We start from the raw sequence: 56,900 nt of genomic DNA on the forward strand, positions 1-56,900 counted from the left end.
GCGATATCAGCCATTTCTTGATGCATCGGTACAATTGGATTCGACCCCATCAATTCAATGATGGGCTGGCGCCAGCTCGGGCCGAAGAAAAACTTAACGTCGTGTCCGGGATTAGTTGACCACTACACACTGAACAAAAAGAGTTCGCCTCGAACGCGGCTAAAGACAGTTTCGAGCGCGCTCTTGGTTCTTCAGTACTAGACAAGTTTCAACTGTACGAGCGCAGACAACGAGAGTCCCTCGCCATGCTGGGCTTCGCCCTCTGACCTGACGTCAGTACCGCCACACAGTTGGAGTGAGAGTATGGCGTGCAGACCGATCGATCTACTCTCTGACCCAAGAGGGTAAATGATTGGCACCTCCGCCATGCTCTCAACTTCTACAGGCTGATAAGTCGTCGCTACTCGGTCAACCGTTAGGGGCTTGGCGCTGCGTACGCTAATGCGTTATTGACCGTATGGATAGCGGCATAGAGATTAGCGATTGTACTTCGTAGCATCCGATGATGGATGCTGCATCGGACAAGCTATTTGCCAACAGCCACTGTCTTACAACAAACAAACTACGAACCAGCGGCTCGCGAAAAACAATAACAACAAGCGCTAACCCTACTTCAAAGTCCTGCCATCGGAATAAACCAACAATCAGACAGGTGCTAATAATGATTGGATTTTACTCGCGAAATTGGGAGTACCTCCCTCTCTACATCCAATCAGAGAAATCACTTAAAGAAATCCGATATCGCTGCTCGTTGAGACAGGCCAAGGATGCCAAATAAGACACTTCTAAACAGCGTTGCATGAATAGTTTCGCTGAAGAAAACAAAAATAGGCATCCAAAAATAGATGGCGATAAACGCCACCGACATATAAAGGCAAATTATGAATAAGCTCATTGTCCGCTTTATATTAATAGCCATGGCACTCGGTATTATACTGGGCGCTGGCGTGCACCATACCGTGACAGACGCAAAGATGCTGACAGACATATCGGGGTACCTTTCTATCGGTACAGATGTGTTCATGCGCCTGATCAAGATGATCATTGGCCCCCTCGTCTTCGCCACATTAGTCCCCGGGTTGGCGCGTATTGGCGACTCAAGTGACATCGGTAGGGTGGGAGCTAAGGCAATGGCCTGGTTCATCAGCGCGTCTTTCATCTCGCTGTTACTCGGTCTGCTGCTGGCCAACCTGCTCCAGCCAGGTGTCGGTATGAATTTGACCTTACCTGCAGCCGATGCTCAAAGCGGCTTAAACACCGCCGCCTTCTCGTTGAAGGAATTCATTACCCACCTCGTTCCACGATCCATTGCCGAAGCGATGGCCCAAAACGAAATTCTGCAAATTGTGGTGTTCTCGATCTTCTGCGGCACAGCTCTCGCTGGCATAGGCCCGAAGGGTGAACCGGTTGTCGCACTCATCGAATCCATCTCCCATATGATGTTGAAGATCACCGAGTTCGTAATGTGGCTTGCACCGCTGGCAGTATTTACTGCCGTTGCAAACATCATTGCGCTTAAGGGATTGGGGATCGTTATCACCTTTGCGAAATTCATCGGCTGCTTCTATCTGGGAATCATCGCCCTTTGGGCCTTGTTGATTATCGCAGGATATTTAGTACTCGGCCGTCGGGTCTTTGAGCTCATCCGCACGGTAAAAGGGCCATTTCTTCTGTCTTTCTTCACCGCGAGCTCAGAGGCATCTTTTCCTCAACTGCTGGTGTGTCTGGATAAATTTGGCGTCAAACGCAAGATCTCTGGATTCGTTTTGCCCCTGGGCTACTCGTTCAACCTAGATGGCACGATGGTCTATTGCACCTTTACCGTCTTGTTCATTGCTCAAGCGTATGGCATCGATATGCCACTGACGACGCAGTTGGGCATGCTGTTGATGTTGATGGTGACGTCGAAGGGCATTGCCGGTGTACCAAGGGCATCGCTCATTGTGATTGCGGCAACATTGACTCACTTTGGGTTGCCTGAGGAAGGCATCCTTTTAGTGATGGCGATCGACACCTTCCTGGACATGGGCCGGTCAGCAACGAACTCGGTTGGCAACTCCATCGCGTGTGCTGTCGTAGCGAAGTGGGAAGGTGCCCTGCAGTCTTCGAAAGAAGCAGAAGCCGAACTGGAAGCGACCAATCTTTCGTTGAAACCCACTATGCCTGAATACGCTGTGCTGGATCGTGAGGAGGCAATGAGAACGTAGCCAGTCAGGACAGATCTTCCCCGACGACACGGATAGTCGCCTACGTAACACATGGCGAGTCACCTAGATGTCTCGCCATTCCCCGCAAGCCGGTTGCCGGCTTACCTTCCGACTGACTGCCCTCTCCTTCTAAACTCATCGCGCGCCCCCCTAGAAGCGGTGCCCTTGGAATCTTCGTAAGTGTCTGTCAAAGGCTCCTTGAGCGGTTGAACGGGCGCCCACTTGTGCGACAACAGCTCAGAAATCTCACACGCCCGCTGCGTCGGCAGTCGCGTGAGAACGTCGGATAGGCATATGGTTCATGGCAATCGAGCCGTGCCTACAGGATCAAGTTCATGATCGCAGCCGCACGTATGCCGCTGCATAGCTAACCCGCAGTTCGAGCACACAAGTTCCGACGGCAGGATCTGATTTTCTATTCGGTCATAAGCAACGGAACTGTACCGTCATCAAATTAGCGCGTCAGCGCTATCCAGCGTTTGAGGCTGTAATCCAGCGCCTTGGCAATAGGTCGATCATCCAAGTGCGGAGCGCATCGATGCTGGGAACTGCTTCTCCCTGCCGTATTCGATGCCGAACATCCAGTTCCAGCTCCCGGACTTCGCGTTCAACTTCATGTAAAGCCGCGATGTAGTGCAGCGCTTTTTCGGCGTGCGAATCGAAGAACTTGCGGCGAGCATGAGTCATGCAGCCAATTTCTGTGATGCCCTGCTCGAAGCCTGCCTTGTAGTCAGCGAAGTGGTCGCAGACCAGCTTACCGTTCCGGTCGCCCAGGAAGGTTCGGGCATGCACGGCTGGGGCTGAAGTCATAGACGACCACTGTGAGGCCGGCGAACTGTCTGGTGGCGTAGGCCCAGACGTAGCCGCGGCAGGTCTTAGGGACGCCTGGAGTCAGCATTTGTACCGGCGCTTCGTCAGCGTGAATGACGCCGTGCGCAAGCACGGCTTAGACACGCCCCCCCGAGCGCATCGAACTTAAACAGGTTGACGCCCTGAATTCAATTTATTCCAAATCAAGATCAATATATGAGAATTAACTGTTTGTTAGAATCAAAAAACTAGGCAAATATGCGTTAGGGGATTGCGCTAGCGCTTCGTTTGATCAATTCGCATCAGCCCGGAATGAACCATAAAACACAATACTTTGCCCTGCCTGGAGTAGAGATTTGAAAACCATCGGAATTGTTGGCGGCGTCGCTTGGCCAAGCTCAATTGTTTACTACCGCGTCATCAATGAGCTCGTTGCAAAACGTCTTGGAGGCGAAGGGCGGCACTGCGCTAAATTGGTACTTGCCCAGACGGACTTTGAGGAAGTTGAGCGCAGACAACGTGAAGGCCGCTGGGACTTGGTCGGTGAATTGCTCGCAGCTGAAGGCAAAAAACTTAAGGCTGCAGGCGCAGACTTCTTCCTGCTGGCCTGTAATACCGTTCACACCGCCGACGAACAGGTTGAGGCGTCCGTTGATCTTCCCTTCCTCCATATTGTGGATCCCGCTGCAGAGTATGTAACTTCCCACGGTTTCAAAAAAATCGGGCTGCTCGGAAGCAAATACACGATGACCGGGACATACTTTGTCGATCGCCTTAAAAAGCGTTACGGGCTCGACGTATTGATTGCGGAAGGAACGCATCAAGATAACGTCCACAATGCGCTGTATGAGGAACTTGTGAAGGGGATTTTTCTGCCCGCTACCCGGGAAAAATTCAAGGAAGCAATTGCTGACCTAGCCGCACGAGGCGCTGAAGCTATCATTCTTGGCTGCACAGAGTTCGGCATGCTTGTAGATCAAGGAGATAGTTCTGTGCCATTGATCGACACAACCGTCATGCATGCACAAGCTGCAGTAGAACTGGCCTTGGGCAATCGCCAATTATAGTGTGTAGCGTGATGTTTTGGAGTGGACTATGGCGCCTGAGGAAAAACTAAAGTACTTGGGTCTTGAGCTGCCTCAAGTACCGGCGCCAATTGGAAATTTTTTACCGTGGCGTCGAGTCGGAAATTTGCTTTATCTTTCTGGGCAAGGGCCGCGAGACGAATTTGGAGCGATCAAAGTCGGAAAAGTAGGCAAAGATTGCTCAGTTGATAATGCGTACGACGATGCAAGACGAGTCGGTTTACAAATACTCGCGTCGATTCGGCAAGCGCTCGGTTCTCTCGACCGTGTCGAAGCGGTCGTGAAACTCTTCGGCATGGTTAACGCGGTTTCGACATTTACTGAGCATCCAAAGGTTATCAATGGGTGCTCCGATCTGTTCATCGAAGTTTTGGGCAAGAAGGGCTGTCATGCTCGATCGGCTGTCGGGATGGACTCATTACCTAATGGCATGACAGTCGAGATAGAAGCCATCATTCAGGTTTCCGAAAGCAACTGATGAAGTCTTTTTGTGAAATGCCTTAACGGCCTCATTGAACAACTATAATAACGAACGTCTATAGTACTAGTCTGCCGCCACACTGTTAGATGAACCTATATACTTTGACAACAAAGGTGCACTTTCAATGAAGATGTCAGCAGGTCTGCTGTACGCTGCAATGCTTAGTATTGCAGCAACAAACCCCGCTTCCGCCGATGAAGCTAACGGAACGCTCAAAAAAATAAAAAACTCCGGCGCCATTGTACTCGCCTACCGCGACTCAGCGATTCCGTTCTCTTACCTTGATAACGATCAACAAACGATTGGTTACTCATGGGATATCGCCAATGCCGTAGCTGCTCGCGTCAAGAGCGAACTTAAGATGCAGAACCTGGAGATCAAGGGCAACCTGGTCACTTCGCAGACGCGAATCCCGCTCGTGCAAAATGGTACTGTCGACATTGAATGTGGTGTCACCACCAACAATATCGAACGCCAACAGCAAGTTGATTTTTCGGTTGGCATTTTTCAGGCAAGTACCCGATTGCTGACGAAAGCGACCTCCGGTGTGAAAGACTTCTCTGACTTACAGGGAAAGAATGTGGTGACTACCGCCGGGACTACTTCTGAGCGCCTGCTTAAGATAATGAATGCCGACAAGCAGATGGGCATGAATATTATCTCAGCCAAGGATCACAGCGAATCGTTCCAGATGGTGCAATCAGGCCGTGCCGTGGCATTCATGCTGGACGACGTATTGCTGGCCGGCTTTGCCTCAAAGACCAACGTGCCTTCCGACTGGGTAATTACAGGACAGCCGCAGTCCCATGAAATATACGGCTGTATGGTTCGCAAGGGCGACCCCTCGTTCAAGAAAGTGGTCGACGAAGCCATCAAAGATCTTTACCAATCCGGCAAAATAAACACTCTTTATTCCAAGTGGTTCGAGAGCCCAGTCCCTCCAAAAGGCCAAAACTTAAACTTCCCGCTCCCCAAAGAGCTTAAAGCACTGATCGATAACCCAACCGACAAAGCGGCCGATCAGCTGTAGATCGAACCTTGTCTAGCAACTAAACAACGCTGCTTACAACTCCGCCAGGAAATCTGGCGGCGGTTTGAGGCGTGGCCATAGCCACACCTCTTTGGAGAACACAAAATTGAGTAGCGCGCTCGTAGCGAGGGGTATCGAAGAAGTCCTGCTTACTACAGTCTTCTATGATTTGTCCGCGATCCATGACTATCACCCGGCTCGCGACTTTTCGAGCGAAGCCCATTTCGTGTGTAACACACATCATGGTCATGCCTTCCGGAGCCAACTCCACCATAAGAACCAGGTATCAAAGTGACGATTACCGCTGATAGATATTTCTGCGGGAACAGCGACTCGCCTGACCAGAAAACTGAATAGAAAAGAAAGGTATTTGCAAATGACACAAGTTCGTGCGCTCCTGGAAGGCAGCCAACTGAATAAGCTGCTGGTACAAGTCGCTGGTGAAAAAGAAGCAACCAATCTATTTACCATGATTAAGGTAGAAGATCCGTTGCTGGCCGAACAAGCTGGCGACATTGTATCTCGCATGGTGTTGGCGCAGTCCATGAACATGCTTTTGTTTGTAAAGAACCTGGAAGCTGTTCCGGACGGAAAGCGTTACGTTGAGGACAGGCTCGCCGCTGGCGGTCAGGTTGTATTTGACCACGGCGCACTACGTACCGTCGCTGCGGCGAACACCGGAGAACTGCCCCAAGGGGAAATGGCATTCAAACGCTTTCTGGAGCCACTGGGCTTTGCTGTAGCTGATGTTTATCCGCTAGGTCGTCTGAAGATGACTGGCAAAGCCTACTGTCATAAGGACGCTCCAGAGCTGGTGACACAATTCTTTGTCTCTGAGTTGCACGTCGACCAGTTCTCTCCTGCTTTCCAAGCGGCGGTAAACAACGTGGTATCCACCTCGCGCGACCCATTGTCACCCCACGCGCAAGCATTGCTGAAGACGCTGGCTGACAAAAATCAACTGGCATTCTCTGATGCGGCCAAACTGCTACCGGAATTGGTAGGCTGCTTTAACGTACAGCACACCACGCCCGCACTGGCCGACTACCAAGCACTCCTTCTGGAATCCGCTGAAATGGCGTGGATTACTACGGAGGGTAATGCCTTCAACCATGCTACCGACCGCGTTCCCGATGTATTTGCTACTGCGGATGAGCTGCGCGCCAAAGGCATGCCAATCAAAGATAAGGTAGAGGTCTCCGCCAGTGGCCGAGTACGCCAGACTGCTTTCAAGGCAGTCCAGGTGGAGCGTGAGTTCATTGATGAAAATGGTCGGCGCGTGACGCGCATAGTGCCAGGATCGTTCTATGAGTTCATAACCCGGGATCGCTATAACGACAACGCAGGGAATAATAAGCTCGACCTACGTTTTGATAGTTCCAACGCACAGGGAATTTTCAAAATGACCGACGTGTCCGCATGTTGAAACATTACTAACATGTACCAAAACCGCGCGACCCTGACGACATCACAGTGACAACGCTGCTGTGGCAGAATAAGTAGCGCGGTTTGCAACCGGCGATGACCATTTAAACTAACAATTTAATCCTCATCATCTCAACAAATTTTTCCGCAGCGATTGAAAGCCGGGCATTCCGTCTACGTATCAAAGAAAACACTCGGGTACACTTATCAGTCTCCTGAAATGGAAGCATGACAACACCGCAAGATTTCGCGAAAGAAGAAATATACTCTGGAACCACCGCAACTCCAGCGCCTGATTGCACCAAGCCTATAGCCGAAGTAAGATCCCCGACCTCAACAACCTGAACGAACCCGATAGCCTCCATATTTGACCTAACTAGACGCCCAAGATTAGTAACAGGTCTAAGCATAATCATTTTTTCTGATGCTAATTGCCTCCATGAAACCTCTTCGCCTTTTGCGAGAGGGTGAGACGGTAGGCATGCAAGTCGAAGGGAGTCTTGATAAATTGGCTCCATGATCAACCGAGAATCATCCTGATCAACAGCTGCTATTCCAAAATCTACTTTACCGTTTAGAACATAGTCAACCGCGTAATCCGTAGACAACTCATAAACCTCCAAGGATATATCTGGATATTCAGCTTGGAATTCGGCTGTCACATCACATAATAAACTATAAAATATCATAGGTGCGGCTGCCACACCCACATTACCCTTGCGAACAGATGTTAAATCGGACAAGCTTCGAGATGCAGCATCAAGTGTACCCAGCAACTCCAAAGCAAACTTATATAGATCGGAAGCCCCGTCCATAGGGACTACCTTGCGTGTAGATCGCTCAAACAAAGGAAAGCCAACTTCCCCCTCCAGCTCCGAGCATAACTTACTAACAGCTGACTGAGTAACATGCAATGCTGACGCAGTTGCAGTAAAGCTCCGCAACTCATAAATCTTCACAAAAACCTTCAACTGCCTAAATGTTATATTCATGAATTTAACACCCAGCACGGCTTCCGAACTCTGAAGCCAATCTAAAAACATATACTCATTATTAGAGTATTCCCCTAAAAGCAAAATTTCGCCCTACATCTACTAGAATAGCAAATCTCCATTGTTTCTAGAAAGCAGCATCACCACTTTCAGAACTCTTCCATTGAACAGCCAGAAGGCATTGCAAATAAACCCTTTACAAACCCCTTAAAAAGCAGTTTCGCACACAACCAGCAGATACTGAACAATCGTATCTTTTAACAATATACCCCTAGACTTTCGGTAGCGGAAAATCGACTTGGCGAATTTGCGGGTTGTCCAGTACCAACAAAATACAATAAGTCGGTAGTACGATCTATTGACGGGCCGTGGTTAGGTCTCCTAGAACTTTGAGAGAAGAGCGCAAACCTAGTCAAATCCGGCACTACGCCATGGGATATTTGTGCGGTTTGCATTGGCCAGCTGCCTCCGCTGACCCAACATTTCTTTGCATCCGGCCCTACGGACGCGCCAGCGTTTGTTTCTATCGTGGTGCTGGCGCTGCCTAACGGTGGCCCTCCCATTAGTAATAGAGAGGTTAATATGAGCACACCTGTCACCAACGACTTCGTCCGCGCGCTAGACCGAGACTACGTGTTTCACTCCTAGTCTACCCAAGGCACGCTAAACCCATTGGTAATCGCCAGGATTGAGGGTTGCAAGCTGTGAGATTTAGATCTGACGGATGACCGTGAAGGAATGATTTTCCCTAGCTCGGTTATTGCCGTCGCATCGTGCAATGCACGATTTACCTCAACCAATTGCTGGCGTGACTGCAAACTTCTCGGACTCAGTTTTTTCCAAGAAGAAGCTTCCTTCGAAAAGTCATTGGGATACTCAGCTAAGCTTTGTATTCATCCATCTCAAATCCCCTGGACACATAATGTGCTTGATCCATCTGAACTGGAAATAGTCTGGGCGAATACGATCATCGATCGCGACTCGGAAGTCGCATGCAGTGCAAATCAACGGGATCATGATCGATAGGCAGGTGATTGAGCGCGCCAAGAAAATTTTGGATCGGGTAACCCGCCAAAAAACGGTGGCGCAGTAAGGCTCGAATTTTGTTATGTGGCGCGCTCTACTGCTTGAGTGATGCTTGTACACCCTCGAATCGTCCTGGAGCTGGTCTCCATCTCTCTGCTAGAACGCAGGGTGGTTTGGGCGGCAAAACGTCATCACGCGCCAAAACTGAGTATGGAAGGCTAGCTTGCTCGTTCATGAAGGTTAATGAATATCTCTCGGGACTCTGCTGATCTCTCCTTCACACTCGCCAGCAGAACCTGCAGCGGATGGAGCACCGTCGCACCCTCCTGTCGCTTAACCTGACTGCGGCAAGAATAGCCATCGGCAACAACTCGTCCCGATTGGTTAAACTTCTGGATGAGCAGCTTCCAGGATTGCCCATAGATCGTCTCCGACGTTTCGGCGTTTCTCGTTTCATGTCCGTAGGTACCCGACATCCCGCAGCAGCCACTTGCTTGTACCTGAAGCGTTAGTCCCATACGTTCAAAGATCTTCTGCCATTGGCCGATGCTTCCTGGTTCATTAGATTTTTCAGTGCAGTGCGGCAGGAAGTGGTAAGGCTCATCCACTTTCGTTACTTCATTTTGCGGCAACGCATTGATAAGCCACTCCTGCGTAAGCATCACCAGGGGAGCTTCGCCGGCGTCCAATATCTTGGCGTACTCCTGTCGGTACACCAAGGTCATCGCTGGGTCGAGCCCCACCAATGGAACTTGATACTGCTGAAGACTGAGCAACGACTTTCCATTGAAGCTGGCAGCCTTCTCAAATGTTTTGAGAAAGCCCTGCACCTGAAGGGGTTTGCCATTAGGCGCGTACGGTGCCAGGTAGACTTTGTAGCCAAGCCGAGAGATCAGCTCCACCCAGTCAACGAGCAACGGTGTTTCAAAAAAACGAGTGAAAGCGTCCTGTACAAGGATGACACTTTTCGCTCGCTGCTCACCTGAAAGAGTTTCCAGGCGTTCAGGCATTGCCACCTCCACGTTCCAGCGCCGGCAAACGGCCGCAAAATCCACCAGGCTGAGTAGAGGGCTATCTACCATCCCGGCAGCTCGTTCGAGTAACCAGCGAACCGGTCGAGCGCTCATCACGAAATTGTAGAGACGCGGCATCTTGGCAATGTAAGGAACTGTGTATTCCAAGGAGCCGATCAGATAGTCCTTGAGGGGGCGCAAATACCGACTGTGATAAAGCTCAAGAAAGCGTGATCTAAACTCAGGCACATTCACTTTGACAGGGCATTGGCCTGCGCATGATTTGCATGCCAGGCAACCTGTCATCGCTTCATAAACCTCGTGCGAAAAATCTTGCTGGCCCATCTTCTGTGCCAAGCTGTTAACGGCCCGATGTGCAAGGTTCTGAGGGGCAGCGGACAAACGCAGCCGATCACTTGCAGCCAGAACATCAACGCCCTGCTCGCCCTGCAATCTCAGCCATTCACGTATCAGCGATGCTCGGCCTTTCGGAGAGTGAATTCGATTGCGCGTAGCCTTCCAGGATGGGCACATGGCGTCATCAGGATCGAAGTTGTAGCAAGCGCCATTGCCATTGCAATGAACAGCAGTGTCATAGCTTTGCCAAACACGCTCATCAATTGTCCGGTCTAAATCACCGCGCAACGCCACTTGGTCAACGCGTGTCAGTCGAGAACCCGGGACAGTTTTCGGCGTTGCAATCTTGCCTGGATTGAGTTGATTGTGTGGGTCAAAGGCTGCCTTCAGCTCCTGTAAAGCCGGGTACAAATCGCCGAAGTAATCTGGCACATACTGCGACCGCAAGCCCTTGCCATGCTCCCCCCATAACAACCCGCCATGTTTTTGAGTCAAGGCAGCGACCGCATCGGAAATCGGTCGGATCAAGGCCGCCTGAACAGGATCTTTCATATCCAGGATCGGGCGCACGTGCAGTACACCGGCGTCGACGTGGCCGAACATACCGTACTGCAAGTTATAGCTATCCAGGAGCGCTCGAAACTCCTGGATGAAGTCAGCAAGGTTTTCGGGAGGAACAGCGGTGTCCTCGACAAACGGCTGTGGTCTGGCCTCTCCTTTGACGTTGCCCAACAAACCCACTGCGCGCTTACGCATCGCATAAACCCGCTTTAGCGCATCAGCTCCGATCGCCAGCGTGTGCCCCAAGCGCACAACAGAGGTATCGCGCTGTAGGTGCAGTACGAATTCATGAACACTCTGCAGAACAACCTCTTCATCGTCTCCGCTAAATTCAATGAGGTTGATCCCCAGCGTCGGTGTATCAGGATCTTCAGGGAAATACTCTGAGACGCCGTGCCAGACAATATCTTTCATCGCCAGCATCAGCACTTTGGAGTCCACGGTCTCGATCGACAGCGGCTTCATTTCCATCAGAGCCTTCGCATCGCGCAAGGCATCCATAAATCCGGCGTAACGTACGTTAACCAGAATGGAATATTTCGGGATAGGCAAGACGTTCAGTTTTGCCTCAACGATGAATCCAAGCGACCCTTCAGAGCCACAAAGCACACTATTCAGATTGAAGCGTCCGTCCGATTCGCGCAGGTGTGCCAGGTCATAACCGGTCAGGCAGCGATTGAGTTTGGGGAAGGTGTTTCTGATCAATTCAGCTTGAGTATCGGCGATGTCCAAAACACATCTGTAGACCTCACCGACCCGGTCTTTGCGCCTTGTCAGCGCGGGCAAATGCTCCGCGTCGACAGCTGAACTGGTGAGACGATTACCGCCAAGCAATACTGTAGAAAGCTCGAGAACGTGATCGCGAGTCTTGCCATAGGTACAGCTCCCCTGACCACTCGCATCGGTGTTGATCATCCCTCCAATAGTCGCGCGATTCGACGTTGAGAGTTCAGGTGCAAAGAACAATCCATAGGGTTTGAGTGCCGCGTTCAACTGATCCTTAACCACACCACTCTGTACTCTGACCCAGCGCTCCTGGACATTGATTTCCAGGATGTTGTTGAGATGCCTGGACAGGTCGACCACCACACCGTCAGTAAGCGATTGCCCATTGGTGCCAGTACCTCCACCTCGAGGCGTGAGCACCACTGTACTGTGCTCAGCATTACTGACCAGCCGCGCCAAAATCTCCACATCCTGCGCGTCCAATGGAAACAAAGCAGCTTGGGGCAGACGCTGGTAAATAGAATTGTCGGTAGCTAATACCGTTCGGTCGCCATAGTTGCGGGCAATTTCACCTTGAAACCCCGCCCCTTGGAGCGCGTTCAGAAAAGCGTCATAGGTCGTTTTCTGGGTATTTGGAGGTGATAACCGGGCAATCATGATGGAATTCCTACGGGCTAAAAAGCTAATCTATGCATTCGCATTACGTATGCTTAGTACAGGGCGCACCGAGTAGCTGCATAAGGTTTCAATGATTCTTGCGCCTACGCACGCTTGGAACAAACGTAATTTCTGCTGGTTTTGCATGAGCTTTATGAATGAACGCGAGAAGACTGACCCCCTCAATGTCGCTGTTGGTTGCCTTCGAAGCTGCTGCGCGCCATTGCAGCTTCACCAAGGCAGCAGAAGAGCTGGCGTTGACCCAGAGCGCTGTCAGCCGCCAGGTACAAACCTTGGAGGCTCAACTTGAAATCGAGCTCTTCAGGCGTGAAGGCCGAAAGATTGAACTGACGGCTGCCGGCGCGCTGTATCAACACGAGTTGACGGCGGCTTTGGGTCGCATTCGAAGCGCAACATTGCAGACCATTTCGTACAAGAATGACGGTGGCCCACTGAGCCTGGCGGTACTGCCGACACTAGGTTCGAAATGGCTGCTTCCACGGATGCATGAGTTCTACGCAAAACACCCGGAAATCCTGGTTCACATACATTCGAGAATCATCCGGGAGGACGTGCACTCTTCAACTCACGACATGAACGCAATCATCTGCGTCGGCTCCGGGGATTGGCCAGGCTACATTTCACATAAGTTGCTCACTGAAAAACTGGTAGTGGTTGCCAGTCCTGCAGCGCTGCCCGAGTACCGCTCAATGACACCTGCGAACGTTGCTGAGCATGCATTGTTAAATGTCGTATCGAGGCCCAGTGCCTGGTCTGACTGGTTCGACAACCATAACGTTGACCACAGAAACATGCGTTCAGGCCCGAGCTTTGAGCTCACGGCTCACCTCATTCAGGCGGTATCAGCAGGGATTGGAATTGGCCTAGTTCCAGAAATTCTTGTGCAGGATGAATTGAAGAGCGGCGAACTCGTTGCATTGTTTGAACCGATGGAAAGCGGTCGTAGCTACTATCTTATCTACGCGACTCGATATCAGAATTTACCCTCATTGAATGCATTTAGTGCCTGGCTTTTGTCGCTACCATTTCCAGACAAATGAGGTGTGAGACTTAAACCGTTGCACTGCTGCCGGCCTGTCACATTTTGCTCCCCCCTCCGCCATACCGGCCCACACGGGCCCTGCCAATCCCGCCACAAACGGGGGTACAGACGGGGGTAGAAACCAAATCACAGGCAAAAAAAATCCCGCAAAGCCCCTGGCTTGCGGGATTTCTCTTTCATGTTTGGCGGGAAACCAGGGATTCGAACCCTGGAGACGCTATTAACGTCCGCCGGTTTTCAAGACCGGTGCATTCAACCACTCTGCCAATTTCCCTTGTGCGACACAGGAGAATAATAGCCCATCCCGTCTCAGCGGGCGCCATAATACCCGAATGAAACACACTGTCAAACTCTCGCCATCGCTTGTTACAGAGCGTCTGTTATGATCTTTGCGACTGAACGTTTCAAAACCCAAGGAGTGTCGCCATGCGCGAACAGAATTACGCAGTGAATGGCAACGCCCAGGCTGAGCAGCTTGAAGTCAGCCGCGTGTTGCGCAACACCTATGGCCTGCTCGCCCTCACCCTCGCCTTCAGTGGCGTGATGGCGTTCGTGGCGCAGCAGATGCGTGTCGGCTACCCGAATATCTTTGTGGTGCTGATCGGTTTCTACGGTCTGTTCTTCCTCACCAACAAGCTGCGCGATTCGGCCTGGGGCCTGGTGTCGGCGTTTGCCTTGACCGGTTTCATGGGTTTTATCCTCGGCCCGATTCTTAACCGCTACCTTGGAATGGCTGGCGGCGCAGAAGTGGTCAGTTCGGCGTTTGCCATGACCGCGCTGGTGTTCGGTGGTCTGTCGGCTTATGTGCTGGTCACCCGTAAAGACATGAGCTTCCTGGGCGGCTTCATCACCGCAGGTTTCTTCGTGTTGCTGGCGGCTGTGGTTGCGGGCATGTTCTTCCAGATCAGTGGCCTGCAACTGGCGATCAGCGCCGGTTTCGTGCTGTTTTCCTCGGTGTGCATCCTGTTCCAGACCAGCGCCATCATCCACGGCGGTGAGCGCAACTACATCATGGCGACCGTGAGCCTGTATGTATCGATCTACAACCTGTTCATCAGCCTGTTGCAGATCTTCGGCATCATGAGCCGTGACGACTGATTCACTGCGGTATAAAAAATGCCCCGCATCGAAAGATGCGGGGCATTTTTATTTTCGCGGGATCAATACTGGTTGGGTTCCATTTCCAGCTCAACCTTGAAGCGCTCGGCAATATCGCGCTGGATGCGCTGGGCCAGGTGGGCGATGTCGTGTCCTGAGGCGCCGCCATAATTGACCAGAACCAACGCTTGCAGCGCGTGCACGCCTGCGTCGCCCTCCCGGAAGCCCTTCCACCCGGCCTTGTCGATCAGCCAGCCGGCGGCGAGTTTCATCTGCCCGTCGGCCTGAGGATAGGCCACCAGATCCGGATACAGCGCCTTGAGCTCTTCGGCCAACGCCTTGGACACCAGCGGATTTTTGAAGAAGCTGCCGGCGTTGCCCAGCACGGTCGGGTCCGGCAGTTTTTCCTGGCGGATACTGCAAATTGCCCGGCTCACATCACTTGGCGTGGCCTCGGTGATGCCCTGCCCGGCCAATCGTTGCTGTACCGGGCCGTAATCAAGCTTGAGGTGATTGGCACGACTGAGGGCAAAGCGCACACGCAGGATCAGCCAACGACCGGTCTCATGCTTAAACACACTGTCGCGATAGGCGAAGCCGCAGTCTTCCAGGCTGAAGTCGCGTAATTCCCCAGTGTGGCGATCCAGAGCGGTCAGGCCTGCAAACACGTCCTTGATCTCTACGCCATAGGCACCGATGTTTTGCATGGGGGCCGCGCCGACGGTGCCTGGGATCAGGCTGAGGTTTTCCAACCCACATAAGCCCTGCGCGAGGGTCCACAGCACAAAGGGATGCCAAGCCTCCCCTGCCTCGGCTTCGACCACTACCTGCATGCCGTCATCCTGCAATATCCGAATGCCTTGGGTAGCCATGCGCAGCACCAGCGCTGGAATATCCTGGGTCAGCAGCAAGTTGCTACCGCCGCCAATCACCAACAGTGGCAGCGACCGCGTCGCAGCATAGGCCAGCGCTTCGCGCACATCGTCATCGCTGCGGGCTTCGGCAAACAGCTGAGCACGCACATCGATGCCAAAGCTGTTGAATGGCTTGAGCGACGCTTGCGGGCGCACATGCAGAGTCATAACCGCCCCTTCAATTCAACCACCAATAAATCGCAGGCCCGCTCGATCAGGTCCAGGACCCGTTCGAAGCCTTGTTCGCCCTCATAATACGGGTCTGGCACTTCGTCCACTTCCCCTTCGTAACGGCGCAAAAACAGGTCAAGTTCCGCCTTGCCCTGAGTGGGTTGGAGCGCCTTGAGGTTGCGCAGGTTGCTATGGTCCATGGCCAGGATCAGGTCGTAACGAGCAAAATCGGCGCGCGAGACCTGCTGGGCGCGCTGGGCCGACAAGTCATAACCGCGCACCAGCGCCGCCCGCTGGCTGCGCTGGTCGGGCGGGTTGCCGACATGCCAGTCGCCGGTACCGGCCGATGCGACCTCGATTTGACCCGCCAGGCCCGCCTCACGCAATTTATGGCGCAGAACCCCCTCGGCAGTCGGCGAACGGCAGATATTGCCCAGGCACACGAACAAGACTTCCATCAAGCCCCCAGCAAACGACGGACGCGCTCAAGGTCTTCCTGGGTATCGACGCCGGCCGGCGGTGCTTCCAGGGCGTCGCCCACATGTATGCGCACGCCATGCCACAAAGCCCGCAGTTGCTCTAGGGATTCGGTATTTTCCAACCAGCACGGGCCCCAGCTGACAAAGTCATGCAGGAACCCGGCGCGGTAGGCATAGATACCGATATGGCGGCGATAAGGCACACCTTCGGGTAACGCGTCGGGGCGCTTGGCAAACGCATCGCGCGCCCAAGGCAAGGTGGAACGGCTGAAAGTCAGGGCAAGGCCATTGATATCGCTGACCACCTTGACCACGTTAGGGTTGAACAGGGTTTCGATATCTTCAATCGGCTCGGCCAGGGTCGCCATGCGCGCTTCACCATGGGCAGCCAGGTTGGCGGCGACCTGATCGATCACACTGGGCGGGATCAGCGGCTCGTCGCCTTGCACATTGACCACGATAGCGTCTGGCGCCAGACCCAGTTGCGTGGCCACTTCGGCCAGGCGATCCGTACCGGAATTGTGATCTTCACGCGTCAGCACTGCTTCAGCGCCAAAGCCTTTGCAAACGTCGATGATGCGCGGGTCGTCGGTGGCGACCACCACCCGCTCGGCGCTGCTTTTACAAGCCTGTTCCCATACCAGCTGGATCATCGGCTTGCTGCCGATCAACTGCAGCGGTTTGCCGGGCAGACGGGTCGATGCATAACGCGAGGGGATGACAACGGTAAAGGCGGTGGTCATTTATCCAGACGCTCTTCGGTGGTCAGGGTGCGGGCTTCGCTCTCCAGCATCACCGGGATGCCATCACGAATCGGATACGCCAGACCGGCGCCTCTGCTGATCAGCTCGGTTTTGTCGGCACTGAGCTTGAGCGGGCCTTTGCAGATCGGGCAAGCGAGGATATCGAGCAGTTTGGTGTCCATGAATATGTCCTGGTAGGCAGCGTTTAAGGCAAGTGACGGGTGGGCAACAGGCGTAAGAGTTGCGCATCGAACCAGGCGACGAACGCCGGCGACGGCAGCGCATCCACCGCAAGGTACCACCAGTCGGGCTGGGCAAAGGCGCGGCACTTCACCGCGTCTTTCTCGGTCATGACCAGCGGCAATGACGGGGTAAAATTCAAGACCTCGGCGCTGTAAGGTGCATGGTCGGCAAAAGCATGGGGTATCGGGCGCCAGTGTAGCGTTTCAAGGGTATTGAAGAAACGTTGCGGGTTACCGATGCCGGCGACCGCATGCACCGCTTGGCCCTTGGCAAAATGATCCACCGGCCGGCGCTCACCGGTCTGTAGGTTAACCAGAGCGGTGGGTTGCAGACTGAAGGCAAACCCGTCGTCGCGGTCACGGGGGGCACCGTTGTACAGCAACGCATCGACACTCTGCAGTCGCTCCACCGGTTCGCGCAAAGGCCCGGCCGGCAGGCAACGGCGGTTGCCCAAGCCACGGGCGGCATCGATCAGCACCAGCTCCAGGTCACGGGCCAGACGGTAGTGCTGCAAGCCATCGTCGGAGAGGATCAGGTCCAACGGTTCGCTGGCCAGTAATGCCTCGACCGCACGACTGCGGTCCGGATCGATCATCAAGGGCACACCGCAGCGCTGCACGATCAGCAAGGGTTCGTCACCCGCCGTCTCGGCGCTATGGCCGGCCTCGACCCGCCACGGCAAGTGCGGCGGCTTGGCGCCATAGCCTCGGCTAACCACGCCCACGCGCAGGCCGCTACGTCGGCAGTGCTCGATCAGCCACAGGATCAATGGCGTCTTGCCGGTGCCCCCCACGGTGATATTGCCGACCACCACCACCGGCACCGGCGCTCGATAGATCTGGCCCTCTCCCGCCAGGAATCGCGCGCGCTTGCGCTCAACCACCCGGCGATACATCGCCTCCAGCGGCCGCAACAACAGCAGCGCCGGATGACCTTCGTACCAGCCTTTAAGCAATCGATCGGACATGGCCATCAGGGTTGGCTCGCCGCCTCGACGGTGCTCATGCGCAAATGGCTGAAGCCAAGTTTGCCGGCGGCGTCCATTGCGGTGATGACGGCCTGGTGCTGGGTCTTGCCATCGGCGCTGATGGATAGCGGCATCTTGGTATCGCCACCGGACTCCTTCTGCAAAGCGTCCATCAGACTGTTGAGATCGTTTTTCTCCAGCACCTGGTTATTCACCGAAAACACGCCCTCGGCGCTGATGGCGATATCCAGTTGCTTGACCTCCTGATCTTCGGCCGGCGAACCGCTCACCGCTTCCGGCAAGTCGACACGCAGCTCGGTCTGCCGGGTGAAGGTGGTGGTGACGACAAAAAACAGCAGCAGGATAAAGACCACGTCGATCAGTGACGCGAGGTTGATATCGACATTTTCCCGTTGCTTGCGGCGAAATTTCACGCTTTGTCCCCAACCAGATCCACGTCACGATCCCCCTGCACCACCTCGACCAGCTTGATGGCTTCCTGCTCCATGCCGACCACCAGCTCATCGACGCGCCGTTGCAGGAACCGGTGGAAGAACACCGATGGAATCCCCACCATCAAGCCCGCCGCCGTGGTAATCAGCGCTTTGGAAATACCGCCGGCCAGCACGGCAGCGTTAGCGCTCATGCCGGTGCCCATGAACGAACTGAAAATATCGATCATGCCCAGCACCGTACCCAGCAAACCGAGCAGCGGCGCCATGGCAGCGATGGTGCCGAGGGCGTTGATGTAGCGCTCCAGTTCGTGGATCACCCGCGCGGCGGCCTCTTCGATGCACTCCTTCATGATCTCGCGACCGTGCTTGGAGTTGGCCAGGCCCGCGGCGAGAATCTCACCCAGCGGCGAATCGGCGCGCAGGGCCTTGAGCTTTTCCTTGTCCAGTTGTTTGTTCTTGATCCAGGACCAGACCTGCCCCAGCAGATGCTCAGGGGTGACACGACTGGCACGCAAGGTCCACAGGCGTTCGGCAACAATGCCGAGCGCGGCGATGGAACTCAAGATGATCGGCAACATCATCCAGCCGCCGGATTTGACCAATTCCCACACAGTGAATGTCCCCTCGAAAAAGTGCGCCACTTTACCATATAGGTTCCGCAGCGGGGTTCGTCGAGCGTGGCACCGCCGACGACCTTCGCGCTTACACCGTCAGGGTAACCGTTCGCGCCAGAAACGCCGTTGACCACGGGCAACGACCGGTTCGGCAAAGGCCCCTAATTGCACGCGTACGGCGCCTTGTTCGGCGCTGTCATAGACCCGACTGCCGAGTGCCCGATAGCGCTCCATGACCTGCGGATGGGGATGACCGAAGGCGTTGCCGCGCCCGCGTGAAATAAGCACAGACCGGGGCGCCAGCCGTTGCAGGAAAGGCCTGGAGGACGAACTTCGACTGCCATGATGCGGCGCTTGCAGCCAGTCGGTGGGCACCGCCAGCGACGAGTTGAGCAGCGCCCGTTCAGCGTCGCGATCGATATCGCCGGTCAGCAGCAGACGCTCACCGTTGGCTTGCACCTGCAAGACGCAGGATTTCGCGTTGCCGCCAATAGCATCAGGCCACTGCCACATTTCAAACATGACCCCGTCCCATTGCCACTGCTCGCCACTGACACAAGGCTGGGTGCCCAAAAACGCCGGCAAGCCCTCGGTTTCGCCGCCTACCACGCGCCTGATCGGCATGCCTCGGGCCACTGCGGCCGCGCCCCCCGCGTGATCGGCATCGGCATGGCTGAGCAATAGCAGGTCCAAGCTGCCCACGCCGAGTTTTTTCAACGACGGCAGCACCACGCGCGCGCCGAGGTCGAGCGCTCCCGAGCGTGGGCCAGCATCGTAAACCAGCGTGTGATTGCGTGTGCGCAGAATCAGCGATTGCCCTTGACCGACGTCCAACTGCAGCACCTCGACCTGCCCATAGGGCACCGGTTCTCGAGGAGGGAACACGGCCAGCAACAACATCGGCCAACCCAGCAGGCGCAGCGGCACGCCTTTGGGCAATAACAGCAACACCGCGCCGAGCAGGCTGATCAGCCAGGCCGCCAAGGGCACCTGCGCCGGTACCCAAGCGGGCGCGTACCCGGCGAGCCAGCCCAAGCCGACGAATAACCCCTGCAACGCGCCACCCGCCAGCCACAACAAACCCTCCCCCACGAAGGGCACCGCCAACAGCGCGGTGCCCAGCAGCGCCAGTGGCAGCACCACCAGGCTGATCCACGGCACCGCCACCAGATTGGCCAGCGGCGCACTCATACTGATGGGCAACCCCAGCCCCAACAACACCGGAAACAGCCCGATGGCGATCACGCATTGCGGACGGGTCCACACCTGCCAAGGGCTCCACGGTCCTAAGCGGCCGCTGAACGCCAGGATCAGCACCGCCACTGCCGCAAATGACAGCCAGAAACCCGCCTGCAGACTGGCCAGGGGTTCCAGGATCAGCACCCCATTGAAGGCCAGCAGCAACGGCCACCACACGCCCAGATGGCGAAAGCGCAAACGCCAGAGCAGCACCAACCCCACCATCACGCACGCGCGCTGCACCGGCACACCGAACCCGGCCAGCAAGCCGTAACTGAGTGTAGCGGCAAAGGCCAGGCCGCACGCCCAGGGTAGCCATGGCCAACCTCGCGGCCAAACTCCGTAACGAGCCAACCCGGCAACCAGCCCGTATATCAACCCCGCCAACAGGCCGATGTGCTGCCCGGAAATCACCAGCAGATGCACGGTGCCGGTGTCCTGCAGAATCTGCCAATCCGTAGCGGACAGACCGGAGCCATCCCCCAGCACCAAAGCGGCCAGGCCCGCCTCGCGGCCTTGGGCATCCACGGCCAGCAGCCGTTGACGCAGGCCATCGCGCCACGCATTGCGCGCCGGGGCCAGGCGCTCACCGTCCTTTACCGAACCGGTTGCACCGATGCGCCGGGCCAACAGCCAGGCTTCGCGGTCAAAGCCGTGAAAATTCAGTAATCCGGACGGTCGTTTGAGGCTGATTGCCAGGCGCCAGCGTTCACCGCTGCGCACGGGCGGACCTCCGCGCCAGGACACGCGGATGTGCTGGGGTAATCGGGCTTTACGCGACCGCCCGTCGATCAGGTCGAAGCGCACGCCATCGTCGGTCTGTTGCGGTAACCCGGCCACCCAGCCCTCGACCCAACGCGTCTGCCCATCCAGCTTCAGCGACAGCCGATCATTCAAGGCCCACTGCGCGCTGAAACACGCCCAACTCAACCCCATCAGAAAAAACGCCAGCGGGTACGTGCGAAATGGCAACGCCATCAACGCCAGCACCAGCATGGCGATCAGCCAGCCCGTGGCGGGCAGTGCAGGTAGAAAAACCAGAGCAAGCAACCCTGATGCAAGCGCGAACATCCCTGTCTTCATGGATCATCCTTTTGAGAGATCCATTCAGTCTTAGTCGTGCATTCGGCGCGGCCTATGATGTTTTGTCACAAAGTCTGAATTTCCTGTTTATAGAATGCGGGCATACTTGCCCCTCGAATCGACCTGGACCCCTTATGCCTCGGCGCTTATTCAAACGGTACATGCCCGACCCCACCAGTATCAGGGAACACAAGTCATTACAGTTTCTCGGTACGTTGTTGCATGACCCGAACCTCTGGCACCTGAATCGGCACTCGGTGGCCCGAGCCATGGCGGTGGGCCTATTTGCGGCGTTCATTCCGATTCCGTTGCAGATGCTGCTCGCGGCGATCCTCGCGATCACGGTACGCGGCAACATGCCGATCGCCATAAGCCTGGTATGGCTGACCAACCCGATCACTATGCCGGTGGTGTTCATTTGCACGTACCTGACCGGCGCCTGGCTGATGAACGTCCCTGCGCGCAGCCTCCCCGACGACCTCACCTGGGAATGGATCAGCGGCCAGTTGAGCACCTTGTGGCAACCGTTTTTGCTGGGTTCGGTGGTATTGGGCCTGGTACTGGGCGCATTGGCCTATTGCCTGACCATGGGTTACTGGCGGTGGTGGGTGGCCCACCAATGGAAGAAACGCAAACAGCGGCGCGGGTAAAACCTAAAGCGCCAGCAGGCGCAGATGTACCCGCAGGCCCGCACCGGTGTTTTCCGCCCATAGGCTGCCGTCCTGACGTTGCAGCGCATTGCGCGCGATGCTCAGCCCCAGGCCGAAGCCGCCATCGCCTGGGCGAGAGCCGTCCAAGCGCGTGAACGGCGCAAAAATGCGTTCAAGGTCCCGCTCATCGATCCCGCCACCCTGATCTTCCAGCCATAGGTGCCAGTACTCACCCTCGCGCCGCCCGTCCAGGCACACCACCCCGTCGGCTGGAGAGTGGCGTATGGCATTACGCAGGATATTTTCCAGGGCCTGGGCCAAGCCATTCAGGTTGCCCCGCACCCAGCACTCGGGGCCCAGCAAACACGGTAGGCGCGATGCTGGCCAAGCGCTTTCAAAGCATGCGTTCTCACGCAATATGTCCCACAACGCTTGAAGCTGAATGGTTTCTTTGGTCAACGGCGTCCGTTCGGCGTCCAACCAGGCCAATTGCAGGCTGTCTTCCACCAGTCGCTGCATGGCATCGATTTCCCGGCCCAGGCGTTGACGCAGTTGCGCGAGGTCCTGCTCGCTGTCACAGGCCACCCGCAAGCGACTGAGGGGCGTACGCAGTTCATGGGACATATCGCGCAGCAACTGCTGCTGCAACACCACCGTCCCCTGCAAGCGTTCGGACATATGATCAAAAGCACGGCCCAGTTCGCCCAACTCATCCTGGCGACTGGTCGCATCCTGGGACAGACGCGTATTCAACTGGTCGGCTCGCCAGGCGTTGGCCTGCTCGCGCAATTGATTGAGGGGCATGATCAGCAAGCGGTACAGGCCTATGCACAGCAACAAGGTGAACAGACCGGGGATCACGCCGTTGGTCACCACCCGCCAGAACACTTGATAGCGACCGGGCATAAAGCGCTGTGGCAGTTCGATCACCAACGACCCGGCCTCCGGGTCGCCGGGAAACGCGATCTTCAGCCAGGGCAGCCCCTTGACATGCCGACTCACCGGCCAGTCCAAGCCGCGTAAAAAGGTCAGGCGCTGGTTTTGCGCACTACTCAAGGGGTAGCTGCTCAACGATTGCAAGTCGTTGCCAATCACGCCGATCCAAGTGGTTTCACGCTTGCCCATGGCCTGCAGCCAGGCATCGACGCCTGAAGGGCCGCCAAGGTTCCACGCCTGCTCCGCTTGCGCCGCGTACCCGCTCAGAGTGGTTTTCGCCTCGTCGGACAGATAGGCATTCTGCTGCTCCATATAGCGACCCCAGGACCAGCTCAGCCAGATCATCAGCAAACAGAACGCGATCAACAGGCAGGCCAGTTTCCAGAACAATGAGTACCTGCCCGGCAGGCGTCTAAACGGTCGTTCAAAGGCTGTCATCGTGACCGCTCAACACATAACCCTTGCCCCAGACGGTGCGCACTTCGCGCTCGCTGTAGCCGATGGCTTTGAGCTTGCGGCGGATCTGGCTGATATGCATGTCCAGGCTACGGTCATGGGGGGCATAACCGCGTTGCAGCACATGCTGATAAAGAAAGGCTTTGCTCAAGACCTCTTCAACGTTGCGATGCAGGGTTTCCAGCAGGCGGAATTCGCTACGGGTCAGGCCGGCGGCGTGTTGCAGGTAAAAAACATCACCTAACTCATCGTCAAAGCGCAAGCTCGGCGCGCTCTCGCGCCGCACTGGCAGAGCAGGCAGCGGCCGACGATCCAGGGCCACGCGGCGCAGGATCGCTTCAATGCGCACGCGCAGCTCAAGCATGCTGAAAGGCTTGGGTAAGTAGTCGTCCGCGCCCAGGCGAAAACCGCTGATGCGGTCGGCTTCGGCGCCCAATGCCGACATCAGAATCACCGGGGTCGAATGGCTTTTGCGCAAATACGTCAGGATCGACAGGCCGTCCAGCCCCGGCAGCAGAATATCCATCAACACCACGTCGAAAGCACGCTCACGCGCCATGTCCAGGCCCTGCTGGCCGTTCTGGCACCATGTAACCTGGAAGCCACTGCGCGCCAGCTCCTCATGGACGTAGGCGCCGAGCACGGGGTCATCTTCGATGGTCAGGATACTGGCTGCGGGATTCATTAGCGTCTGCAAGTAATTCTCAATCGCCGATTATTCAAGATTACCCCGCCACAGGCAATCGCCACTCGCCGGCCAATGGCCCGAAGATTGACTCCTGTGATGATTTTGCGAGATTCCTCGCCGCGCAAATGGCTACACTGCGCAGGTGGCGCAGGCCGGATGCCGGCGCGAAAGATTGATTCCAATGTGGTAGCAGGAGAGTGGCGTGCTTAGAAGAATGGGGATAAAAGGCCGCGTACTGTTGCTGACCTTATTGCCGACCAGCCTGATGGCGTTGTTGTTGGGCGGTTATTTCACCTGGATGCAGCTGTCGGAGCTGCAAACCCAGTTGCTGCAGCGCGGCGAAATGATCGCCGAGCAATTGGCACCGCTGGTGGCGCCGGCCCTGGGCAATAAAAACGTCGATTTGCTGGAGCGCATCGCCACTCAATCCCTGGAGCAGCAGGACGTACGCACTGTATCGTTCCTCGCGCCGGACCGCAGCACCCTCGCCCACGCCGGTCCGACCATGCTCAATCAGGCGCCGGTCGGCAACAGTTCACATCTGTTGCAGCGCACGGGCAACGACGCCACCCGTTACCTGCTGCCGGTGTTCGGCCGCCATCGCAACCTGGCGGGCGAACTGATCCCCGACGAAAGCGACCGCCTGCTGGGCTGGGTCGAGGTGGAACTGTCCCACAACGGCATGCTGTTGCGCGGTTATCGCAGCCTGTTCGCCAGCCTGCTGCTGATCGCCATCGGGCTGATCTTCACTGCCGCACTGGCGCTGCGTATCAGCCGCACGATCACCTCGCCGATCGGATTGATCAAGCAAGCCGTGGCCCAGCTCAAGGACGGCAATCTGGAAACCCGCCTGCCCGCGCTGGGTAGCCAGGAGCTGGATCAACTCGCCTCGGGCATCAACCGCATGGCCGAAACCTTGCAGAATGCCCAAGAAGAATTGCAGCACAGCATCGACCAGGCCACCGAAGACGTGCGTCAGAACCTGGAAACCATCGAGATCCAGAATATCGAGCTGGACTTGGCGCGTAAGGAAGCCCTGGAGGCGAGCCGCATCAAGTCGGAGTTTCTGGCCAATATGAGCCATGAAATTCGCACGCCCCTCAACGGCATCCTCGGCTTTACCCACCTGCTGCAAAAAAGCGAACTGACGCCGCGCCAGCTCGACTACCTGGGTACCATCGAAAAATCCGCCGACAACCTGCTGGGCATCATCAATGAGATTCTCGATTTCTCGAAAATAGAAGCCGGCAAACTGGTGCTCGACAGCATTCCATTCAACCTGCGCGATCTGCTCCAGGACACCCTGACCATCCTCGCCCCCGCCGCCCATGCCAAGCAGTTGGAACTGGTCAGCCTGGTCTACCGCGATACGCCGCTGGCGCTGGTGGGCGACCCGTTGCGGCTCAAGCAGATCCTTACCAACCTGATCAGCAACGCGATCAAGTTCACCCGCGAGGGCACCATCGTGGCTCGGGCGATGATCGAGGACGAGCAGGAAGATACCGTGCAACTGCGCATCAGCGTGCAGGACACCGGTATCGGCCTCTCCAGCCAGGACGTGCGTGCGCTGTTCCAAGCATTCAGCCAGGCCGACAACTCGTTGTCGCGTCAACCCGGCGGCACCGGCCTGGGGCTGGTGATTTCCAAACGCTTGATCGAACAGATGGGCGGCGAAATCGGCGTCGACAGCACGCCGGGCGAAGGCTCGGAATTCTGGATCAGCCTGAACCTGCCCAAAACCCGCGATGACGTTGAAGACCTGCCCTGCGCGCCTCTGCTGGGCCACCGCGTGGCGGTGCTGGAAAACCACGAACTGGCGCGCCAAGCCCTGCAACACCAATTGGAAGATTGCGGCCTGGAGGTCACCCCGTTCAACACCTTGGAAAGCCTGACCAACGGCATCACCAGCGCTCATCAGACCGAGCAGGCTATCGACCTGGCCGTGCTCGGCGTGACCGCCAACGACATACCCCCCGAGCGCCTCAACCAGCACTTGTGGGACCTCGAACACCTGGGCTGCAAAGTGCTGGTGCTATGCCCGACCACCGAACAGATGCTGTTCAACCAGTCGGTGCCCAACCCCAATAGCCAATTGCAGGCCAAACCGGCATGCACCCGCAAACTGCGCCGGGCGTTGTCTGACCTGATCAACCCGCGCCCGTCGCGCAGCGAGCCGGGCGAACCCCTGGCCAGCCGCGCGCCACGGGTGCTGTGCGTGGATGACAACCCGGCGAACCTGTTGCTGGTGCAAACGTTGCTGGAGGACATGGGCGCCAAAGTGCACGCAGTGGAAAGCGGTTACGCCGCCGTCGACGCGGTCAAGCAGGAGACTTACGATTTGGTGCTGATGGACGTGCAAATGCCGGGCATGGACGGTCGCCAGAGCACCGAAGCGATTCGTCAGTGGGAGAGCGAGCGTCATGGCTCGCCGCTGCCAGTGGTGGCGCTCACGGCCCATGCCATGGCCAACGAAAAACGCGCCTTGCTGCAAAGCGGCATGGACGATTACCTCACCAAACCCATCAGCGAACGGCAACTGGCCCAAGTAGTACTCAAATGGACGGGCCTGGCCCTGCGCAATCAGGCACCGGAACGCGCCACTGACGGCCTGGCTCCTGGCGTGCAACTGCCGGTGCTGGACCACGAGGAAGGCCTGCGTCTGGCCGCCGGTAAAACCGACCTGGCCGCCGACATGCTCGCCATGTTGCTGGCCTCCCTGGAAGCCGACCGGACCGCCATCAGCATCGCCCGCGAAGCCAATGACAACAATGCGCTGATCGAACGCGTCCACCGCCTGCACGGCGCTACGCGCTACTGTGGCGTTCCGCAACTGCGCGCCGCCTGCCAGCGCGCCGAAACCCTGCTCAAGCAGGACGATGCCAAGGCCCTGCACGCGCTGGACGAACTGGACATGGCCATTGCCCGCCTGGCCAGTGAAGCGCGAGTCAGTGCCTGATGCGTCCCTTTCCATTGATTTGAACTTGCAGGGAGCTTTGCCATGCGCGTGATTCTGTTCAGCAGCCAAACCTACGACCGCGACAGCTTCCTCGGCGCCCCGCTGCCTGCGGGCCTGGAACTGCAGTTCCAGCCGGCGCGGCTGAATCTCGATACCGTGGCGCTGGCCGAGCACCACGAAGTGGTCTGCCCGTTCATCAACGACGACCTCAGCGCACCGGTGCTGGAATGCCTGGCCAAGGGCGGTACGCGCCTGATTGCGCTGCGTTCGGCCGGTTATAACCATGTCGACCTGGCCAGCGCCAAACGCCTGGGCCTGACCATCGTGCGCGTGCCCGCCTACTCGCCCCACGCCGTGGCCGAGCACGCCGTGGCGCTGATCCTGGCGCTCAATCGGCGTTTGCATCGTGCCTATAACCGCACCCGCGATGGCGATTTCAGCCTGCACGGCTTGACCGGATTCGACTTGGTGGGCAAGACCGTCGGCGTGGTCGGCACCGGGCAGATCGGCGCAACCTTCGCCAAGATCATGGCCGGATTCGGCTGCACGTTGTTGGCCTATGATCCGTTCCCCAATCCCGATGTGCAGGCGCTCGGCGCACGTTACGTGAGCCTGCCCGAGTTGCTCGCCCAAGCCCGGATCATCAGCCTGCACTGCCCGCTCACCGCCGACAGCAAGCACTTGATCAACGCCGCGTCCCTGGCGCAGATGCAGCCTGGTGCGATGCTGATCAACACCGGCCGTGGCGGCCTGGTGGACACACCCGCATTGATCGAAGCTCTCAAGGACGGCCAACTCGGCTACCTGGGGCTGGACGTGTATGAAGAAGAAGCCCAGCTGTTTTTCGAAGACCGCTCTGACCTGCCCCTGCAGGACGACGTACTCGCGCGCCTGCTGACCTTTCCCAATGTGATCATCACCGCCCACCAGGCGTTCCTGACCCACGAGGCCCTGGCGGCAATCGCCACCACTACGCTGGACAATATCGCCGCGTGGGCCGACGGTCGTGTGCAAAACCAGGTGGCAGGTTGATCAGCGGTCACATACCGCGCTCATGATAGGCCGGCACCCGTGATAGGATGCCGCGCCTATTTGGAGGATCCATGGCCGAACACGATTTCCGCTTCAGCTTGCTGAGCCCGCAACACACCCTGATCGAATGCCGCGCCCTGGTGCCGGGCCGTTACCAAGTCACCGGCAACGGTGGTTCGATCAAGCATGGCGACGTCCTGATCGTCACCCTGCGTGGCAGTAAAACTTTGTCGATGCGCCTTACCGTCGAAGGCGATGCGCGTTACTCCATCCGCCCGGCCGGCCAATGGGTCGCCATGGCCCAAGGGCCGAAATTCGGCGAGCTGGAAATTCACACCTGGAAGGTCAACTGCGACAGCTGCGACGCCGTGCTGGAGTTTGAGTTCGCCGTGGAAACCAAGCTGACCAAAGAGCCGCTGCAACCGGCCGCCAATGCCCGCATTGCCGAGTTGGGCTGGGCCAGTGAAGGCGACAAGCACCGCTGCCCGAGCTGCCAGAAGGCCACCCAATGAAAGGCCTGGTGTTGCTCGCCGCACTCGGCGCCGGCTTGGCCGGCTGCGCGGGAGATGCGGTCAAACTCCAGCAGGACCACAGCTACGTGGTGGAATGGATCGGTGAGCGGCCCTTGATGGATTACGCGCACCTGACCGTCACCCTCGGCAATGACGGGCGTGCCTACGGCAATGGTGGCTGCAACCACTGGTTCGCGCCCTACACCCTGGATGGCGACAAACTCAGCTTCGGCAAGATCGGCAGCACCCGCAAGCTCTGCGCCGAAGCCTTGATGGAGCAGGAGCACCGCTTCTTCCAGGCCCTGCAAGGCGTGCAGCGCTGGGACATCTCGCCCATCGAGCAGACCCGTTTCTGGCCGGCCGAAGGGAAGCCGATCCGCCTGTGGCTCGAAGAAGGCTGATCCGGGTTCTGACCCGATGGACATTTAAAGGTGGGTGGAAAGCCCTCCCACCGTTGCTTTGAGATGTCGCTTTAACCGCGCAACGCCTTGAGCTTGGCCAGCACCCCCTCGGCCGTCTGCTCGCCCATCAACTGCTCGCGCACCTTACCCTTGTCATCGATGATGTAAGTCACCGGCAGCGCTTCGCTGCGCGGGATCTCGAAGATGCCATCCGGGTTCTGCGCCAGCACTGTGAACTTGATCCCAAGTTTCTCGCTGGCGGCCTTGAGTTCTTCGCCCTGCACATTGTCGAAGTTGACCCCGAACACCCCGATATTCTGGCCTTTGAGCTGCTCGGCCAACGCGTTGAGTTCAGGGATTTCCGTGCGGCACGGGCCACACCATTCCGCCCAGTAGTTGATCACCACCCACTGTTTGTCCAAACGCTCGGCCGCGACTTTCTGGCCGTATTGGTCAATGCCATAGTCATTCCCGCAGCCGCTGAGCAGCAGGGTTGTGATGATCGCCAATGCACCGATCAGTCGACGTGTCATGGGGTAATCCTTCGTGAAAATAGACGTTGGCTGCGACCGGATGCCTCTTACGGTTTAAGGACCGGGCGCCGCGCAGGTAGAATACCCGCCACCTCCTGCAAGATGCGACCCGCACATGACCGATCTGACGCTTTATCACAACCCGCGCTGCTCGAAATCCCGCGGTGCCCTCGAACTGTTGGAAGCCCGCGGCCTCGCCCCGACCGTGGTGCGCTACCTGGAAACCCCACTCAACGCCGCGCAAATCCAGGCCCTGCTGGGCAAACTCGGCCTGTCTGCGCGCCAACTGCTGCGCACCGGCGAAGACGAATACAAAAGCCTCAACCTTTCTGACCCCAGCCTCAGTGAAAGCCAGTTGATCAACGCCATTGCCGCTCATCCCAAGCTGATGGAGCGCCCGATCCTGGAAACCGCCGACAAGGCCGTCATCGGCCGTCCTCCGGAAAACGTATTGGAGATCCTGCCGTGACTGCGCCTTATGTGCTGGTGCTGTATTACAGCCGTAACGGCTCGGTCAGTGAAATGGCCCGGCATATTGCCCGGGGCATCGAACTGGGCGGCATGGAAGCGCGCCTGCGCACGGTGCCGGCGGTGTCCACTGAGTGCGAAGCGGTGGCGCCGAGTATTCCGGACGAAGGCGCGTTGTATGCCAGCCTCGATGACTTGAAAAACTGCTCGGGCCTGGCCCTCGGCAGCCCGACGCGTTTCGGCAACATGGCCGCGCCGCTCAAGTACTTCCTCGACGGCACCAGCAACCTGTGGCTCACCGGCGCCCTGGTCGGCAAACCGGCCGGGGTGTTCACCTCCACCGCCAGCCTGCATGGCGGCCAGGAAACCACACTGATGTCGATGCTGCTGCCGCTGCTGCATCACGGCATGCTGATCACCGGCCTGCCCTACAGCGAACAGGCCCTGCTCGACACCCAGGGCGGCGGCACGCCGTACGGCGCCAGCCACCATGCCGGGCCGGACGGCAAACGCCTGCTCGACCCACATGAAATGGCGCTGTGCAAGGCCCTCGGCCTGCGCCTGGCCAACACCGCCACGTTGCTGGAGAACGGCCGTGGCCAAAAAGCCTAAAGTACTGCCCCCGCAAGCGTGGTTGGAGCCGCGGGTCAAGGTGGCACGCGCATTGAGCCTGCTGGCGTTTTTTGCGCTGGTGGGGTTGTTATGCGGGTATTACCTGTTCGTTGCCGACCTGCACGGCGCACGCCCTTGGGTGATCCTGCTGATCGAGTTGGTGCCGTTGCTGATACTGGCACCGGGCATGCTGCTCGGCAGCGCGCGCGGGCATTCGTGGATGTGCTTTGCGGTGAACCTGTATTTCATCAAGGGCGCGCTGGCGGCGTACGACCCGAACCGGCAGTGGTTCGGCGTGCTGGAAATGCTGGCAAGCCTGGCGGTGTTCTGTACCGCGCTGCTGTACGTGCGCTGGCGCCATCAGTTGAACCGACGCCTGGCCGCGTAATCCACCGTGGCGAGGTGACTCGCCACGAAAGTTGCGCTTACCGCGCGTGTCAGTGGTTGACGGTGTACGCCAGCATCATCGACAACTGGCACATCGGCCGACCACTCTCGGCATGCCACTGGTTGAACGCGCCCTGCACCGTCGCCAGATCGCGCAGGCTGGTGGGGGCCTTGTCGACGATTTTCTGCGCATTCAACGCCGCGACTACGTCGTCGCTGGGCACAAAGGTGTCCTTGCCGACCATGCGCAGAAAGCGCGGGGCCGATAGCCCACCCAACTGGTGGCCGTGCTTGCTCAAGTATTTCCACAGCCCAACGATGTCGGTCACCGGCCAATCGGCGATGAACGCGCCGAAGCTGCCTTTTTCCTGAGTGATATCCAGGATCATCTGCGCATTACGTGGCACGCTCTTGAGCTTGCCCAGGTGACGAATGATGCGGGTGTCCTGCATCAGGCGCTCCAGGTGCTCGGCGCCCATCAACACGACTTTTTCCGGATCGAAGCCAAAGAACACCTGCTCGAAGGCCGGCCACTTGGCATCTACCACGCTGTGCTTGAGCCCGGCCCGGAACACCCGCAGCGCCAGGGTCGACAGGTAGCGATCATCACTGATCTTGCGTAATTGCGCCGGGGTCTTGGGAGCCGGCAGATGGGCTTCCAGTTTGGCCGCCGAGCCGAAGCGGTTCAGACAATATTCGTGCAGCCACTTGTAATCGCGCATGCCCTCTCCTGGCAGTGGAATTGAAAACGGCGCCCGCAAGCGCCGTGTGTCAGAGCCTTGAAACGGCTCAGAGGTTCACCACATTAACGAAGCGCGACGCGGCGGTCTCGTCGATCTTCAGGCTGGTGAAGTCGAACAGGTTACGGTCGGCCAACTGCGACGGGATCACATTCTGCAGGCTGCGGAAAATGCTTTCGGTACGTCCCGGGGTCTTGCGCTCCCAGTCCTGCAGCATCTCCTTGACCACCTGGCGTTGCAGGTTTTCCTGGGAGCCGCAGAGGTTGCACGGGATGATCGGGAATTGCTTGAAGTCGGAATAGGCCTGGATGTCTTTCTCATTGCAGTAGGCCAACGGACGAATCACCACGTTGCGCCCGTCATCGGCGCGCAGCTTGGGCGGCATGGCCTTGAGCGAACCATTGAAGAACATATTGAGGAAAAACGTCTCGACGATATCGTCGCGGTGATGCCCCAAGGCCATTTTGGTCGCGCCGATCTCATCGGCGAAGGTGTAGAGCGTGCCACGGCGCAGGCGCGAGCACAGCGAGCAGGTGGTTTTGCCTTCCGGGATCAGTTCCTTGACCACCGAGTAGGTGTCTTTTTCGACGATGTGATACTCGATGCCCAACTCTTTCAGGTAGGCCGGCAACACATGCTCGGGGAAGCCCGGTTGTTTCTGGTCCATGTTGACGGCAACGATCTCGAACTTGATCGGCGCGACCTTTTGCAGGTGCAGCAGCACGTCAAGCATGGTGTAGCTGTCTTTGCCGCCGGAGAGGCAGACCATCACCTTGTCACCGTCCTCGATCATGTTGAAATCGGCGACCGCTTCACCGGCCAGGCGACGCAGGCGTTTTTGCAGTTTGTTCTGGTTGACCGTAAGAGTGCCCATGGCGCTTGGATCCGCTTGAGGTGTGTGACGAAAAGCGCAGCATTTTACCGGTATGCGCCAGCGAGTCCAATGCGCGCTTATATTGCTCCTTCTACAGAGCCTGCGGCGATTAAGCCCAATGTTTACAGTGCAATATGCTCTAAAGGCCTTACAGTTTTTCCGGTCATCCATTCCTATACTGCGACATAAGGTCGCGCACAAGCTATCCAGACCTTTCAGGCCAACTGGCCCGTGGGCGCTCCGTTGGGGGGCGATAGTAATAACGACAGGAGTGACTGGCATGATCCATCACGTCGTGGGGCTGTTTACCCATCCCGATCAGGAATGGCGGGAAATCCGTGGCGATAAAGAAGAAAGCATCGGCCACATGTACCTCACTCACACGCTGATCCTGGCGGCCATCCCCGCCCTATCGGCTTTTATCGGCACCACCCAGGTCGGCTGGGTCATCGGCAATCGCGCACCCGTTATGCTGACCCAGGAAAGCGCATTGTGGATGACCATCATGTCCTACGCGGCCATGCTCGCCGGCGTGGCGGTGATGGGCGCCTTTATCCACTGGATGGCGCGCACCTATGACGCCAACCCCAGCATGGCGCGCTGTGTGGCCTTCGCCACTTATACCGCGACGCCGTTGTTTATCGGCGGGCTGGCGGCCTTGTACCCGCATATGTGGCTGGGCATGGTCGTGGGGACGGCGGCGATCTGCTACACGGTGTACCTGTTGTATGTCGGCGTGCCGACCTTTATGAGCATCGATCCGGATGAAGGCTTCCTGTTTTCCAGCTCCATACTGGCCGTGGGGCTGGTGGTGCTGGTGGCGATCATGGCGTTTACCGTGATTGTCTGGGGCCTGGGCGTTGGGCCGATCTACACCAACTGACGCACACCACCGCGCAGGCAGGGCCACCGCAAGGTGGCCTTGTGCGTCTGGCATGACCATTCGGCGCCTGACAGATTCGGAAACACCTGGTTTTACGGCATACTGGGCGTCTCTGGAGATAGATACAGCATGCCCGAGCAACTCAATACCCGCGTCGAAGAGTGTTTCCAGCTAGCCGAGTCCTTTTTCAAACGAAGCTTCAAGCGTCCCCAAGTCAGCCTCAAGCTGCGCGGTCAAAAGGCCGGCGTCGCGCACTTGCACGAGAATCTGCTGCGTTTCAACCCCCAGCTTTACCAGGAAAACAGCCAACACTTCCTCAAGCAGACCGTGGCCCATGAAGTGGCCCACCTGATCGCCCACCAACTATTCGGCGAGCGCATCCAGCCCCATGGCGAAGAATGGCAATTGATCATGCGCGGCGTGTACGAACTGCCGCCGGACCGCTGCCATACCTACGCGGTGAAGCGGCGCCAGGTAACGCGCTACATCTACCGTTGCCCGTGTGCCGACAGCGATTTTCCATTTTCCTCACAGCGTCACGGCCTGGTGCGTCAGGGGCGCAGGTATTTATGCCGGCGGTGTCGGCAGACACTGGTGTTTACCGGAGAGACTCGCGTGGAGTGATGGGGTCGGTGGTCATCGGGCGCTATCGAGGCAAGCGCCCATTTAGAGCCGAGCAACCGATTTAAATGTGGCAAGGGGCTTGCCCTACTAGCCCTAGGTATCACCAGTATTAACTGAAAGAACCGGCTCAAAAGATGGGAGGGGGCTTCCCCTCGATAGCAGTGGGTCTGTCAGCCTATCTGCCACTGGCCCACCGTCATCGGGGGCAAGCCCCCTCCCACCTTTGATAGTCGATGTTTTCGATGAAGATAGGTGCATACCCATGCACCGATAGCGGCGGGTCATTCAACCGACCACCTTGCTGCGCCGCAATTCGGCTATCCGCTGAACACTGAAACCCAGCTCCGCCAACACTTCATCGCTGTGTGCGCCCACGGCTACGCCGATGTGTCGAGGCGCCGGCAACCCTTCTGAAAACTTCAGCGGGCAGGCAATCTGCGCCTGGCTTGAGCCATCGCCTCTGGGTACTTGGCTGACCAACGCCCGCGCCTTTAGCTGCGGATGAGCCACGGCTTCACTGAGCGTCAGCACAGGCTCCACGCACGCATCCAACCCGGCAAACAATTCACATAGCTCATCGAAACGGCGCTTCTCGAATTCCACCTGCAACGCCTGTTTAAGAACCCGTTGCTGCTCGGGCTTGAGGCTGTGCGCCGCCAACTCGGGCCGGCCCAAGGCTGCGCACAGAGCCTGCATGAAAGCAGGCTCCAGGCTACCCACCGACATCCAGCGCCCGTCCCGCGTGCGGTAGTAATCGTAGAAACTGCCGCCATTGAGCACCTGGCTTTCCCATTCCGGCTCCACACCGCACGCCAGATACCCCGCGCCAGCCATGGCATTGAGGCTGAACGAGCAGTCCGTCATGCTCACATCCAGGTATTGCCCCACCCCACTCTGCTGCCGCGCGATCACCGCCGCCAGCAAACCGACCACTGCGTGCAGAGAGCCGCCCCCCACATCCGCAACTTGCACGCCCAGAGGCAACGGCCCGCTGTCCTGACGCCCGGTGTAACTGGCCACGCCGGCCAGTGCCAGGTAATTGATATCGTGGCCGGCGCGGTCCTTGTAGGGGCCGGTCTGGCCGTAGCCGGTGATCGACATGTAGATCAATCGCGGGTTGATCGCCTTCAATGCCTCATACCCCAGACCCAAGCGCTCCATCACGCCGGGGCGGAACTGTTCGAGCACAATGTCGTAATCCGCCACCAGCGTGCGCACGATCTCCAGCGCCTCGGCCTGTTTGAGGTCCAGCGCCAGGCTGCGCTTATTGCGATTGAGGTAAGCGTGGCTCGCCGAAGTGCCCCGGTCATGGGGCGGCAGCACGCGCAACAGGTCCGGACGCGTGGGCGACTCGATGCGTAGCACTTCGGCGCCCATGTCCGCCAACATCAATGAAGCAAACGGACCGGGCAGCAAGGTGGAAAAATCCAGCACTTTAAGGGACGCCAAGGGACCGGACATAGGGACTCCTGTTGGGTTGCGAGTTCCCACAGCCTAGGCAGGCTGACGCCTATCGGCAATCGTCAGAACGGTCAGCGACACTGACCGTTTTGATCACGGCGGGCTTTTTCGCGCAGTCGGCTTTATCATTGCCCCACGTTTGCTTGCCGAGTGTTCCATGAAGTTTGCGATTGCCTTGTTTTCCGCCGCCCATGCGCCTTCTTCGCGCCGTGCCCTGCTGTTTGCCCAGGCTGCGCTCGCCGGCGGGCATGAGATTGTGCGGCTGTTTTTCTATCAGGACGGCGTTTACAGCGCGGCCAATAGCATCGTCGCCCCCCAGGATGAGCAGGACATCGCGCGCCAGTGGCGTGAGTTTGTCAGCCAGCATCAGCTCGATGGCGTGGTGTGCATCGCCGCTGCCCTGCGCCGAGGCGTGCTCAATGCCGAAGAGGCCACGCGCTATCAACGCAGCGCGGTGAACCTGGAGGCCCCCTGGGCACTCTCGGGCCTTGGCCAACTGCACGACGCTGCCCAGGCCGCCGACCGCCTGATCTGCTTTGGAGGGCCGTGACATGTCCAAATCCCTATTGGTGATCAGCCGCCAGGCGCCCTGGTCTGGGCCCAGCGCGCGGGAAGCGCTGGACATCGTACTGGCCGGCGGAGCCTTCGATTTGCCGATCGGCCTGCTGTTTATGGACGACGGCGTGTTTCAACTGGCGCCAGGCCAGGACGCCAAAGCCGTTCAGCAAAAAGACCTCAGTGCCAACCTGCAGGCCCTCGGGCTGTTTGGCATCGACGACGTGTTTGCCTGTAGCCACAGCCTCACGGAACGCGGGCTCACCCCACCCGCCAGCGCGCAGCCTATGGACAGCGCTGCGATTTCCCAATTGATTGACCGTTACGACCAGGTGATAACCCTCTGATGTCGACTCTCCATGTGGTTTCCCACTCGCCCTTTACCGATGGTCGCCTGGCCAGTTGCCTACGGGTATGCGGCGCCAAGGACGCAATCCTGCTGTGCGGTGACGGCGCCTACGCCCTGCACAACCCGGCGCTGCACAGTCAAGGTGTGAAAGTCTTTGTGCTGGCCGAAGACAGCCAGGCGCGCAACCTGCCAGTGCCGGACTGGGCCAGCAGCGTGGATTATTCGGGGTTCGTGCAGTTGTCGATCGATTACGACAAGGTCAATACCTGGCTATGAATACGCTCACCGTCGGTTCGCGCAGCCTGGAACTGGACAAGGACGGCTACCTGGTCGACCTGAATGACTGGTCCGTCGAAGTCGCCAACGCCCTGGCCGCCGCCGAGGCCTTGGAACTGACGCCGGACCACTGGCAGATCCTCAACCTGCTGCGCGAGTTCTACGCCCAATTCCAACTGTCCCCGGCCACGCGCCCGCTGATCAAATACACCGCCTTGAAGCTGGGCCCCGAAAAGGGCAACAGCCTGCACCTCAACAAACTGTTCAACGGCACTCCCGCCAAACTCGCCGCCAAGCTGGCGGGCCTGCCCAGGCCGACGAATTGCTTATGACCGACTTTGCCCCGCTGACCCTGCAAACCCCTGCCGAGCACCCCTTTGCGCAGTTCGTACGCATCCTGGGCAAAGGCAAGCGCGGTGCGCGCAACCTCACCCGTGAAGAAGCCCGCGAGGCGATGGGCATGTTGCTCGACGAAAAAGTCGAGGACACCCAACTCGGTGCATTTCTGATGCTGCTGCGGCATAAGGAGGAAAGCCCGGAAGAGCTCGCCGGCTTTACCGAGGCGGTACGCGAGCGTCTCAACGCCCCGGCGCTGAACGTCGATATCGACTGGCCCAGCTATGCCGGTAAAAAGCGCCACCTGCCGTGGTTCCTGCTGGCCGCCAAGTGCCTGGCACAAAATGGCGTGCGTATCCTGATGCACGGCGGCGGCGCCCACACCGCCGGGCGGCTCTACACCGAGCAATTACTGCACGGCTTGCAGATTCCGCTGTGCCGCGACTGGCAGCAGGTGGAGGCCGCGTTTGCCCAAGGCAACCTGGCGTTTATTCCGTTGGGCGATTGGGCGCCGCAGCTGCAGCGCATGATCGACCTGCGCAACACCCTGGGCCTGCGCTCGCCGATCCACTCTCTGGCGCGCCTGCTCAACCCGCTGAACGCTCGGTGCGGCTTGCAAAGCATTTTCCACCCCGGTTACCAAGGCGTGCACCGCGATGCCAGCGGCCTGCTCGGCGACACGGTGATCGTAGTCAAGGGCGATGGCGGCGAGATCGAAATCAACCCCGATACCCTCAGCCATCTCTACGGCACCACCGGCGGCCAGAGCTGGGACGAAGAATGGCCCGCGCTGTCCGTCCAACGCCACGTCAAACCGGCAACCCTGGAGCCTGAACACCTCAAAGCCGTATGGCGCGGCGATGTCGAGGACAGCTATCCGCAACTGGCGCTGATCGCCACCATGGCACTGGCGCTGCGCGGCCTTGGGCACCCCCGCGATCAGGCGTTTGCGATGGCGGAGGATTACTGGCAAACGCGGGATAGATCGATTTAATCGATAAGTGACCCGCAGTCTTTGCGCTTTTAAATCGAACCCTGATCTTTAGACTGGGCTCCAACGCTTATTAGTCGAGGAGCCAGTCATGGGTTTGCTGATCGAAGGACACTGGAAAGACCAGTGGTACGAAAGTAGCGCGGATGGCGCTTTCCAGCGCGAACAGGCGCAACGCCGCAACTGGGTCACCGCCGACGGCCAGCCTGGCCCCAGTGGCGAGGGCGGTTTCAAGGCCGAAGCCGGGCGCTATCACCTCTACGTTTCCCTGGCCTGCCCATGGGCACATCGCACGTTGATCCTGCGCAAGCTCAAGGGCCTGGAAAGCCTGATCGACGTGTCGGTGGTCAGCTGGCTGATGCTGGAAAACGGCTGGACCTTCGATAAGGCCACAGGCTCAACTGGTGATCGACTCGACGACTTTGCCTACATGCACCGACGCTACACCGCCGACACGGCCGACTACACTGGACGCGTTACCGTACCGGTGCTGTGGGACAAGCAACGCCAGCGCATCGTCAGCAACGAATCGGCGGAGATCATCCGCATGTTCAACAGCGCGTTCAACGGGCTGACTGGCAACGCCCTGGACTTCTACCCCGAGCCGTTGCGCCCGACCATCGACGCACTGAACGCGCGGATCTACCCAGCGGTCAACAACGGCGTGTATCGCGCGGGCTTCGCCACCTCGCAGCAAGCCTATGAAAGTGCTTTCGACGATGTATTTGCCGAGCTGGATCACTTGGAACAGCACCTGGGCGAGCATCGCTACCTGGCCGGGGAATACCTGACCGAAGCCGATGTGCGGCTGTTCACTACGCTGATTCGTTTTGATGCGGTGTATTACAGCCACTTCAAATGCAATCTGCGGCGCATTGCCGATTACGCGAACCTGTCCAATTGGCTGAGGGAAATGTATCAGTGGCCTGGCGTGGCCGAGACGGTGGATTTCGAACACATCAAAGGGCACTACTACGCCAGCCACCGCACCATCAACCCAACGGGGATTGTGCCGAAAGGACCATTGCAGACGTTCGATACCGTGCACGATCGGCAGCGGTTGAGCGGAAAAGGGGTGTGGAGCTGATCCAACAGCCTGGCTGACTGCCAGACCGCATCGGGGGCAAGCCCCCTTCCAAAGGGTGGTAGCGCTTTAGTTTCAGACTTGAGACTGGGCGCCTTCGAACCACTTCAATTTCTCACGCAATAACACCACTTCACCGACAATCACCAGGGTTGGGGCATGCACTTCATGCTCGGCCACCATGCGCGGCAAATCCGCCAGGGTGCCGGTGAACACGCGCTGGTTGGACGTGGTGCCCTGCTGGATCAGCGCGGCCGGGGTATCCGGGGCGCGACCATGCTGAATCAGCTGTTCGCAGATGATCGGCAAGCCAATCAAGCCCATATAGAACACCAGGGTCTGCGAAGGCCCGACCAGGTCTTGCCAGGGCAGGTCAGAGGTGCCGTCTTTCAAATGCCCTGTGATAAAACGCACGGACTGCGCATAGTCACGATGGGTCAACGGGATACCGGCATACGCCGCACACCCGCTGGCTGCGGTAATACCCGGCACGACCTGGAACGGAATGCCATGGGCGGCCAGTTCCTCGATTTCTTCGCCCCCACGACCAAAGATGAACGGATCGCCACCTTTAAGGCGCAGCACGCGCTTACCTTGCTTGGCCAGGTTCACCAGTTGCTGGTTGATCTGGTCCTGGGGCACCGCATGTTCAGCGCGACGCTTGCCGACATACACACGCTCCGCATCGCGGCGGCATAACTCCAGGATCGCCGGAGCGACCAGGCGGTCATACAGCACCACGTCGGCCTGCTGCATCAGGCGCAGCGCGCGGAATGTGAGCAAATCGGGGTCACCCGGACCGGCACCCACCAGGTAAACCTCACCCGGCGCGTGAGGCGGCGCTCCGTTGACCTTCGCCACCAACAGGCGCTCGGCCTCATCGCCTTGCCCGGCCAGTTGACGGTCAGCAATCGGGCCTTGAAATACCTCTTCCCAGAATGCGCGACGTTGCTGCACATCCGGATACAGGCTTTTGACCTGGGCCCTGAACCGTGCGGCCAACCCGGCCAACTGGCCATAGGTAGACGGAATCCAGGTTTCCAGCTTGGCCCGGATCAAGCGCGCCAGCACCGGCGCGTCGCCGCCGCTGGACACCGCGATCACCAGCGGCGAACGGTCGACAATGGCAGGGAAAATCACGCTGCATAAGGCCGGCGCATCCACCACGTTGACCGGCACGCACCGACGCTTGGCATCGCTGGACACTTGCGCATTCAGCGGCTCATCGTCCGTCGCGGCGATGATCAGGGTGCAGCCGTCCAGGTCCGCCTCCTGATAACCGCGCAAAATCAGCTCCCCACCGCTGCCCCGTACCAACTCACGCAACTGGTCTTCGATCTGAGGCGCAACCACTCGCAGCACGGCACCGGCGTCCGCCAGCAACCGGGATTTGCGCAAGGCAATCTCCCCGCCCCCGACCACCAGCACGCGGCTGCCGCGCAGGTTATGGAACAGCGGCAGAAATTCCATTTAGCGGATGACCTCAACGCCCGCCATGTACGGCTTGAGCACCTCTGGTACACGGATCGAACCGTCGGCTTGCTGGTAGTTTTCAAGCACTGCCACCAGCGTACGGCCTACGGCCAGGCCCGAACCGTTGAGGGTGTGCACCAGTTCCGGCTTGCCGGTCTCTGGGTTACGGAAACGCGCCTGCATGCGACGGGCCTGGAAATCACCGCAGTTGGAGCACGAGGAAATCTCGCGGTACTTGTCCTGGCTGGGCACCCACACTTCGAGATCGTAGGTTTTTACCGCGCTGAAGCCCATGTCGCCGGTGCACAGCGCCAGTACGCGATACGGCAGCTCCAGCAGTTGCAGGACGCGCTCGGCGTTGGCGGTCAGGCCTTCCAGGGCTTCCATCGACGTGGACGGCTCGACCACCTGCACCATCTCGACTTTGTCGAACTGGTGCTGGCGGATCATGCCGCGGGTGTCGCGCCCCGATGCGCCGGCTTCGCTACGGAAGCACGGCGTGTGGGCGACGAACTTGATCGGCAGTTGCTTGGCGTCGAGAATCTCGCCGGCGACTATATTGGTCAGCGACACTTCAGCGGTCGGAATCAGATAGAAATCGGCCTCGCCGTCGCGGCTGATCTTGAACAGCTCTTCCTCGAACTTCGGCAGCTGGCCGGTGCCCTGCAGCGCTGGCGCCTGAACCAGGTAAGGCGTGTAGGCTTCTTCGTAGCCGTGCTCACCGGTGTGCAGGTTGATCATGAACTGCGCCAGGGCGCGATGCAGGCGCGCGATCGGGCCGCGCAGCAAGGCAAAGCGTGCGCCGGACAGCTTGGCGGCGGTCTCGAAATCCAGGCCACCGCTCAATTCGCCCAGGGCGACGTGGTCTTTGATCGGGAAATCAAAGGCTTTCGGCGTGCCCCAGCGGCGCACTTCGACGTTGCCGTCTTCGTCTTCGCCGACCGGTACGGAGGCGTCCGGCAGGTTGGGGATGCCCAGCAGGATCTGATCCAGCTCGGACTGGATCTTGTCCAGCTCGGCCTTGCCGTCGGACAGCTCGGTGCCCATGCGCTCGACGTCCGCCATCAGCGGCGCGATGTCTTCACCGCGCTGCTTGGCCTGACCGATGGATTTGGAACGCGCATTCCGCTCAGCCTGCAGTGCTTCGGTGCGGGTCTGGACGGTCTTGCGCTGTTCTTCCAGCGCTTCGATGCGCGCGACATCCAGGGCAAAGCCACGGGAAGCCAGGCGGTCCGCTACGTCCTGAAGGTTGCTACGTAACAGTTTGGAATCGAGCATGTCGGTCTCTCGTTTATCAAAGTTTGGTCAGGGACAGGCCAGCCCAGGTGGCGAGCAGCCCGCCGAACACGCTGATACCCAGGTACCCGAAGGCGACAAGGGCCTGCCCGCTTTCCAGCAAGCGCAGCGTATCCAGTGAAAAGGATGAAAAGGTCGTCAGACCACCTACAAAGCCGACAATCAAGCCAGCACGAATCTCAATCGGCACTTCCGGGCGCAACAGGAACCAGCCGTACAACAGCCCGATAATCAAACAGCCCACCAGGTTGACCGCCAAGGTCGCCGCATAAAAATGCTTCGGCCAGTTGGCGCTGACCCAGGTGCCGGTGGCGAAACGCAATAATGTACCAGCGATGCCGGCCATGGACACGGCAAGAATTGTCTTGAGCACTACTTTCTCCGCTGTTTGGGGCTGAGGCGATCGAGTTGCGCGAGGTGGTTGAGCTTTTCGCCGATCTTCAGCTCCAGGCCGCGCGGCACTGGCTGGTAGAACGGCTGAGGCTCCAGGGCGTCGGGAAAATAATCTTCGCCGGCAGCGTAGGCGTCCGGCTCATCGTGGGCATAACGGTATTCGTCACCGTAGCCCAGTTGTTTCATCAGCTTGGTCGGCGCATTGCGCAGGTGCAGCGGCACTTCCAGGGAGCCGTACTCGGCGGCCGCGCGCAGGGCGGATTTGAAGCCCATATACACCGCATTGCTTTTTGGCGCGCAGGCCAGGTAGGTGATGGCCTGGGCCACCGCCAACTCGCCTTCCGGGCTGCCGAGGCGCTCCTGCACATCCCAGGCCGCCAGGCACAGGCTCAAAGCCCGCGGGTCGGCGTTGCCGATGTCTTCGCTGGCCATGCGTACCACGCGGCGGGCCAGGTACAGGGGGTCGCAGCCACCGTCGATCATGCGCGCGAACCAATACAACGCACCGTCCGGGTTGGAGCCGCGTACGGATTTGTGCAACGCCGAAATCTGGTCGTAAAACGCTTCGCCGCCCTTGTCGAAACGCCGGCGTGTGTCACCGAGCAGGCTTTGCAACAGGTCGACACCGATTTCGCTGCCGTCTTCGGCCAGGTCCGAGGCGTTTTCCAGCAGATTGAGAAAGCGGCGGCCGTCGCCGTCTGCGGCCGTGAGCAAAATCTTGAAGGCTTCGTCGCCAACGCTCAGCCGACGCTTGCCCAGCCCCTTGTCCTCGCTCAAGGCGCGATGCAGTAGCTTTTGCATCGCTGCTTCATCGAGGCTTTTGAGCACGTAGACTCGCGCCCGCGACAGCAACGCGTTGTTAAGCTCAAATGAGGGGTTTTCGGTGGTGGCACCGATAAAAATCAGCGTGCCGTCTTCGACATACGGCAAAAACGCATCTTGCTGCGACTTGTTGAAGCGGTGCACTTCATCGACGAACAAAATGGTGCGCTTGCCATACTGACCGGCCTGCTGCTTGGCCACTTCAACGGCCTGGCGGATCTCCTTGACCCCTGCGAGCACCGCCGAGACCGTTTCGAAATGCGCATCCGAGACCTTCGCCAACAGGCGAGCCAGGGTGGTCTTGCCCACGCCTGGCGGCCCCCAGAAGATCATCGAGTGCAGCGCCCCCTGCTCCAGGGCTTCGCGCAGGGGCTTGCCGCGTGCGAGCAGGTGTTCTTGACCGACGTACTCATCCAGGTTGGTCGAGCGCAGGCGCGCGGCCAAGGGCTGGGCAATCGGGTCACTTCGAAACAAATCCATGGGCAGCGTTTGAAACCTCGGGGCAGATTATTCCTGAATCACGTCGGCACCCTTGGGGATGTCGAACTTGAACTTGGACGCCGGCACCGGCTCGTTGGCCTTGACCCCGGAGAACAGGATATCGGTGCGCTGGCCGACGCTGTCGATCAGGCGCATGTTATTGATCACGCCATTGCCGAACGACAAGGACAGTGTGTCAAACAGCGTGTCCTTGGACTTAGGCTTGAGGGTGAACTCGATCACGTTGCTGGTTTGCTTGGAGGTGATGTCGAAGCTGTCGCTGATTTTCGACACATCGCCCGACAACAGCAGCGCGGGAGTCTGGTTCAGGCGCGGGTCGAGCTTCTTGATGGTCGCTTGCTCCAAGTCCGGGTCCCACAACGTGACTTTCTGGCCATCGGACACGATGGTCTGCTCGGCCTTGCCCTCGGTGTGCCAGTAGAACAGCCCTGGACGCTGCACCGCCATTTCCCCTGCGGTTTCCTGCAGATGAGTGCCGCCGGCATCCAGGGTCAGTTGCGAAAAGCGCGCGGTCAGGGTCTTGGATTTGTCCAGCAGGTTGGTCAGGCTTTTGACGGAGGCCGGGTCGGCGTGGGCCGAAACAGCGGTCAGGGCCAGGGCCGGCAACAACAGCATGCGGATAAGACGCATGGGAATCCTCATTGAGTAAGCAGGGCACGCCGCATGCTGCCATGCGGCGCGAGGTCAGTCGCGCATTTGCCCGGGGGCAATGACTTCGCGCGAGCCGTTGGTGTTCATTGCGGTCACCACGCCGGCCATTTCCATGGCTTCGATCATGCGGGCGGCACGGTTGTAGCCGATCTTCAGCTTACGCTGCACCGCGGAGATCGAGGCACGACGGCTCTCCAGCACAAAGGCCACGGCTTCGTCGTACAGCGCATCGGTTTCGGCATCGTCGTCACCACCCCCGCCGCCGTTCTCGAAGCCGCTGCCGGCCTCTTCCACGCCGTTGAGGATGTCGTCGTTGTACTCGGGGGCGCCACGCAGCTTCCAGGCTTCCACCACGCGGTGAACTTCATCATCGGAAACGAACGCACCGTGAACACGGATCGGCAGGCTGGTGCCCGGCGGCATGTAGAGCATGTCACCGTGGCCCAGCAGTTGTTCGGCGCCACCCTGGTCGATGATGGTCCGCGAGTCGATCTTGCTCGACACCTGGAACGCCATGCGGGTCGGGATGTTGGCCTTGATCAGACCGGTGATCACGTCCACCGACGGACGCTGGGTCGCGAGGATCAGGTGAATACCGGCCGCACGAGCCTTCTGGGCGATACGCGCGATCAGTTCTTCGACCTTCTTGCCGACGATCATCATCATGTCGGCGAATTCGTCCACCACTACGACAATGGTCGGCAGCTTGGTCAGTATCGGCGCTTCGTCGTGGATGTTCTCGCGTTTGTACAGCGGGTCCGGAATGGTCTCGCCGCGCTCCTGGGCCTCCTTGATCTTGGCATTGAAGCCCGAAAGATTGCGCACGCCCATCTTCGCCATCAATTTGTAGCGGCGCTCCATCTCGGCCACGCTCCAGCGCAGGGCGTTGGCGGCGTCCTTCATGTCGGTGACCACGGGACACAACAGGTGCGGAATGCCTTCGTAGATCGACAGTTCGAGCATCTTCGGGTCGATCATGATCAGCTTGGCGTCTTCCGGGCCGGACTTGAACAGAATCGATAGGATCATGGCGTTCACGCCCACCGACTTACCGGAACCGGTGGTACCGGCCACCAGCAAGTGGGGCATTTTCGCCAGGTCGGTAATCACCGGCTTGCCGCCGATGTCATGGCCAAGAGCCAGGGTGACCGGCGATTTGAAGTTGTCGTACTCGGGAGTCGACAGTACTTCGGAGAAGCGCACGATCTGGCGGTCTTCATTGGGAATCTCGATACCCACGGTGGTTTTACCGGGGATCACTTCCACCACGCGCACGCTGGTTACAGCCAGCGAACGCGCCAAGTCCTTGGCCAGGTTGGCGATGCGACTGACCTTGACGCCAGCAGCGGGCTGGATTTCGTAACGGGTGATCACCGGGCCGGGGTGAATGGAGTCCACCGACACTTCTACGCCGAATTCCTTGAGTTTGATTTCCAGCAGATGGCCAACGGCCGCCAGGGACTCTGGGGAATAGTTGAGTTGTTTCTTTTCGGCGGGGTCGAGGATCGAGATAGGTGGCAAGGTGCCTTCGACCGCGCTGTCGATAAACAACGGGGCCTGCTTCTCTTTCTGTACGCGATGGCTCGGCTCGGGAGCCTTGGGCGGTGCCGGGGCGATCACCGGTGGCACCTGCTTCTCGCGATCCGACATGTGCTTGCTCAGGGCCTGCTCGCGCTCGATCAGGCGCTCCTTGACCTTGGCCTGCTCACGCCGATCCGGCGTGCTCGGGGCGACCACCTCGTTGACACGGGTATCCACCTCGCGCAGTTGGGCCACCATGCGCTTGCGCTCCACCCGGGCGGCCCACCAGCGGTTGGCGGCGCCCTGGAACAGTTCAAGCAGATCGAGGGTGATCTTGCCGGTCACGTCCATCACCTTGAACCATGACAGGTCGGTGAACACTGTAAGGCCGAACAGGAACAGCGCGATAAACATCAAGGTGCTGCCCTGGATATTCAGGGTCTTGCGCGCCAGGTCGCCGAGGCTTTCGCCCAGCGCACCGCCCGCACCTGCTGGTAGGCCAGTAGGCGCATGGAAGTGGATATGGGCCAGAGCCGCGCCGGACAACACCAGAAACACCAGGCCGATCAAACGCCACGAGAACAGCCAGCCGCTCCACTGCCAAGGCTCATGGCGCTGGCGGAAGATCTGCCAGGTCTTGATCGCCAGCAGCAGGGGGAAGATATAGGCGAAGTAACCCAGCACCATGAACAGAATATCGGCGCTGTAGGAGCCCACGGGGCCGCCGAAGTTCTGCACGTCATCGATCTTGCTATTGTGGCTCCAGCCCGGATCGTCCTTGCCATAGGTGAGCAAGGCCATCATCAGGAACAGGCACAAAGCGCCGATCGCAATAAGCGCACCTTCCTTGAGACGATAATGCAGGTGCTGACGCCAGGCCGGCACGACTGTTTTAGGTGTCGCGGTGGATTTCTTCAAAACGGGTCTTTTCCTGCGCCTTTTAGCGCGTCCATCTGTTGAATGACTGCAAAATACTGCCGGATCCGGGCAGCTGAAAAATGAACGAACGGGTAGAAAGTACTTTTAACACTGCCGATTGCCAGGCGAAACGGCGATACCGCCACAATGGCCGCATTGTACGGATTTGTGCCCGCGATGCCACGCCATTGCCGCCTACCCGACAGCCCGCCCAATTAATGTATGACAGCATGTTCAATTTGAGCATGCATTGTCTTTGCTGACAAAGGCTTATGCGCGGTTTTTACCAATCCAAGCAAGCTTGGCAAATGGCCTGCATGCGCCTGACCCGATTACGACCACACCCATGACACAGAGTTGCAGAGGCACCTGCGCCGGCTGTTCCACCCTGACAACCGATTCGGGCTGGCCCCACAGCGTTGGGTCGACAATAATCAGCCTGTCCGAGACAGGCGCCAAGCCCGTCACTCCCCTCCCCTTCCGCAAACCTGGATGCCCATGCTGACCTGGCTACAACGCGACTCACTGACCTTCCCGCCGCTGGCCAAGGCCATGCGCGAACCCAATGGCCTGCTCGCCGCCGGTGGCGACCTATCGGCCGAGCGCTTGGTTGAAGCCTATCGTCATGGCTGTTTCCCATGGTTCTCGCAGGGCCAGCCCATTTTGTGGTGGTCGCCGGACCCGCGCACCGTGATATTCCCCGATGAGCTGCACGTATCCCGCAGCCTGGCCAAACTGTTGCGCCAGCAGCGCTATACCGTGACCTTCGACCAGGACTTCGCCGCCGTTATCCAAGCGTGCGCCGCACCGCGAGCTTACGCCGACAGCACCTGGATCACCGAAGGCATCCAGAGTGCCTATGTGGAACTGCACAAACGTGGCTATGCCCACTCGGTGGAGGTGTGGGACGGCGAAACGCTGGTCGGCGGCCTATACGGGCTAGCGATGGGCCAGCTGTTTTTTGGCGAATCCATGTTCAGCCGCGCCGATAACGCCTCGAAATTCGGTTTTGCCACCCTCACCCGCCAGTTGCAGGCGTGGGGTTACGTGCTGATCGACTGCCAGATGCCCAACGACCATTTGCACAGCTTGGGCGCCCGCGCCATCCCGCGCCATGAGTTCGCGGGCTTTCTGCGTGAGCACTTGGACCGACCCAACACCGGACCCTGGGTTTATTAAGCGACTTGCGCTGACCTGGCTTACACTTATTCAAAGCTTATTTCGAGGGTTGATCATGACCGAGCTGGCGCGCTTGAAGTTTTATGCCACTCAAGCTCACTCTTGCAGCTATCTGCCCGACGAGCAGGCGACTACGCTGTTCCTCGACCCCAGCCAGCCCATGGACGTGCATGTGTACGCCGACTTGTCGGAAATGGGCTTTCGACGCAGCGGCGACCATCTGTACCGGCCTCACTGCCAGAACTGCAATGCCTGCGTCCCGGCCCGCATCCCGGTTGCGCAATTCACGCCGGACCGCAATCAAAAGCGCATCCTCAAGCGCAACGCCGATCTGACGGTAACCTCATCCAAGCCACGCTTCACCGAAGAGTATTTCGATCTTTACCAGCGCTACATCGAACAGCGCCACGCCGACGGCGATATGTTCCCGCCCAGTCGCGACCAGTTTTCGACCTTTCTGGTGCGCGATCTGCCGTTCTCGCGATTCTATGAGTTTCGTGCACACGGGCAACTGATGGCAGTGGCGGTAACCGATCTGCTGCCTAATGGCCTGTCGGCGGTGTACACCTTCTATGAGCCGGGCGAGGAACGGCGCAGCCTGGGACGGTTTGCGATCCTCTGGCAGATTGGCGAAGCACTGCGCTTGGAACTGGAGGCGGTGTACCTCGGCTACTGGATCAAAAACTGCAAAAAGATGAACTACAAGACCCAATATCGGCCCATTGAGCTGCTGATTAATCAAAGATGGGTCACGCTTAACTAGAACCCCTTGGCTTAAACACCCTTTTTCGGGCACAATGCACGCCGCTTTTGCCTGGCGCAGTTGCACCGGGCCATTCACTGGATACCGAGGGCTTTACTGCATGTCGAAAGAAGACAGCTTCGAAATGGAAGGCACTGTCGTCGACACCCTGCCCAACACCATGTTTCGTGTGGAGTTGGAAAATGGGCACGTCGTAACCGCGCATATCTCCGGCAAGATGCGCAAGAACTACATTCGTATTCTTACCGGTGACAAAGTGCGCGTCGAGCTGACGCCCTATGACTTGAGCAAAGGGCGCATCACTTACCGCGCTCGCTAAGCAAGTCAATACAAAACGCCCGGTTATGCCGGGCGTTTTTGTGTGCCCGGGATTTTGCTGACACCTCCCACACTGGAATTAATTGCTCTTGCAATTACTTTTCCAGACAGCAAAAAGGCGCCTTTCGGCGCCTTCTGCATGGGTACGGAACGATCAGGCCATTTCCGCCGTGGTTTCGAAGTCGAAGGTCAACTCGCCGTCCTTCAGATCGATATGCACCACGCCGCCATGGTCCGCCAACTCGCCAAACAGGATCTCTTCGGCCAGCGGCCGCTTGATCTTGTCCTGGATCAGACGCGCCATCGGACGAGCGCCCATTGCCGCGTCGTAACCACCCTCTGCCAGCCAGCTGCGTGCGGCGTCCGTCACCTCCAACTGCACGCGCTTGTCTTCCAGCTGCGCCTGAAGCTCGGTAAGGAACTTGTCCACCACGCTCTTGATAACCTCATGGCTGAGGCGACCAAACTGGATAATGGTGTCCAAACGGTTGCGGAACTCTGGCGTAAAGCTCTTCTTGATCACTTCCATCGCATCGGAAGAGTGATCCTGATGGCTGAAGCCAATCGAGGCCCGCGCAGCCGTTTCGGCACCGGCGTTAGTGGTCATGATCACGATCACATTGCGGAAATCCGCCTTGCGCCCGTTGTTGTCGGTGAGGGTCCCGTGGTCCATAACCTGTAGCAGCAGGTTGAAGACTTCCGGGTGAGCCTTCTCGATTTCATCGAGCAACAATACGCAGTGAGGCTGCTTGGTGATCGCCTCGGTCAGCAGACCACCCTGATCGAAGCCAACATAGCCTGGAGGCGCACCGATCAGACGCGACACGGTATGCCGCTCCATGTACTCGGACATGTCGAAGCGCACCAATTCGATCCCCATGGCCTTGGCCAATTGCCGCGCCGCCTCGGTCTTGCCGACGCCGGTAGGACCAGCAAACAGGAACGAACCGACGGGCTTGTCCGGCGACTTGAGGCCCGCGCGCGACAACTTGATCGCGGTGGACAACGAGTCGATGGCCGCATCCTGGCCGAACACGGTCAGCTTGAGGTCACGCTCCAAGTTACGCAGCAGCTCTTTGTCGGAGCTGGTGACGTGCTTTGGCGGAATCCGCGCAATCTTGGCCACTATGTCTTCGACCTGTGGCACGTCGATGCGCTTGACACGCTTCTCAACCGGCTGGAGACGCTGGTAAGCGCCCGCCTCATCAATCACATCGATCGCCTTATCCGGCATGTGTCGATCATTGATGTAGCGCGATGCCAGCTCCGCAGCCGAACGCAGCGCCTCGTCGGTGTACTCGATGCCATGGTGCGATTCGAAACGCCCTTTCAACCCGCGCAGGATGCCGATGGTGTCTTCCACCGACGGCTCGGACACATCGACCTTCTGGAAGCGACGCGCCAAGGCGCGGTCTTTCTCGAAGATCCCGCGAAATTCCTGGAACGTGGTCGAACCGATGCAGCGGATATCACCTGACGACAGCAACGGCTTGAGTAAATTGGAAGCATCCATGACCCCGCCGGAAGCCGCACCAGCTCCGATGATGGTATGGATTTCGTCAATAAACAGAATCGCCTGGGGACGTTTTTTCAGCTCGCCCAGCAACGCCTTGAAGCGCTTCTCAAAGTCGCCGCGGTATTTGGTACCGGCGAGCAACGCGCCCAAGTCGAGTGAGTAAACAACGCTATTGGCGAGCAGATCCGGCACCTGGTTGTCGACAATACGCTTGGCCAGGCCTTCGGCGATTGCAGTCTTGCCTACACCTGCCTCGCCGACCAGCAAGGGGTTGTTCTTGCGACGGCGCGCGAGGATCTGCGCTACCCGCTCGACCTCAAGCTCACGCCCCACCAGCGGATCGATCCGCCCTTGGCGCGCCAGTTCGTTGAGGTTGCTGGCATAGGCATCCAGTGGATTGCCCGAAGAAGAAGACTCACCGCCCTCGTCGTCCTGCATATCCTGCTCACCCTCGGAATGATCGCCGTGCCCTGGCACTTTGGAAATACCGTGGGCGATGTAGTTGACGACATCAATACGGGCAACGCTCTGCTGCTTGAGCAGAAACACAGCCTGGCTTTCCTGTTCGCTGAAGATCGCCACGAGCACATTGGCGCCCGTGACTTCGCGCTTACCGGAGCTCTGTACGTGGAACACAGCACGCTGCAATACCCGCTGGAAGCCCAGAGTAGGCTGGGTTTCACGGTCCTCGTCATGCACGGGGATCAGTGGCGTGGTGGAGTCGATAAACTCCTGCAGATCATGCTTGAGTTTGTCGAGATTGGCGCCGCACGCACGCAAAACGGTGGCGGCAGCTTCGTTATCCAAAAGTGCCAGCAGCAGGTGCTCGACGGTCATGAATTCATGACGCTTCGAGCGGGCCTCCTTGAAGGCAAGATTGAGGGTGACTTCGAGCTCGCGGTTTAACATAGCTTCACCTCATACCCAAGTGGTCGGCGTTAACCGTCCTTCTCGATTTCACAGAGTAGCGGATGCTGGCTTTCCCTGGCGTACTGGTTGACCTGCATGGCCTTTGTCTCGGCGATGTCGCGGGTAAACACTCCACATACTGCCCGTCCTTCTGTATGAACGGCCAGCATTACCTTGGTCGCCAACTCGCGGTTCAGGTTAAAAAACACCTCGAGCACTTCGACGACGAAATCCATCGGTGTGTAGTCATCGTTGAACAAAACCACCTTGTACATCGGCGGCGCCTGTAAGGCAGGCTTGGCCTCCTGAACAGCAATGCCTGCAGAACCGTCGTCATCGTGTTCGTGATCCGGTCGATCCTGATTGAATGTTAGTCGAATCTGGCTGATTGCATGCATGGAAAGAAAGGTTCGTCAGTTGTTCAATACAGTGGTGGGGGCAACCTGTCAGAATTTCAACTCTGACCTATTGGTCGCCTTGACTATCGGCAAATCGGTGTTACAACCAATAGAACCCACAGTGGGTAAAAAAGGTCCGCGCAGTCAACCTTATTTATTCGGGTTAGGACGGATAAACTGGATGATACTCCAGTGATGGAGTCTGGTGCAGAAGGAAATGGGTTATGTCTGGCGTCAAGATCAAAGGCAAGGTCAAGTGGTTCAATAATGCCAAGGGATATGGCTTTATTAATGAAGAAGGTAAAAGCGAGGACCTTTTTGCGCACTATTCAGCGATCACCATGGACGGCTACAAGACGCTGAAAGCAGGCCAAAGTGTGGAGTTCGAAATCATTCAGGGGCCAAAGGGACTGCATGCCGTCGCAATTTGTGCGGCCTGCGCGGCGGCTCCCGGGACGGCACACGACGTTACGCACGAAACAAAACCCAAAAAAGACCAGCCCTCTAAAGAAAACAAGCAACTGGCCTGATCGCATTTGGGTAAATAGCCTGCAAAAAAACGGCCATTCTGGTTCACCAGAATGGCCGTTTTTTAGCCTGCCTTACATATGCGAAATCAAAGCATCACCAAAGCCTGACGACGACACCAGCTTCGCGCCCTCCATCAAGCGCTCGAAATCATAGGTCACGGTCTTGGCCGAAATCGCCCCGTTGGTGCCCTTGATGATCAAGTCCGCAGCTTCGGTCCAGCCCATATGGCGCAACATCATTTCCGCCGACAGAATCAACGAACCTGGGTTGACCTGGTCTTTGCCCGCATATTTGGGCGCTGTGCCGTGGGTGGCTTCGAACATCGCCACGGTGTCGGACAGGTTGGCGCCTGGCGCGATACCAATCCCGCCCACCTCCGCCGCGAGGGCATCGGACAGGTAGTCACCGTTGAGGTTAAGGGTCGCGATCACGTCATATTCGGCCGGACGCAGCAGTATCTGCTGGAGCATGGCGTCAGCAATCGCATCTTTGACCACCACGTTCTTACCGGTTTTCGGGTTCTTGAACTGCATCCAAGGACCGCCATCCAACAGAGTCGCGCCAAACTCCTGCGCAGCCACTTCGTAGGCCCATTCTTTGAAGGCACCTTCGGTGAACTTCATGATGTTGCCTTTGTGCACGATGGTCAGCGAGTCACGGTCGTTATCCACGACATATTGCAGGGCTTTACGCGCCAGACGCTGGGTACCTTCCTTGGACACCGGCTTGACGCCAATCCCGCAGTCCTGGTCGAAGCGAATCTTAGTGACGCCCATTTCCTCCTTGAGGAACTTGATCACTTTGATCGCTTCCGGCGAACCGGCCTTCCATTCGATACCGGCGTAAATATCTTCGGAGTTCTCACGGAAGATAGTCATGTCCACATCGCCGGGCTTTTTCACCGGGCTGGGCACGCCTTCGAACCAGCGCACAGGGCGCAGGCACACATACAGATCGAGTTGCTGGCGCAGGGCAACGTTCAACGAACGGATACCGCCACCCACCGGGGTAGTCAACGGGCCCTTGATCGACACCACGTAGTCCTTAACTGCATCCAGGGTTTCCTGAGGCAGCCAGGTATCTTGGTCGTAAACCTGTGTCGCTTTCTCGCCGGCATAGACCTCCATCCAGGAAATCTTGCGCTTGCCGCCGTAAGCCTTGGCAACCGCTGCGTCGACTACCTTGATCATCACCGGGCTGATGTCGACGCCAATGCCGTCACCCTCGATGAACGGGATGATCGGGTGGTCAGGAACATTGAGAGAATGGTCTGCGTTGACGGTGATTTTGTCGCCGACTGCCGGAACCTGAATCTTCTTGTATCCCATGCTGAACTCCATCGTTGGATTGAACATCTGGCTGCATTCGAGCCTACTCCAGATAAATGGCGACTGAAACCTTGCGCCATGCTCATTTGCATCGAAAACAGCATAAATTGTCGCCTACAAGCCTGAAAGCAAAGGGAAAAACGCCAATCTTGAGCACATCGTGCGACTTTAGGCGTAAACCAGTACCTGCGACCTTTAGACCAATGGACGACCCACCTTTTGTATGAAGGCTCAGCGTAAGCATAGCGACCTATGTATAATGCCGCCGCTGACCCAAGAGTCACGCCGGCAGACCGCTCTAGAACCGGGCCCTCCGCCAGAAAGCAGGACTATTACAATAGTCCACCCGCTTGACGCTCGACTGATGCAACCCAACATCACCGCGAAGAAACCTCGATATTTCGCTCATGGATGACTTTGAACGAACGCGCTCCACCCGGCGCATCTCGAGTTTCTGCGCACGCTTTCAGCAAAGAAGAGAGTTAATCCGAATATGCCCACCCGCTCGAAGATCATCTACACCTTCACCGACGAAGCTCCAGCCCTCGCCACCTATTCACTGCTGCCTATCGTAGAGGCCTTCACCGCTTCCGCTGATATTGCCGTGGAAACCCGCGACATTTCCCTCGCCGGGCGCATCCTCGCAAGCTTCCCCGAGCAACTGGGTAACAAGGCCGTACCGGACCACCTCGCCGAACTGGGCGACCTGGCCGTAACCCCTGAAGCCAACATCATCAAACTGCCTAACATCAGCGCCTCGACCCCTCAATTGCAGGCGGCGATCAAAGAATTGCAGGCTCAGGGCTACGCCCTCCCGGACTATCCGGAAACCGTAACCACCGACGCGGAAAAAGAAACCCGTGCCCGTTACGACAAGGTCAAAGGCAGCGCCGTAAACCCGGTACTGCGCGAAGGCAACTCCGACCGCCGCGCTCCGCTGTCGGTCAAGAACTACGCACGCAAGCACCCGCACAAAATGGGCGCCTGGGCGGCGGACTCCAAGTCCCACGTCGCTCACATGAGCAACGGCGACTTCTACGGCAGCGAAAAAGCCGTACAAATCGAAGCCGCTGACGCCGTGAAGATCGATCTGATTGCCAAAGACGGCACCGCCACCGTGCTGAAGGAAAAGACTTCCGTTCAGGCTGGCGAAATCCTCGACAGCGCCGTGCTGAGCAAGAACGCCCTGCGTTCGTTCATCGCCGCCGAGATCGAAGACGCCAAGCAAAAAGGCGTATTGCTGTCGGTCCACCTCAAAGCCACCATGATGAAGGTCTCCGACCCGATCATGTTCGGCCAGATCGTTGCCGAGTTCTATAAAGACGCCCTGACCAAGCACGCCGCCGTGCTGGAACAGATCGGCTTCAACCTGAACAACGGCATCGGCGACCTTTACGCTCGCATCAAGACCCTGCCGGCCGACCAACAAGCGCAGATCGAAGCCGACATCCAGGCCGTCTACGCCGCTCGCCCTTCCCTGGCGATGGTCAACTCGGACAAGGGCATCACCAACCTGCACGTGCCGAGCGACGTGATCGTCGACGCCTCGATGCCGGCCATGATCCGTGACTCCGGCAAAATGTGGGGCACCGACGGCCAGCTGCACGACACCAAGGCTGTGATCCCGGATCGTTGCTACGCCACCATCTACCAAGCCGTCATCGAAGACTGCAAGGCCCATGGCGCGTTCGACCCAACCACCATGGGTAGCGTGCCGAACGTTGGCCTGATGGCCAAGAAAGCCGAAGAGTACGGTTCCCACGACAAGACGTTCCAGATCAAGGCTGACGGCGTGGTCCGCGTCACCGACAGCAAGGGCAACCTGCTGATGGAACAGAGCGTCGAAGCTGGCGACATCTTCCGCATGTGCCAGACCAAAGACGCGCCGATCCAGGACTGGGTCAAGCTCGCCGTCAACCGTGCCCGCGCCAGCAACACCCCTGCCATTTTCTGGCTGGACCCTAAGCGCGCCCACGACGGCGTGGTGGTCGAGAAAGTTCAGGCCTACCTGAAAGACCACAACACCGAAGGTTTGGACATCCGCATCATGTCGCCGGTCGACGCGATGAAGTTCACCCTGGAACGCACCCGCAAGGGCCTGGACACCATCTCGGTGACCGGCAACGTCCTGCGTGACTACCTGACCGACCTGTTCCCAATCATGGAACTGGGCACCAGCGCCAAAATGCTGTCCATCGTGCCGCTGATGAACGGCGGCGGCCTGTTCGAAACCGGCGCTGGCGGCTCTGCACCGAAGCACGTACAGCAACTGCTGGAAGAAAACTTCCTGCGCTGGGACTCCCTGGGCGAATTCCTGGCCCTGGCCGCGTCCCTCGAACACCTGGGCGTCACCTACAACAACCCGAAGGCCCTGGTACTGTCCAAGACCCTGGACCAGGCCACCGGTCAGTTCCTGGACAACAACAAGTCGCCATCGCGCAAAGTCGGCAACATCGACAACCGCGGCAGCCACTTCTACCTGGCGCTGTACTGGGCCCAGGCCCTGGCCGCTCAGACCGAAGACACGGCATTGCAAGCACAGTTCGGCGAACTGGCCAAAACCCTGGCTGCGAACGAAGCGACCATCGTCGCCGAGCTCAATGCCGTACAGGGCAAGCCAGTGGACATCGGCGGCTACTACGCACCGAACCCTGAGCTGACCAGCAAGGCCATGCGCCCGAGCAACACGTTTAACGCGGCGATTGCCAAGTTGAAGTAAGGTTGTAAAGCAGCATCACAAACCCCGGCCAAGTGTCGGGGTTTGTGTTTTCTAAGTCATTGCTTACTATTGGCATACTCTGAAATCCATACTGAGCGAATCAACTCAAGCACCTCGCGCCTATACACAGGATTCCAACCCGCTCGCTCTTTAGGTATCACTCCAAATTGAGGTAACTTCGGCAAACTTGAGAAATTTTCTAGACTTTTTAAACCCGATACATGCGCAATAAAAGGTAGCAATGTAATACCAATTCCCGCCTGAACTGCAGACCTCAGCGACATCAAATCCTCCGACTCATAAACACAATGCCATTTGATAGCGCAGCCCTCTAGACTCCGAATCGCCAGACTACGAAACCCGCAGGGCGGCTTGAACAAAGCGAGAGGAACGTTATGCACGTTATCGATCAAGTCAGCGC

General features: G+C 58.2%; 54 protein-coding genes, 1 tRNA gene and 2 pseudogenes (1 of these 57 running past the window's edge). 28 read left to right on the top strand and 29 right to left on the bottom strand.

From position 1 onward, the window contains the following. Positions 1–881 precede the first annotated feature (881 nt). Positions 882–2,207: a dicarboxylate/amino acid:cation symporter gene (locus FIV35_RS22435; RefSeq protein WP_034138153.1), complete on the top strand. Its 1,326-nt coding sequence runs from the start codon at positions 882–884 to the stop codon at positions 2,205–2,207. A 209-nt stretch (positions 2,208–2,416) separates the two neighbouring features. On the opposite strand, the pseudogene FIV35_RS22440 reads toward FIV35_RS22435, so the two are convergent. Then, positions 2,417–3,153 (bottom strand): annotated as a pseudogene (locus tag FIV35_RS22440) (IS66 family transposase); the annotation flags it as partial. Between the two features lie 220 nt (positions 3,154–3,373). Between FIV35_RS22440 and FIV35_RS22445 the strand changes: the two are divergent. From FIV35_RS22445 to FIV35_RS22455, 3 genes are all read left to right on the top strand, one after another. After that, positions 3,374–4,084, top strand: a complete 711-nt coding sequence (locus tag FIV35_RS22445; RefSeq protein ID WP_034138555.1) for an aspartate/glutamate racemase family protein — start codon at positions 3,374–3,376, stop codon at positions 4,082–4,084. 28 nt (positions 4,085–4,112) lie between these two features. After that, positions 4,113–4,580 (top strand): RidA family protein, encoded by a 468-nt coding sequence (locus FIV35_RS22450; protein ID WP_034138556.1) that lies wholly within the window; start codon positions 4,113–4,115, stop codon positions 4,578–4,580. A 127-nt stretch (positions 4,581–4,707) separates the two neighbouring features. Further along, positions 4,708–5,613: a transporter substrate-binding domain-containing protein gene (locus FIV35_RS22455; RefSeq protein ID WP_034138557.1), complete on the top strand. Its 906-nt coding sequence runs from the start codon at positions 4,708–4,710 to the stop codon at positions 5,611–5,613. A 106-nt stretch (positions 5,614–5,719) separates the two neighbouring features. Here FIV35_RS22455 and FIV35_RS29970 read toward each other — a convergent pair. Beyond that, positions 5,720–5,896: pseudogene (locus FIV35_RS29970) on the bottom strand (amino acid ABC transporter ATP-binding protein); the annotation flags it as partial. 93 nt (positions 5,897–5,989) lie between these two features. Between FIV35_RS29970 and FIV35_RS22465 the strand changes: the two are divergent. After that, positions 5,990–7,039, top strand: coding sequence for a DUF1338 domain-containing protein (locus tag FIV35_RS22465; RefSeq protein ID WP_034138559.1), 1,050 nt, complete (start codon positions 5,990–5,992; stop codon positions 7,037–7,039). Between the two features lie 103 nt (positions 7,040–7,142). Here FIV35_RS22465 and FIV35_RS22470 read toward each other — a convergent pair whose 3' ends face one another. Next, the gene (locus FIV35_RS22470; RefSeq protein WP_034138590.1) at positions 7,143–8,030 is read right to left on the bottom strand and encodes a LysR family transcriptional regulator; all 888 of its coding nucleotides are present in this window, start codon (positions 8,028–8,030) and stop codon (positions 7,143–7,145) included. A 1,244-nt stretch (positions 8,031–9,274) separates the two neighbouring features. Beyond that, positions 9,275–12,370 (bottom strand): D-2-hydroxyglutarate dehydrogenase YdiJ, encoded by a 3,096-nt coding sequence (gene ydiJ, locus FIV35_RS22475; protein ID WP_052198979.1) that lies wholly within the window; start codon positions 12,368–12,370, stop codon positions 9,275–9,277. Positions 12,371–12,528: 158 nt separating this feature from the next. Here ydiJ and FIV35_RS22480 point away from each other — a divergent pair, with 158 nt between their 5' ends. Beyond that, positions 12,529–13,431: a LysR substrate-binding domain-containing protein gene (locus FIV35_RS22480; protein ID WP_034138560.1), complete on the top strand. Its 903-nt coding sequence runs from the start codon at positions 12,529–12,531 to the stop codon at positions 13,429–13,431. A 185-nt stretch (positions 13,432–13,616) separates the two neighbouring features. On the opposite strand, the gene FIV35_RS22485 is transcribed toward FIV35_RS22480, so the two are convergent. Further along, positions 13,617–13,707, bottom strand: a tRNA-Ser gene (locus tag FIV35_RS22485). A 152-nt stretch (positions 13,708–13,859) separates the two neighbouring features. On the opposite strand from FIV35_RS22485, the gene FIV35_RS22490 reads away from it, so the two are divergent. Then, positions 13,860–14,531, top strand: coding sequence for a Bax inhibitor-1/YccA family protein (locus FIV35_RS22490; protein WP_034098601.1), 672 nt, complete (start codon positions 13,860–13,862; stop codon positions 14,529–14,531). Positions 14,532–14,593: 62 nt separating this feature from the next. On the opposite strand, the gene murB is transcribed toward FIV35_RS22490, so the two are convergent. The 8 genes from murB to FIV35_RS22530 all read right to left on the bottom strand — a co-directional run bounded on the left by murB (position 14,594) and on the right by FIV35_RS22530 (position 21,439). After that, positions 14,594–15,613, bottom strand: coding sequence for a UDP-N-acetylmuramate dehydrogenase (gene murB, locus FIV35_RS22495; protein ID WP_034138561.1), 1,020 nt, complete (start codon positions 15,611–15,613; stop codon positions 14,594–14,596). Next, positions 15,610–16,074, bottom strand: coding sequence for a low molecular weight protein-tyrosine-phosphatase (locus FIV35_RS22500; RefSeq protein WP_034138562.1), 465 nt, complete (start codon positions 16,072–16,074; stop codon positions 15,610–15,612). The genes murB and FIV35_RS22500 overlap by 4 nt, the downstream gene beginning before the upstream one ends. Next, positions 16,074–16,838 carry a 3-deoxy-manno-octulosonate cytidylyltransferase gene (kdsB, locus tag FIV35_RS22505; protein ID WP_034098606.1) on the bottom strand — a complete coding sequence of 255 codons (765 nt, stop codon included), beginning with the start codon at positions 16,836–16,838 and terminating at the stop codon, positions 16,074–16,076. Before kdsB ends, FIV35_RS22500 begins: the two co-directional genes overlap by 1 nt. Next, the gene (locus FIV35_RS22510) at positions 16,835–17,020 is read right to left on the bottom strand and encodes a Trm112 family protein (RefSeq protein ID WP_034138563.1); all 186 of its coding nucleotides are present in this window, start codon (positions 17,018–17,020) and stop codon (positions 16,835–16,837) included. The genes kdsB and FIV35_RS22510 overlap by 4 nt, the downstream gene beginning before the upstream one ends. Positions 17,021–17,043: 23 nt before the next feature. Continuing rightward, positions 17,044–18,054 carry a tetraacyldisaccharide 4'-kinase gene (gene lpxK, locus FIV35_RS22515; protein ID WP_034138564.1) on the bottom strand — a complete coding sequence of 337 codons (1,011 nt, stop codon included), beginning with the start codon at positions 18,052–18,054 and terminating at the stop codon, positions 17,044–17,046. Further along, positions 18,054–18,482, bottom strand: a complete 429-nt coding sequence (locus FIV35_RS22520) for an ExbD/TolR family protein (protein ID WP_034098611.1) — start codon at positions 18,480–18,482, stop codon at positions 18,054–18,056. The genes lpxK and FIV35_RS22520 overlap by 1 nt, the downstream gene beginning before the upstream one ends. Further along, on the bottom strand, positions 18,479–19,114 hold the full coding sequence (locus tag FIV35_RS22525; RefSeq protein WP_034098613.1) for a MotA/TolQ/ExbB proton channel family protein: 636 nt from the start codon (positions 19,112–19,114) through the stop codon (positions 18,479–18,481). Before FIV35_RS22525 ends, FIV35_RS22520 begins: the two co-directional genes overlap by 4 nt. Positions 19,115–19,213: 99 nt before the next feature. Continuing rightward, entirely contained in the window at positions 19,214–21,439 is a 2,226-nt protein-coding gene (locus FIV35_RS22530) for a DNA internalization-related competence protein ComEC/Rec2 (protein ID WP_080761454.1), read from the bottom strand. A 134-nt stretch (positions 21,440–21,573) separates the two neighbouring features. Here FIV35_RS22530 and FIV35_RS22535 point away from each other — a divergent pair, with 134 nt between their 5' ends. Next, the gene (locus FIV35_RS22535; protein WP_034098616.1) at positions 21,574–22,089 is read left to right on the top strand and encodes a DUF2062 domain-containing protein; all 516 of its coding nucleotides are present in this window, start codon (positions 21,574–21,576) and stop codon (positions 22,087–22,089) included. 3 nt (positions 22,090–22,092) lie between these two features. On the opposite strand, the gene FIV35_RS22540 is transcribed toward FIV35_RS22535, so the two are convergent. Together FIV35_RS22540 and FIV35_RS22545 are read right to left on the bottom strand one after the other, a co-directional pair. Further along, the gene (locus FIV35_RS22540) at positions 22,093–23,463 is read right to left on the bottom strand and encodes a sensor histidine kinase (RefSeq protein WP_034138566.1); all 1,371 of its coding nucleotides are present in this window, start codon (positions 23,461–23,463) and stop codon (positions 22,093–22,095) included. Beyond that, the gene (locus FIV35_RS22545) at positions 23,450–24,166 is read right to left on the bottom strand and encodes a response regulator transcription factor (protein ID WP_034138567.1); all 717 of its coding nucleotides are present in this window, start codon (positions 24,164–24,166) and stop codon (positions 23,450–23,452) included. Before FIV35_RS22545 ends, FIV35_RS22540 begins: the two co-directional genes overlap by 14 nt. A gap of 205 nt (positions 24,167–24,371) precedes the next feature. Between FIV35_RS22545 and FIV35_RS22550 the strand changes: the two genes are divergently transcribed. The 4 genes from FIV35_RS22550 (at position 24,372) to FIV35_RS22565 (ending at position 29,070) form a co-directional block, all read left to right on the top strand. Continuing rightward, positions 24,372–27,125, top strand: coding sequence for a response regulator (locus FIV35_RS22550; RefSeq protein WP_034098619.1), 2,754 nt, complete (start codon positions 24,372–24,374; stop codon positions 27,123–27,125). Between the two features lie 42 nt (positions 27,126–27,167). Continuing rightward, positions 27,168–28,157, top strand: coding sequence for a 2-hydroxyacid dehydrogenase (locus tag FIV35_RS22555; RefSeq protein ID WP_034098621.1), 990 nt, complete (start codon positions 27,168–27,170; stop codon positions 28,155–28,157). Positions 28,158–28,228: 71 nt separating this feature from the next. Further along, positions 28,229–28,669 carry a hypothetical protein gene (locus tag FIV35_RS22560; protein ID WP_034098623.1) on the top strand — a complete coding sequence of 147 codons (441 nt, stop codon included), beginning with the start codon at positions 28,229–28,231 and terminating at the stop codon, positions 28,667–28,669. Continuing rightward, a complete protein-coding gene (locus FIV35_RS22565; protein WP_034098625.1) occupies positions 28,666–29,070 on the top strand; it encodes an META domain-containing protein in 405 nt (134 codons plus the stop codon). Before FIV35_RS22560 ends, FIV35_RS22565 begins: the two co-directional genes overlap by 4 nt. A gap of 71 nt (positions 29,071–29,141) precedes the next feature. On the opposite strand, the gene FIV35_RS22570 is transcribed toward FIV35_RS22565, so the two are convergent. Next, the gene (locus tag FIV35_RS22570) at positions 29,142–29,603 is read right to left on the bottom strand and encodes a TlpA disulfide reductase family protein (RefSeq protein WP_034098627.1); all 462 of its coding nucleotides are present in this window, start codon (positions 29,601–29,603) and stop codon (positions 29,142–29,144) included. A gap of 115 nt (positions 29,604–29,718) precedes the next feature. Between FIV35_RS22570 and arsC the strand changes: the two genes are divergently transcribed. Genes arsC through FIV35_RS22585 form a run of 3 tightly spaced genes read left to right on the top strand, consistent with a single transcriptional unit; the run spans position 29,719 to position 31,071 of the window. Beyond that, on the top strand, positions 29,719–30,072 hold the full coding sequence (gene arsC / locus FIV35_RS22575; RefSeq protein WP_034138568.1) for an arsenate reductase (glutaredoxin): 354 nt from the start codon (positions 29,719–29,721) through the stop codon (positions 30,070–30,072). Further along, positions 30,069–30,683, top strand: a complete 615-nt coding sequence (wrbA, locus tag FIV35_RS22580; RefSeq protein ID WP_034098630.1) for an NAD(P)H:quinone oxidoreductase — start codon at positions 30,069–30,071, stop codon at positions 30,681–30,683. Before arsC ends, wrbA begins: the two co-directional genes overlap by 4 nt. Continuing rightward, entirely contained in the window at positions 30,667–31,071 is a 405-nt protein-coding gene (locus tag FIV35_RS22585) for a DUF2069 domain-containing protein (protein ID WP_034098632.1), read from the top strand. Before wrbA ends, FIV35_RS22585 begins: the two co-directional genes overlap by 17 nt. Positions 31,072–31,120: 49 nt before the next feature. Here FIV35_RS22585 and FIV35_RS22590 read toward each other — a convergent pair whose 3' ends face one another. Next, positions 31,121–31,792 carry a DNA-3-methyladenine glycosylase I gene (locus tag FIV35_RS22590; protein ID WP_034098634.1) on the bottom strand — a complete coding sequence of 224 codons (672 nt, stop codon included), beginning with the start codon at positions 31,790–31,792 and terminating at the stop codon, positions 31,121–31,123. Between the two features lie 67 nt (positions 31,793–31,859). Then, a complete protein-coding gene (gene ttcA, locus FIV35_RS22595) occupies positions 31,860–32,684 on the bottom strand; it encodes a tRNA 2-thiocytidine(32) synthetase TtcA (RefSeq protein WP_034098636.1) in 825 nt (274 codons plus the stop codon). Positions 32,685–32,964: 280 nt separating this feature from the next. Between ttcA and FIV35_RS22600 the strand changes: the two genes are divergently transcribed. Together FIV35_RS22600 and FIV35_RS22605 are read left to right on the top strand one after the other, a co-directional pair. Further along, positions 32,965–33,567, top strand: a complete 603-nt coding sequence (locus tag FIV35_RS22600) for a Yip1 family protein (protein ID WP_034098638.1) — start codon at positions 32,965–32,967, stop codon at positions 33,565–33,567. Between the two features lie 129 nt (positions 33,568–33,696). After that, on the top strand, positions 33,697–34,191 hold the full coding sequence (locus FIV35_RS22605) for a SprT family zinc-dependent metalloprotease (RefSeq protein WP_034098640.1): 495 nt from the start codon (positions 33,697–33,699) through the stop codon (positions 34,189–34,191). Between the two features lie 285 nt (positions 34,192–34,476). Here the strand turns inward: FIV35_RS22605 and FIV35_RS22610 are convergent, their stop codons facing one another. Then, the gene (locus FIV35_RS22610; RefSeq protein ID WP_034138569.1) at positions 34,477–35,652 is read right to left on the bottom strand and encodes a CaiB/BaiF CoA transferase family protein; all 1,176 of its coding nucleotides are present in this window, start codon (positions 35,650–35,652) and stop codon (positions 34,477–34,479) included. A 157-nt stretch (positions 35,653–35,809) separates the two neighbouring features. On the opposite strand from FIV35_RS22610, the gene tusD reads away from it, so the two are divergent. The 6 genes from tusD to FIV35_RS22640 all read left to right on the top strand — a co-directional run bounded on the left by tusD (position 35,810) and on the right by FIV35_RS22640 (position 39,246). Then, the gene (gene tusD / locus FIV35_RS22615) at positions 35,810–36,202 is read left to right on the top strand and encodes a sulfurtransferase complex subunit TusD (protein WP_034098644.1); all 393 of its coding nucleotides are present in this window, start codon (positions 35,810–35,812) and stop codon (positions 36,200–36,202) included. A 1-nt stretch (position 36,203) separates the two neighbouring features. Continuing rightward, positions 36,204–36,554 carry a sulfurtransferase complex subunit TusC gene (gene tusC, locus FIV35_RS22620; RefSeq protein ID WP_034098646.1) on the top strand — a complete coding sequence of 117 codons (351 nt, stop codon included), beginning with the start codon at positions 36,204–36,206 and terminating at the stop codon, positions 36,552–36,554. Further along, positions 36,554–36,832, top strand: coding sequence for a sulfurtransferase complex subunit TusB (gene tusB, locus FIV35_RS22625; protein WP_034114172.1), 279 nt, complete (start codon positions 36,554–36,556; stop codon positions 36,830–36,832). Before tusC ends, tusB begins: the two co-directional genes overlap by 1 nt. Beyond that, positions 36,829–37,164 (top strand): TusE/DsrC/DsvC family sulfur relay protein, encoded by a 336-nt coding sequence (locus tag FIV35_RS22630; RefSeq protein ID WP_034114174.1) that lies wholly within the window; start codon positions 36,829–36,831, stop codon positions 37,162–37,164. Before tusB ends, FIV35_RS22630 begins: the two co-directional genes overlap by 4 nt. Before the next feature lie 14 nt (positions 37,165–37,178). Continuing rightward, positions 37,179–38,162 (top strand): glycosyl transferase family protein, encoded by a 984-nt coding sequence (locus tag FIV35_RS22635; RefSeq protein WP_377732271.1) that lies wholly within the window; start codon positions 37,179–37,181, stop codon positions 38,160–38,162. Positions 38,163–38,250: 88 nt separating this feature from the next. Further along, complete coding sequence (locus tag FIV35_RS22640) at positions 38,251–39,246, top strand: glutathione S-transferase family protein (protein ID WP_034138571.1); 996 nt, start codon at positions 38,251–38,253, stop codon at positions 39,244–39,246. Positions 39,247–39,318: 72 nt separating this feature from the next. On the opposite strand, the gene cysG is transcribed toward FIV35_RS22640, so the two are convergent. From cysG to FIV35_RS22670, 6 genes are read right to left on the bottom strand one after another with little or no spacing between them, the layout of a single operon-like run. Continuing rightward, positions 39,319–40,713: a siroheme synthase CysG gene (gene cysG / locus FIV35_RS22645; protein WP_034098656.1), complete on the bottom strand. Its 1,395-nt coding sequence runs from the start codon at positions 40,711–40,713 to the stop codon at positions 39,319–39,321. Continuing rightward, positions 40,714–41,994: a serine--tRNA ligase gene (gene serS / locus FIV35_RS22650; protein ID WP_034098658.1), complete on the bottom strand. Its 1,281-nt coding sequence runs from the start codon at positions 41,992–41,994 to the stop codon at positions 40,714–40,716. It lies immediately after the preceding gene. Between the two features lie 16 nt (positions 41,995–42,010). Beyond that, positions 42,011–42,385, bottom strand: a complete 375-nt coding sequence (gene crcB, locus FIV35_RS22655) for a fluoride efflux transporter CrcB (RefSeq protein ID WP_034138572.1) — start codon at positions 42,383–42,385, stop codon at positions 42,011–42,013. Continuing rightward, complete coding sequence (locus tag FIV35_RS22660; RefSeq protein ID WP_034098663.1) at positions 42,385–43,707, bottom strand: replication-associated recombination protein A; 1,323 nt, start codon at positions 43,705–43,707, stop codon at positions 42,385–42,387. The genes crcB and FIV35_RS22660 overlap by 1 nt, the downstream gene beginning before the upstream one ends. Positions 43,708–43,734: 27 nt before the next feature. Next, entirely contained in the window at positions 43,735–44,358 is a 624-nt protein-coding gene (gene lolA / locus FIV35_RS22665) for an outer membrane lipoprotein periplasmic chaperone LolA (RefSeq protein WP_034098665.1), read from the bottom strand. Between the two features lie 54 nt (positions 44,359–44,412). Then, positions 44,413–46,818 carry a DNA translocase FtsK gene (locus FIV35_RS22670; RefSeq protein WP_034138573.1) on the bottom strand — a complete coding sequence of 802 codons (2,406 nt, stop codon included), beginning with the start codon at positions 46,816–46,818 and terminating at the stop codon, positions 44,413–44,415. Between the two features lie 498 nt (positions 46,819–47,316). Between FIV35_RS22670 and aat the strand changes: the two genes are divergently transcribed. The 3 genes from aat to infA all read left to right on the top strand — a co-directional run bounded on the left by aat (position 47,317) and on the right by infA (position 49,079). Next, the gene (gene aat, locus FIV35_RS22675) at positions 47,317–47,997 is read left to right on the top strand and encodes a leucyl/phenylalanyl-tRNA--protein transferase (RefSeq protein WP_034138574.1); all 681 of its coding nucleotides are present in this window, start codon (positions 47,317–47,319) and stop codon (positions 47,995–47,997) included. Between the two features lie 55 nt (positions 47,998–48,052). Next, on the top strand, positions 48,053–48,760 hold the full coding sequence (locus tag FIV35_RS22680; RefSeq protein ID WP_034098670.1) for an arginyltransferase: 708 nt from the start codon (positions 48,053–48,055) through the stop codon (positions 48,758–48,760). Between the two features lie 100 nt (positions 48,761–48,860). Continuing rightward, positions 48,861–49,079: a translation initiation factor IF-1 gene (gene infA / locus FIV35_RS22685; protein ID WP_002553999.1), complete on the top strand. Its 219-nt coding sequence runs from the start codon at positions 48,861–48,863 to the stop codon at positions 49,077–49,079. A 153-nt stretch (positions 49,080–49,232) separates the two neighbouring features. Here infA and clpA read toward each other — a convergent pair whose 3' ends face one another. After that, positions 49,233–51,503 (bottom strand): ATP-dependent Clp protease ATP-binding subunit ClpA, encoded by a 2,271-nt coding sequence (gene clpA, locus FIV35_RS22690; RefSeq protein ID WP_034098673.1) that lies wholly within the window; start codon positions 51,501–51,503, stop codon positions 49,233–49,235. A gap of 29 nt (positions 51,504–51,532) precedes the next feature. Beyond that, positions 51,533–51,901 (bottom strand): ATP-dependent Clp protease adapter ClpS, encoded by a 369-nt coding sequence (gene clpS, locus FIV35_RS22695; protein ID WP_010567912.1) that lies wholly within the window; start codon positions 51,899–51,901, stop codon positions 51,533–51,535. A gap of 224 nt (positions 51,902–52,125) precedes the next feature. On the opposite strand from clpS, the gene cspD reads away from it, so the two are divergent. After that, positions 52,126–52,431, top strand: a complete 306-nt coding sequence (cspD, locus tag FIV35_RS22700) for a cold shock domain-containing protein CspD (protein WP_034138575.1) — start codon at positions 52,126–52,128, stop codon at positions 52,429–52,431. Between the two features lie 72 nt (positions 52,432–52,503). On the opposite strand, the gene icd is transcribed toward cspD, so the two are convergent. Then, the gene (gene icd / locus FIV35_RS22705) at positions 52,504–53,760 is read right to left on the bottom strand and encodes an NADP-dependent isocitrate dehydrogenase (protein WP_034098676.1); all 1,257 of its coding nucleotides are present in this window, start codon (positions 53,758–53,760) and stop codon (positions 52,504–52,506) included. A gap of 493 nt (positions 53,761–54,253) precedes the next feature. Between icd and FIV35_RS22710 the strand changes: the two genes are divergently transcribed. Then, on the top strand, positions 54,254–56,479 hold the full coding sequence (locus tag FIV35_RS22710) for an NADP-dependent isocitrate dehydrogenase (RefSeq protein WP_034138576.1): 2,226 nt from the start codon (positions 54,254–54,256) through the stop codon (positions 56,477–56,479). Positions 56,480–56,535: 56 nt separating this feature from the next. On the opposite strand, the gene FIV35_RS22715 is transcribed toward FIV35_RS22710, so the two are convergent. Then, a protein-coding gene (locus tag FIV35_RS22715; protein ID WP_346266248.1) for a LysR family transcriptional regulator substrate-binding protein crosses the window boundary here: on the bottom strand, positions 56,536–56,900 show its 3' portion. It continues 226 nt past the right edge of the window; the window shows 365 of its 591 coding nt (coding positions 227–591); its start codon lies beyond the right edge, outside the window — the gene reads right to left on this strand; its stop codon occupies positions 56,536–56,538.

This window comes from Pseudomonas rhodesiae (assembly GCF_007858255.1).
Classification (GTDB): Bacteria; Pseudomonadota; Gammaproteobacteria; order Pseudomonadales; family Pseudomonadaceae; genus Aquipseudomonas; species Aquipseudomonas rhodesiae.

Coding starts and splice junctions, on each gene's coding strand:
- FIV35_RS22435 (WP_034138153.1), top strand. CDS start 882: ATGAATAAGCTCATTGTCCGCTTTATATTAATAGCCATGGCACTCGGT.
- FIV35_RS22450 (WP_034138556.1), top strand. CDS start 4,113: ATGGCGCCTGAGGAAAAACTAAAGTACTTGGGTCTTGAGCTGCCTCAA.
- FIV35_RS22455 (WP_034138557.1), top strand. CDS start 4,708: ATGAAGATGTCAGCAGGTCTGCTGTACGCTGCAATGCTTAGTATTGCA.
- FIV35_RS22465 (WP_034138559.1), top strand. CDS start 5,990: ATGACACAAGTTCGTGCGCTCCTGGAAGGCAGCCAACTGAATAAGCTG.
- FIV35_RS22470 (WP_034138590.1), bottom strand. CDS start 8,030: ATGAATATAACATTTAGGCAGTTGAAGGTTTTTGTGAAGATTTATGAG.
- ydiJ (WP_052198979.1), bottom strand. CDS start 12,370: ATGATTGCCCGGTTATCACCTCCAAATACCCAGAAAACGACCTATGAC.
- FIV35_RS22480 (WP_034138560.1), top strand. CDS start 12,529: ATGAACGCGAGAAGACTGACCCCCTCAATGTCGCTGTTGGTTGCCTTC.
- FIV35_RS22490 (WP_034098601.1), top strand. CDS start 13,860: ATGCGCGAACAGAATTACGCAGTGAATGGCAACGCCCAGGCTGAGCAG.
- murB (WP_034138561.1), bottom strand. CDS start 15,613: ATGACTCTGCATGTGCGCCCGCAAGCGTCGCTCAAGCCATTCAACAGC.
- FIV35_RS22500 (WP_034138562.1), bottom strand. CDS start 16,074: ATGGAAGTCTTGTTCGTGTGCCTGGGCAATATCTGCCGTTCGCCGACT.
- kdsB (WP_034098606.1), bottom strand. CDS start 16,838: ATGACCACCGCCTTTACCGTTGTCATCCCCTCGCGTTATGCATCGACC.
- FIV35_RS22510 (WP_034138563.1), bottom strand. CDS start 17,020: ATGGACACCAAACTGCTCGATATCCTCGCTTGCCCGATCTGCAAAGGC.
- lpxK (WP_034138564.1), bottom strand. CDS start 18,054: ATGGCCATGTCCGATCGATTGCTTAAAGGCTGGTACGAAGGTCATCCG.
- FIV35_RS22530 (WP_080761454.1), bottom strand. CDS start 21,439: ATGAAGACAGGGATGTTCGCGCTTGCATCAGGGTTGCTTGCTCTGGTT.
- FIV35_RS22535 (WP_034098616.1), top strand. CDS start 21,574: ATGCCTCGGCGCTTATTCAAACGGTACATGCCCGACCCCACCAGTATC.
- FIV35_RS22540 (WP_034138566.1), bottom strand. CDS start 23,463: ATGACAGCCTTTGAACGACCGTTTAGACGCCTGCCGGGCAGGTACTCA.
- FIV35_RS22545 (WP_034138567.1), bottom strand. CDS start 24,166: ATGAATCCCGCAGCCAGTATCCTGACCATCGAAGATGACCCCGTGCTC.
- FIV35_RS22555 (WP_034098621.1), top strand. CDS start 27,168: ATGCGCGTGATTCTGTTCAGCAGCCAAACCTACGACCGCGACAGCTTC.
- FIV35_RS22560 (WP_034098623.1), top strand. CDS start 28,229: ATGGCCGAACACGATTTCCGCTTCAGCTTGCTGAGCCCGCAACACACC.
- FIV35_RS22565 (WP_034098625.1), top strand. CDS start 28,666: ATGAAAGGCCTGGTGTTGCTCGCCGCACTCGGCGCCGGCTTGGCCGGC.
- FIV35_RS22570 (WP_034098627.1), bottom strand. CDS start 29,603: ATGACACGTCGACTGATCGGTGCATTGGCGATCATCACAACCCTGCTG.
- arsC (WP_034138568.1), top strand. CDS start 29,719: ATGACCGATCTGACGCTTTATCACAACCCGCGCTGCTCGAAATCCCGC.
- FIV35_RS22590 (WP_034098634.1), bottom strand. CDS start 31,792: ATGCGCGATTACAAGTGGCTGCACGAATATTGTCTGAACCGCTTCGGC.
- ttcA (WP_034098636.1), bottom strand. CDS start 32,684: ATGGGCACTCTTACGGTCAACCAGAACAAACTGCAAAAACGCCTGCGT.
- FIV35_RS22600 (WP_034098638.1), top strand. CDS start 32,965: ATGATCCATCACGTCGTGGGGCTGTTTACCCATCCCGATCAGGAATGG.
- FIV35_RS22605 (WP_034098640.1), top strand. CDS start 33,697: ATGCCCGAGCAACTCAATACCCGCGTCGAAGAGTGTTTCCAGCTAGCC.
- FIV35_RS22610 (WP_034138569.1), bottom strand. CDS start 35,652: ATGTCCGGTCCCTTGGCGTCCCTTAAAGTGCTGGATTTTTCCACCTTG.
- tusD (WP_034098644.1), top strand. CDS start 35,810: ATGAAGTTTGCGATTGCCTTGTTTTCCGCCGCCCATGCGCCTTCTTCG.
- tusC (WP_034098646.1), top strand. CDS start 36,204: ATGTCCAAATCCCTATTGGTGATCAGCCGCCAGGCGCCCTGGTCTGGG.
- tusB (WP_034114172.1), top strand. CDS start 36,554: ATGTCGACTCTCCATGTGGTTTCCCACTCGCCCTTTACCGATGGTCGC.
- FIV35_RS22630 (WP_034114174.1), top strand. CDS start 36,829: ATGAATACGCTCACCGTCGGTTCGCGCAGCCTGGAACTGGACAAGGAC.
- FIV35_RS22640 (WP_034138571.1), top strand. CDS start 38,251: ATGGGTTTGCTGATCGAAGGACACTGGAAAGACCAGTGGTACGAAAGT.
- cysG (WP_034098656.1), bottom strand. CDS start 40,713: ATGGAATTTCTGCCGCTGTTCCATAACCTGCGCGGCAGCCGCGTGCTG.
- serS (WP_034098658.1), bottom strand. CDS start 41,994: ATGCTCGATTCCAAACTGTTACGTAGCAACCTTCAGGACGTAGCGGAC.
- FIV35_RS22660 (WP_034098663.1), bottom strand. CDS start 43,707: ATGGATTTGTTTCGAAGTGACCCGATTGCCCAGCCCTTGGCCGCGCGC.
- lolA (WP_034098665.1), bottom strand. CDS start 44,358: ATGCGTCTTATCCGCATGCTGTTGTTGCCGGCCCTGGCCCTGACCGCT.
- aat (WP_034138574.1), top strand. CDS start 47,317: ATGCTGACCTGGCTACAACGCGACTCACTGACCTTCCCGCCGCTGGCC.
- FIV35_RS22680 (WP_034098670.1), top strand. CDS start 48,053: ATGACCGAGCTGGCGCGCTTGAAGTTTTATGCCACTCAAGCTCACTCT.
- infA (WP_002553999.1), top strand. CDS start 48,861: ATGTCGAAAGAAGACAGCTTCGAAATGGAAGGCACTGTCGTCGACACC.
- clpA (WP_034098673.1), bottom strand. CDS start 51,503: ATGTTAAACCGCGAGCTCGAAGTCACCCTCAATCTTGCCTTCAAGGAG.
- clpS (WP_010567912.1), bottom strand. CDS start 51,901: ATGCATGCAATCAGCCAGATTCGACTAACATTCAATCAGGATCGACCG.
- cspD (WP_034138575.1), top strand. CDS start 52,126: ATGTCTGGCGTCAAGATCAAAGGCAAGGTCAAGTGGTTCAATAATGCC.
- icd (WP_034098676.1), bottom strand. CDS start 53,760: ATGGGATACAAGAAGATTCAGGTTCCGGCAGTCGGCGACAAAATCACC.
- FIV35_RS22710 (WP_034138576.1), top strand. CDS start 54,254: ATGCCCACCCGCTCGAAGATCATCTACACCTTCACCGACGAAGCTCCA.